Source organism: Paenibacillus tritici (assembly GCF_018207515.1).
Classification (GTDB): Bacteria; Bacillota; Bacilli; order Paenibacillales; family Paenibacillaceae; genus Paenibacillus_AQ; species Paenibacillus_AQ tritici.
Map to the genome: position 1 here is coordinate 3,974,606 of NZ_CP073365.1, position 57,671 is coordinate 4,032,276.

51 protein-coding genes and 1 pseudogene (2 of these 52 running past the window's edge) are annotated in these 57,671 nt (G+C 47.8%); 40 read left to right on the plus strand and 12 right to left on the minus strand.

What is annotated here, in order from left to right; genetic code table 11:
* The 24 genes from KDC22_RS17010 to cntE all read left to right on the plus strand — a co-directional run.
* A protein-coding gene (locus tag KDC22_RS17010; RefSeq protein WP_211719754.1) for a helix-turn-helix transcriptional regulator crosses the window boundary here: on the plus strand, positions 1-522 show its 3' portion. 342 nt of this gene lie to the left of the window's left edge; only the last 522 of its 864 coding nucleotides appear in the window; the start codon falls outside the window, past its left edge; it ends in the stop codon at positions 520-522.
* 121 nt (positions 523-643) lie between these two features.
* On the plus strand, positions 644-820 hold the full coding sequence (locus tag KDC22_RS17015; RefSeq protein WP_211719755.1) for an AbfB domain-containing protein: 177 nt from the start codon (positions 644-646) through the stop codon (positions 818-820).
* Between the two features lie 234 nt (positions 821-1,054).
* Positions 1,055-3,154, plus strand: coding sequence for a serine hydrolase domain-containing protein (locus KDC22_RS17020; protein ID WP_425517063.1), 2,100 nt, complete (start codon positions 1,055-1,057; stop codon positions 3,152-3,154).
* 234 nt (positions 3,155-3,388) lie between these two features.
* On the plus strand, positions 3,389-4,852 hold the full coding sequence (locus KDC22_RS17025) for a glycoside hydrolase family 32 protein (protein ID WP_211719757.1): 1,464 nt from the start codon (positions 3,389-3,391) through the stop codon (positions 4,850-4,852).
* A 59-nt stretch (positions 4,853-4,911) separates the two neighbouring features.
* Complete coding sequence (locus KDC22_RS17030) at positions 4,912-6,246, plus strand: ABC transporter substrate-binding protein (protein ID WP_173137282.1); 1,335 nt, start codon at positions 4,912-4,914, stop codon at positions 6,244-6,246.
* 90 nt (positions 6,247-6,336) lie between these two features.
* Positions 6,337-7,212 carry a carbohydrate ABC transporter permease gene (locus tag KDC22_RS17035; RefSeq protein ID WP_211719758.1) on the plus strand — a complete coding sequence of 292 codons (876 nt, stop codon included), beginning with the start codon at positions 6,337-6,339 and terminating at the stop codon, positions 7,210-7,212.
* 1 nt (position 7,213) lies between these two features.
* Positions 7,214-8,047 (plus strand): carbohydrate ABC transporter permease, encoded by an 834-nt coding sequence (locus tag KDC22_RS17040; RefSeq protein ID WP_211719759.1) that lies wholly within the window; start codon positions 7,214-7,216, stop codon positions 8,045-8,047.
* A gap of 21 nt (positions 8,048-8,068) precedes the next feature.
* Positions 8,069-9,157, plus strand: coding sequence for a glycoside hydrolase family 172 protein (locus KDC22_RS17045; RefSeq protein ID WP_211719760.1), 1,089 nt, complete (start codon positions 8,069-8,071; stop codon positions 9,155-9,157).
* A gap of 45 nt (positions 9,158-9,202) precedes the next feature.
* Positions 9,203-10,195 carry a LacI family DNA-binding transcriptional regulator gene (locus KDC22_RS17050; RefSeq protein WP_209993002.1) on the plus strand — a complete coding sequence of 331 codons (993 nt, stop codon included), beginning with the start codon at positions 9,203-9,205 and terminating at the stop codon, positions 10,193-10,195.
* Positions 10,196-10,299: 104 nt separating this feature from the next.
* Positions 10,300-11,907 (plus strand): response regulator transcription factor, encoded by a 1,608-nt coding sequence (locus tag KDC22_RS17055; protein WP_211719761.1) that lies wholly within the window; start codon positions 10,300-10,302, stop codon positions 11,905-11,907.
* Between the two features lie 7 nt (positions 11,908-11,914).
* Complete coding sequence (locus KDC22_RS17060) at positions 11,915-13,705, plus strand: cache domain-containing sensor histidine kinase (RefSeq protein WP_211719762.1); 1,791 nt, start codon at positions 11,915-11,917, stop codon at positions 13,703-13,705.
* A gap of 219 nt (positions 13,706-13,924) precedes the next feature.
* Positions 13,925-15,295 carry an ABC transporter substrate-binding protein gene (locus tag KDC22_RS17065; protein ID WP_246552694.1) on the plus strand — a complete coding sequence of 457 codons (1,371 nt, stop codon included), beginning with the start codon at positions 13,925-13,927 and terminating at the stop codon, positions 15,293-15,295.
* 81 nt (positions 15,296-15,376) lie between these two features.
* A complete protein-coding gene (locus tag KDC22_RS17070; RefSeq protein WP_209992996.1) occupies positions 15,377-16,312 on the plus strand; it encodes a carbohydrate ABC transporter permease in 936 nt (311 codons plus the stop codon).
* Positions 16,309-17,142: a carbohydrate ABC transporter permease gene (locus KDC22_RS17075; protein ID WP_173137264.1), complete on the plus strand. Its 834-nt coding sequence runs from the start codon at positions 16,309-16,311 to the stop codon at positions 17,140-17,142. The genes KDC22_RS17070 and KDC22_RS17075 overlap by 4 nt, the downstream gene beginning before the upstream one ends.
* A 26-nt stretch (positions 17,143-17,168) precedes the next feature.
* Positions 17,169-18,326, plus strand: a complete 1,158-nt coding sequence (locus KDC22_RS17080; protein WP_211719764.1) for a glycoside hydrolase family 172 protein — start codon at positions 17,169-17,171, stop codon at positions 18,324-18,326.
* Positions 18,327-18,542: 216 nt separating this feature from the next.
* The gene (locus KDC22_RS17085) at positions 18,543-19,373 is read left to right on the plus strand and encodes a histidine racemase CntK family protein (RefSeq protein WP_211719765.1); all 831 of its coding nucleotides are present in this window, start codon (positions 18,543-18,545) and stop codon (positions 19,371-19,373) included.
* 29 nt (positions 19,374-19,402) lie between these two features.
* Positions 19,403-20,200 (plus strand): SAM-dependent methyltransferase, encoded by a 798-nt coding sequence (locus tag KDC22_RS17090; protein ID WP_211724084.1) that lies wholly within the window; start codon positions 19,403-19,405, stop codon positions 20,198-20,200.
* A gap of 15 nt (positions 20,201-20,215) precedes the next feature.
* Entirely contained in the window at positions 20,216-21,508 is a 1,293-nt protein-coding gene (locus KDC22_RS17095) for an opine metallophore biosynthesis dehydrogenase (protein ID WP_211719766.1), read from the plus strand.
* The gene (gene cntA, locus KDC22_RS17100) at positions 21,505-23,106 is read left to right on the plus strand and encodes a staphylopine-dependent metal ABC transporter substrate-binding lipoprotein (RefSeq protein ID WP_211719767.1); all 1,602 of its coding nucleotides are present in this window, start codon (positions 21,505-21,507) and stop codon (positions 23,104-23,106) included. The genes KDC22_RS17095 and cntA overlap by 4 nt, the downstream gene beginning before the upstream one ends.
* 27 nt (positions 23,107-23,133) lie before the next feature.
* The gene (gene opp1B / locus KDC22_RS17105) at positions 23,134-24,066 is read left to right on the plus strand and encodes a nickel/cobalt ABC transporter permease (RefSeq protein WP_211719768.1); all 933 of its coding nucleotides are present in this window, start codon (positions 23,134-23,136) and stop codon (positions 24,064-24,066) included.
* Positions 24,067-24,960 carry a staphylopine uptake ABC transporter permease subunit CntC gene (cntC, locus tag KDC22_RS17110; protein WP_211719769.1) on the plus strand — a complete coding sequence of 298 codons (894 nt, stop codon included), beginning with the start codon at positions 24,067-24,069 and terminating at the stop codon, positions 24,958-24,960.
* 5 nt (positions 24,961-24,965) lie between these two features.
* Positions 24,966-25,787 carry a staphylopine uptake ABC transporter ATP-binding protein CntF gene (gene cntF / locus KDC22_RS17115; RefSeq protein ID WP_211719770.1) on the plus strand — a complete coding sequence of 274 codons (822 nt, stop codon included), beginning with the start codon at positions 24,966-24,968 and terminating at the stop codon, positions 25,785-25,787.
* Entirely contained in the window at positions 25,774-26,577 is an 804-nt protein-coding gene (locus tag KDC22_RS17120) for an ABC transporter ATP-binding protein (RefSeq protein WP_211719771.1), read from the plus strand. Before cntF ends, KDC22_RS17120 begins: the two co-directional genes overlap by 14 nt.
* Positions 26,574-27,755, plus strand: a complete 1,182-nt coding sequence (gene cntE / locus KDC22_RS17125) for a staphylopine family metallophore export MFS transporter CntE (protein ID WP_211719772.1) — start codon at positions 26,574-26,576, stop codon at positions 27,753-27,755. The genes KDC22_RS17120 and cntE overlap by 4 nt, the downstream gene beginning before the upstream one ends.
* A gap of 99 nt (positions 27,756-27,854) precedes the next feature.
* On the opposite strand, the gene nikA is transcribed toward cntE, so the two are convergent.
* Genes nikA through KDC22_RS17150 form a run of 5 tightly spaced genes read right to left on the minus strand, consistent with a single transcriptional unit; the run spans position 27,855 to position 32,869 of the window.
* A complete protein-coding gene (nikA, locus tag KDC22_RS17130) occupies positions 27,855-29,513 on the minus strand; it encodes a nickel ABC transporter substrate-binding protein (RefSeq protein WP_211719773.1) in 1,659 nt (552 codons plus the stop codon).
* Between the two features lie 2 nt (positions 29,514-29,515).
* A complete protein-coding gene (locus tag KDC22_RS17135; RefSeq protein WP_211719774.1) occupies positions 29,516-30,316 on the minus strand; it encodes an ABC transporter ATP-binding protein in 801 nt (266 codons plus the stop codon).
* Complete coding sequence (locus KDC22_RS17140) at positions 30,313-31,104, minus strand: ABC transporter ATP-binding protein (protein ID WP_211719775.1); 792 nt, start codon at positions 31,102-31,104, stop codon at positions 30,313-30,315. Before KDC22_RS17140 ends, KDC22_RS17135 begins: the two co-directional genes overlap by 4 nt.
* Positions 31,101-31,925, minus strand: a complete 825-nt coding sequence (locus KDC22_RS17145; RefSeq protein WP_211719776.1) for an ABC transporter permease — start codon at positions 31,923-31,925, stop codon at positions 31,101-31,103. The genes KDC22_RS17140 and KDC22_RS17145 overlap by 4 nt, the downstream gene beginning before the upstream one ends.
* Positions 31,922-32,869, minus strand: coding sequence for an ABC transporter permease (locus tag KDC22_RS17150; protein ID WP_246552696.1), 948 nt, complete (start codon positions 32,867-32,869; stop codon positions 31,922-31,924). Before KDC22_RS17150 ends, KDC22_RS17145 begins: the two co-directional genes overlap by 4 nt.
* Positions 32,870-33,357: 488 nt before the next feature.
* On the opposite strand from KDC22_RS17150, the gene KDC22_RS17155 reads away from it, so the two are divergent.
* From KDC22_RS17155 to KDC22_RS33460, 5 genes and pseudogenes are all read left to right on the plus strand, one after another.
* Complete coding sequence (locus KDC22_RS17155) at positions 33,358-34,104, plus strand: helix-turn-helix domain-containing protein (RefSeq protein ID WP_211719777.1); 747 nt, start codon at positions 33,358-33,360, stop codon at positions 34,102-34,104.
* A 124-nt stretch (positions 34,105-34,228) separates the two neighbouring features.
* Positions 34,229-36,043, plus strand: a complete 1,815-nt coding sequence (locus tag KDC22_RS17160) for an ABC transporter ATP-binding protein (RefSeq protein WP_211719778.1) — start codon at positions 34,229-34,231, stop codon at positions 36,041-36,043.
* The gene (locus KDC22_RS17165; protein ID WP_211719779.1) at positions 36,036-37,775 is read left to right on the plus strand and encodes an ABC transporter ATP-binding protein; all 1,740 of its coding nucleotides are present in this window, start codon (positions 36,036-36,038) and stop codon (positions 37,773-37,775) included. Before KDC22_RS17160 ends, KDC22_RS17165 begins: the two co-directional genes overlap by 8 nt.
* 151 nt (positions 37,776-37,926) lie before the next feature.
* Entirely contained in the window at positions 37,927-38,730 is an 804-nt protein-coding gene (locus KDC22_RS17170) for an AAA family ATPase (RefSeq protein ID WP_211719780.1), read from the plus strand.
* 87 nt (positions 38,731-38,817) lie between these two features.
* Positions 38,818-38,904 (plus strand): annotated as a pseudogene (locus KDC22_RS33460) (universal stress protein); the annotation flags it as partial.
* 65 nt (positions 38,905-38,969) lie between these two features.
* Here the strand turns inward: KDC22_RS33460 and KDC22_RS17175 are convergent.
* The 3 genes from KDC22_RS17175 to KDC22_RS17185 are packed head-to-tail and all read right to left on the minus strand — an operon-like array spanning position 38,970 to position 40,781.
* Positions 38,970-39,464 (minus strand): arsinothricin resistance N-acetyltransferase ArsN1 family A, encoded by a 495-nt coding sequence (locus KDC22_RS17175; protein WP_211724086.1) that lies wholly within the window; start codon positions 39,462-39,464, stop codon positions 38,970-38,972.
* A gap of 24 nt (positions 39,465-39,488) precedes the next feature.
* Positions 39,489-40,271, minus strand: coding sequence for an arsenite methyltransferase (locus KDC22_RS17180; RefSeq protein ID WP_211719781.1), 783 nt, complete (start codon positions 40,269-40,271; stop codon positions 39,489-39,491).
* A gap of 60 nt (positions 40,272-40,331) precedes the next feature.
* Positions 40,332-40,781, minus strand: coding sequence for a MarR family winged helix-turn-helix transcriptional regulator (locus KDC22_RS17185; RefSeq protein WP_211719782.1), 450 nt, complete (start codon positions 40,779-40,781; stop codon positions 40,332-40,334).
* A 135-nt stretch (positions 40,782-40,916) separates the two neighbouring features.
* Between KDC22_RS17185 and KDC22_RS17190 the strand changes: the two genes are divergently transcribed.
* The 6 genes from KDC22_RS17190 to KDC22_RS17215 all read left to right on the plus strand — a co-directional run bounded on the left by KDC22_RS17190 (position 40,917) and on the right by KDC22_RS17215 (position 48,272).
* On the plus strand, positions 40,917-41,243 hold the full coding sequence (locus KDC22_RS17190) for an ArsR/SmtB family transcription factor (protein WP_211719783.1): 327 nt from the start codon (positions 40,917-40,919) through the stop codon (positions 41,241-41,243).
* 77 nt (positions 41,244-41,320) lie between these two features.
* On the plus strand, positions 41,321-42,610 hold the full coding sequence (locus KDC22_RS17195; protein WP_211719784.1) for an arsenic transporter: 1,290 nt from the start codon (positions 41,321-41,323) through the stop codon (positions 42,608-42,610).
* A 20-nt stretch (positions 42,611-42,630) separates the two neighbouring features.
* Positions 42,631-43,050 carry an arsenate reductase (thioredoxin) gene (gene arsC / locus KDC22_RS17200; protein ID WP_173137252.1) on the plus strand — a complete coding sequence of 140 codons (420 nt, stop codon included), beginning with the start codon at positions 42,631-42,633 and terminating at the stop codon, positions 43,048-43,050.
* A gap of 316 nt (positions 43,051-43,366) precedes the next feature.
* Positions 43,367-44,929 (plus strand): glycoside hydrolase family 5 protein, encoded by a 1,563-nt coding sequence (locus KDC22_RS17205; protein ID WP_211719785.1) that lies wholly within the window; start codon positions 43,367-43,369, stop codon positions 44,927-44,929.
* Positions 44,930-45,096: 167 nt separating this feature from the next.
* Positions 45,097-46,977, plus strand: coding sequence for a cache domain-containing sensor histidine kinase (locus KDC22_RS17210; protein WP_211719786.1), 1,881 nt, complete (start codon positions 45,097-45,099; stop codon positions 46,975-46,977).
* A 14-nt stretch (positions 46,978-46,991) separates the two neighbouring features.
* On the plus strand, positions 46,992-48,272 hold the full coding sequence (locus KDC22_RS17215) for an ABC transporter substrate-binding protein (RefSeq protein ID WP_211719787.1): 1,281 nt from the start codon (positions 46,992-46,994) through the stop codon (positions 48,270-48,272).
* 60 nt (positions 48,273-48,332) lie between these two features.
* Here the strand turns inward: KDC22_RS17215 and KDC22_RS17220 are convergent, their stop codons facing one another.
* The 3 genes from KDC22_RS17220 to KDC22_RS17230 are packed head-to-tail and all read right to left on the minus strand — an operon-like array spanning position 48,333 to position 51,690.
* Positions 48,333-49,505 (minus strand): glycoside hydrolase family 130 protein, encoded by a 1,173-nt coding sequence (locus KDC22_RS17220; protein ID WP_211719788.1) that lies wholly within the window; start codon positions 49,503-49,505, stop codon positions 48,333-48,335.
* Positions 49,505-50,719 (minus strand): AGE family epimerase/isomerase, encoded by a 1,215-nt coding sequence (locus KDC22_RS17225; RefSeq protein ID WP_246552700.1) that lies wholly within the window; start codon positions 50,717-50,719, stop codon positions 49,505-49,507. Before KDC22_RS17225 ends, KDC22_RS17220 begins: the two co-directional genes overlap by 1 nt.
* Entirely contained in the window at positions 50,716-51,690 is a 975-nt protein-coding gene (locus KDC22_RS17230; RefSeq protein ID WP_211719789.1) for a glycoside hydrolase family 113, read from the minus strand. The genes KDC22_RS17225 and KDC22_RS17230 overlap by 4 nt, the downstream gene beginning before the upstream one ends.
* A 259-nt stretch (positions 51,691-51,949) precedes the next feature.
* On the opposite strand from KDC22_RS17230, the gene KDC22_RS17235 reads away from it, so the two are divergent.
* Positions 51,950-52,717 (plus strand): response regulator transcription factor, encoded by a 768-nt coding sequence (locus tag KDC22_RS17235; RefSeq protein WP_211719790.1) that lies wholly within the window; start codon positions 51,950-51,952, stop codon positions 52,715-52,717.
* A gap of 269 nt (positions 52,718-52,986) precedes the next feature.
* On the opposite strand, the gene KDC22_RS17240 is transcribed toward KDC22_RS17235, so the two are convergent.
* Positions 52,987-53,805, minus strand: a complete 819-nt coding sequence (locus tag KDC22_RS17240; RefSeq protein ID WP_211719791.1) for a hypothetical protein — start codon at positions 53,803-53,805, stop codon at positions 52,987-52,989.
* A gap of 399 nt (positions 53,806-54,204) precedes the next feature.
* Here KDC22_RS17240 and KDC22_RS17245 point away from each other — a divergent pair, with 399 nt between their 5' ends.
* The 4 genes in view from KDC22_RS17245 to KDC22_RS17260 are tightly spaced (at most 28 nt apart) and all read left to right on the plus strand, a layout consistent with a single transcriptional unit that may run on beyond the window.
* Complete coding sequence (locus KDC22_RS17245; protein ID WP_211719792.1) at positions 54,205-55,578, plus strand: ABC transporter substrate-binding protein; 1,374 nt, start codon at positions 54,205-54,207, stop codon at positions 55,576-55,578.
* A 28-nt stretch (positions 55,579-55,606) separates the two neighbouring features.
* Complete coding sequence (locus KDC22_RS17250; protein ID WP_211719793.1) at positions 55,607-56,488, plus strand: carbohydrate ABC transporter permease; 882 nt, start codon at positions 55,607-55,609, stop codon at positions 56,486-56,488.
* Between the two features lie 5 nt (positions 56,489-56,493).
* Positions 56,494-57,327 carry a carbohydrate ABC transporter permease gene (locus KDC22_RS17255; RefSeq protein WP_173137233.1) on the plus strand — a complete coding sequence of 278 codons (834 nt, stop codon included), beginning with the start codon at positions 56,494-56,496 and terminating at the stop codon, positions 57,325-57,327.
* Between the two features lie 23 nt (positions 57,328-57,350).
* A protein-coding gene (locus KDC22_RS17260) for a glycoside hydrolase family 130 protein (RefSeq protein ID WP_211719794.1) crosses the window boundary here: on the plus strand, positions 57,351-57,671 show its start. The gene runs 705 nt beyond the window's last position; the window shows 321 of its 1,026 coding nt (coding positions 1-321); it begins with the start codon at positions 57,351-57,353; its stop codon lies beyond the right edge, outside the window.

Sequence of the window (57,671 nt, forward strand, 5' to 3'; positions counted from 1 at the left end):
CTCAGTGAAGAGGATATGAACTGGGCGGGGATCAGTCTCCTTCAACTGGAGAAGGAATGGAAATTAGACAGTTATAATGCAGATTCCTATGTCTTAATGCGGGTAGCCATGGAGACGATCCTGCTGCTGTTCCAGCGGAACAGGGTAACCCTGCGAATGGCCCATGTCTTAGATGACCAGCTCACCATCCAGGAGGTATTGAAGGAGATTCATGCCGGCTATCATACCCAGATTACGGTGAGTGAGCTGGCTGCACGGTATTTTCTGTCCGAAAGCAATCTGCGCAAGAAATTCACAGAGCTGATGGGCGTTTCGCCTAAACAGTATATGATCAATCTTCGCCTGCGCGAAGCGAAGCGGCTTCTGCAGCAGACCGATAAGGCAGTTGAGATCATATCCCACGAGGTCGGATTCACCTCCTCCAGCCGTTTTTATCACTTTTTCATCAAAGCCGTGGGAGCCACGCCGCTGGAATGGCGTAAAAAAGTCAGTGAACAGACCATAACCAATAACCATCCCTGAGGGTGGTTATTTTTTTTGACCGTCGAAAACGCTTTTTGTTAAGATTTTTTTGATCATTAAATAAAGCGTTTTCATAATTGTTCCGGGCAGCGTTTCCCCCAATAATTAAGGAGCAGGGAACTTGTTCAAGAATGATGCCACCTGGCACCTCCGCACCGGACTGACCGGTTCATGGGCAGCTTCCTTTGAGTCCTACAATATTCCGGGCGCTTATATGAGACACCGGGATGGCCTGCTGGAGATATCTACGGTATCGACCTCGGTAGATCAGCAGGATGCTACCTTTTACGTGAAGTAGGCTGCAGACCGGCTGTGGACTGACCCTCAGGAGCGCAATCACTCCGTCCTGAGGGTTTTTTGTATAGTTGAGCTCATTCTTTCGGGCCTGTTCATCCTCCGTTCATGTTGTAGTCATTAAGGGGACATCTTGGTTGTCTATACTGTCTGTAGCGCCCCAACAAGGTGCTCCAATCTAATGATGAAGACAGGAGTAGATGTGTGAGTGAAACCAAGGGAGGTAACAACAATGAAGATGAATACGAGGACAACAAGACACAGAAGTACTATAGCCGCCGTGACAGTCATGCTGACGGTGCTTGCTCCAATGTCTGCAATGGCCGCCCCGGCTGCCGTGAATAACAACAGCAATCTTACGTATGAAGCAACGAAGAACACCATGATGGACAAAGCCAAATTACTGACTGAGACGTACGGTACGACAAGTCTGCAGTATGCGCTCATGGATAATGGGAAGATTGTGGTGTCCGGTCAAACGGGCAAAAATGATATGAACGGCAAGGTACCTCTTACTTCGAACACGGTCTATGGCATTGGTTCAACCAGTAAAATAATGCTTACTGCCGCTGTCATGAAGCTGGTGGACGAGGGTAAGGTCGATCTGGATCTGCCTGTTGTGAACTATATCCCTGACTTCACGATGAGAGATAACCGCTACAAACAGATTACCCCCCGGATGCTGCTGAACCATTCCTCCGGTCTTCTGGGCACCTCAAGCAATAATGCCGCCTTGTACGGAGATAACGACACGTATTTACATGATACGTTTGTGGAGCAATTAGCGAATCAACGCCTGAAGGCAGATCCCGGTGCATACTCCGTTTACAGCAACGATGGGTTTACGTTAGCCGAGATTCTGGTCGAAAGAGTTAGCGGTATCGGTTATACCGCATTTATACACAAATATTTCACAGGGCCGCTGGATATGAAGCATACTACAACGCCACAGGATGTACTTGATCCTGCAGAGATGGCGGGAATCTATTCCCCTTTTTATGAGGGACAACTCCCAAAAGAGAATTATAATATTATCGGTACTGGAGGTCTGTATTCCACCGCTGAAGATTTGGTCAAATTCTCAAGAATCTTCACGGGAGAGGTCAACGGCATTCTATCCAGTACATCTGTAGAAGCCATGGAGCAGGAAGAATATAAAAGAGGCATGTGGTCAGAGGACAGCGATACGTTCATGTCTTACGGGTTAGGGTGGGATACGGTGAACATGTTCCCATTCAACGAGTACGGCATTAAGGCAGTGATGAAGGGGGGAGATACGTTATCTTATCAGTCTTCATTCGTGGTGCTTCCGGAACACAACATGGCTGCAGCAGTTACCTCTTCAGGCGGGACAAGCTTAACCAATCAATTCATTGCGAATGAATTATTGCTCAGCGCACTTGAGGAAAAGAATCTTATTCCAGAACGGAAGCCGGAACAATCATTTGGCGTACCCGTGAAGGCAGACATGCCCCAAGAATTGTCCAAGTATGAAGGGATGTATGGCGGTAATAATTCGGTGATGAAGATCAAAATAAGTCCGGCTGGGCAAATGACCGTATCCACACCTACAGCTCCTAGTAATCCGGCTCAAGAATATACCTATACAGCAGATGGTACTTTTGTTAACAAAGATGGTGCAGGGAAATTGAAATTCGTAGTCGAGAAAAATGGGCATACCTACCTCTGGTCCCGGTCTTATATATCCATACCAGAACTCGGACAGCTGGCTTTCTCAGAATATAAAGCAGAGAAGCTAGAGGCTAATGAATTATCCAAGGAGATTGACGCCGTATGGAACAAGCGCGATGGTACAAAATATTACCTGCTGAATGAAAAGTCCACATCCATGGTCTATCTCAGTGGCACATCCATCCTGCCTATTCAGTTGAATGAAGAGAATCCCGGGTATATGATCAACAATAAGATTCTTGGAGCAAACGAAGCAGCCAATTTGTTGCAAATTCCCGGCACAGCCGGACGCGATACGATGGATATTCATTTCTCTAAAAAGGATGGAGGAGAGTATCTTAAAGCTTCAGGTTATGTATACGCCAGTGAGGAGCTGGTGAAGCCCATCTATTCGGGTAAACAATCCGTAACAACCATTCAGGCAGATGGATATGCCAAATGGTTTTCGGTACCAGCTACTGTGAAAGGGAAAGTCATGACCGTAAAGATTCCTGCAAAGGGGGGCTTTGCCGTATATGACCAGACGGGGATCTGCATGAACCACAGCGTGGTCAGTGGTAAGAATGAGGTTGTCCTACCAGAAAACGGCCGCATTGTATTTGCAGGTGAGGCTGGCTCCAGATTTGAAATTGTATTGAAAAAATAAACTATAACCAAAAAGAGAAACGTTGCTGGCAATAGGCTGGCAGCGTTTTTCTTTTTATTTGCCCCAATGAACTCCCCAGGTAAACATATCTTAGTAAACGTTTTACTTAATTGCGTTGTATCAAACGTAATACATTCTAATAATCTTAACATAATAGCTAATGTAAACGTTGACAACAAAAAATAATATGATAATATATGTTTGTAAAACGTTTTACTAATGGAGATGATGACAATGAAAAAAGTATTCTACAGACCTGCGAATGGCTGGGTAGGAGACGTAATTCCGTTTTATGATCAAGGGGAGTACAAGCTGTATTATCTTCACGATGAGAGAGTGGGAGGGGAGTATGGCAACCATACCTCATGGAATTTGGTGGCCACTGGAAACGGGCTTGATTTTGAGGATTACGGAGAGGTTCTGCCGAATGGCAGTGAGACCGAGTCAGACCGGAACGCATATACCGGATCTGTGATCCGGGACAAGGAAGGCCTGTATCATCTATTCTACACGGGACATAATCCCAACTCTGCGTTTTGCAAGGATGGTAAGCCCTTACAAGTTGTACTGCGTGCCACTGGCACCGACGGTATTCATTGGACGAAGGATCGTGAATTCCAGCTTTACGGGGATGAAGTGATCTATGAGGCATTTGATTGGCGGGACCCTTTTGTATTCTTCAACCAAGAGAAGCAGGAGTACTGGATGCTGGTCACTACCAGGGAAATGAACTCCTCTGAGAAAAGAGGCGGGTGCATCGCACTTCTGACATCGGACGACCTGCTGAGTTGGGAATTCCGTGAGCCCTTCTACAGCCCGGACAAATACATTACGATGGAATGTCCCGATTATTTCCAGATGGGAGAATGGCATTACCTCGTCTACTCCACGTTCAGTGAGAAGTTTGTCACCCATTATAAAAAGAGCAAAACGATTGACGGCTTATATACCTCACCGGTATTGGACACCTTTGACGGCAGAGGATTCTACGCAGCCAAGACAGCCTCAGACGGCGAGAAGCGGTACGCCTTCGGCTGGGTCCCCTCGAAGAAGGGCAGCAATGATTATGGAGATTGGGAGTGGGCAGGCACGCTGATTGTCCATGAAGTGTACCAGAACGAACGGGGAGAGCTGCTGGTGAGAATGCCTTCTTCCATCTATGGACATTTTAATAGGAACGAACCGATTATTCTCCAAGAGGCGGACAATTGCCTGAAGCAGGGGGACAGGCTGCAGCTGTCTTCGCCGGATGGGCTGGCGTATAGCGTACTTAACCCCTTGCCTTCTCAGGTCATGCTTGAGGCTTCCTTTACGGATTGGCAGCATGTTAAGGACTTTGGGATCGCGGTTCGCACGGACCAGACGCTGGACAATGGTTATTTCATCAAGTTTGATCCTTTTCACAACCGGATCACCTTTGATATGTGGCCGAGAAGGGAACCGGGATTTTTCCAATGGCAAATTGCCGGGGACAAACCGCAGATGATTGAGCTGGAGCGTCCACTTAATTTTGCTGCTTATAGCCGAATTCGTATTCAGCTGATTCTGGAAGAAGATATCCTCTGTCTGTATGTCAACGATGAAGTCGCCATGACCACACGAATTTATAATTTCAAAGACGGACATTTTGGTTTTTTTGCCAATGAGGGTGCTGTGAATGTGGAGGACATCCGCATGAAGACGGCCACTGACCGTTAACTGGCAAGGATGAGCTTCATAGAACTTATACCGATTAATCTATTGGAGGGGTTATTACAATGACAAAAACAACTTCTAAAATGTTCGCCGGACTTGCCATATTATCGTTGGCAGCAACAGCTCTGGCGGGCTGCGGCAGCTCTGCGGACAACAAAAACACAAACACCGCTGGTTCAACAGACGCACCTAAGGAGCAGACGGTAACTTGGCTCTCCGCCAGACCGGAGAATGGAGCGATTGTCCAGACAATCCGTGAGCTTGCCGACCGGTTCGCCGCAGACCACCCGGGCTTTAAGCTGGACCTTCAGGTGACGGCGGACAGACCCTCTTATCTGACCAAGCTCAGAACGCTGGTTGCTTCAGGACAGATGCCTGATTTCATTGACAGCGATGCCGACCCTTTTGCCCAGGAGCTTGTAAATGCAGACTTACTGGTGGATATGGGGAAATTCCTGAAGGACGAGGGGCTGTACGATAAATTCTATGAACCCGCGCTGAAATATCAGGAGCTGCCGGATGGAAGCCTGTATCTTCTGCCGATGGAATATCACATGGAAATGACCTGGTATAACAAAAAAATATTTGCAGACAACAACCTTACGGTACCCAAAACCCTTGACGACCTGCTTACAGTCAGCCAAGCGCTCAAAGACAAGGGAATTACGCCAATCGCAGTGGACGGCGTTGATGTATGGCCGGTATTGCGTTATGCAGCCATGTATCCTTTCCGCACCACAGGCAATCAGTTCATCCGTGATTTGAGCCAGGGCAAAGCCAAAATGTCCGATGAGGCAGGCATGCAGGCGGCTACCTTCGCTGCTCAAATCGGTAAATACTTTCAGGAGGGATTCGCAACCACGGATTATACGACAGCCAAAAACATGTTCCTGAACGGAGAAGCTGCCATGTACAACATGGGCACTTGGGAAATCCCATCCTTCGTGGAAGAAAGCCTGCCGGAAGGACTTAAAGGCAATGTCGATTACTTCTATCTGCCTACCACCAGCAATGCGGTTACACCGGAGAATGAATTCTTCGGCAACAGCGGTATCGGACTAGGAGCTTCTGCCAAAACATTCGATGGGCTGCCGAAGGAATTCCTGAGCTATGTCCTGAAAAATTATAGCGATGTCTACGTGGCCAAACAACAAATGTCACCGCTGAAATTCACGATTGACGACGAGTCCAAATTCTCGGAATTGTTCCTGCGGATCAAAAAGGATATGGACAACTATGGCTCAGAGTTCGCCAAGCCTTGGGATACTCTGCTTGATCCGAATACCAACTCGGTGATGAGTGATCTGATTACCAAAATGACTATGGGCTTTATGACTCCTGAGGACTTTGCCAAACAGATTGATGAAGCCATTGCCAAGAATACAGGCAGCAAATAAGTAACCTTGACCTGTCTCCGCCCGGGCTTGCAGGGCCGGGTGGAGCCTTTTGTCAATAATGATGGAATTCCACAAACGGGGTGACCCTAAATGAATGTACTTAAGGACAAAAAAGCGTGGCTGGTCTTCATTTTGCCAGCATTAATATTTTATCTGGGTACGGTCTTTGTTCCCATTATCCAGTCACTGAAATACAGCTTTCAGCAATGGAATGGCATTCAGGAGCCGCGCTATACCGGCTTTGATAATTATATTGCGATGTTTAGTGATTCTTACTTCTGGAATTCAGTGCAGAACAATCTGGTGTACGTAGTGATTGTGGTATTCATGCAGGTGTTCATCGGCTTGTTCTTTGCCCTGCTCCTGTCCTATGTCACCAAAGGTGCAGGGATCTTCAGAACCCTGTATTATTTGCCGGCGGTTGTTGTAACTGTAGCTATTGCGCAGATGTTCCGTAATTTCTACTCGCTTCAGCCTCTGGGTCTCATGAATATGTTCCTGGACTGGGCGGGAATGGGGCATCTGCAATCGGCCTGGCTCTCCAATCCCCATACGGCGTTAATCGCAGTGTCCATTCCCGAGGGATGGCGGTTTATCGGGATGTATATGGTGATCTTTTATGCCGCTCTGATTGCGATCCCCAAAGAAATCGAAGAAGCAGCCAGAATTGACGGTGTAACCGGCTGGCAACTGATTCGTTATATTAAGCTTCCGAGTATCATGCATGTGCTGAGCCTGGCTTTGATTATGTGTACAACCGGGGCGCTGCGCGGCTTCGATATTCCTTACATCATTGGGGTGCCCGGATCTGCTACAGAGCTTGTCACCACCTATATGTACAAGCAGGCGTTCTCCACTATCCAGTATGGGTATGGAAGCTCCATTGCCGTGTTCATCGTTATCGAGAGTCTGCTAGCGGTAATGATCATCCGGGCTATCTTTAATGCGAAGAAAGGAGATGCCTGATATGTTTTCGAGAAAAAAGCTCTCCTCTTCACTGCTCTATCTTCTGGTGATTGTGATTCTCGTGATTCAGATCTACCCTGTAGTGTGGCTGATGCTGTCCAGCTTCAAGTCGAGCATCGAGCTGACGACACGGCCGTTTGCCATGCCTTCGTCCTGGTCGTTTGAGAACTATGCCAGTGTATTCCGGGAGAGCAGTCTGCTCCTGTATATCAAGAATACCGCCATTGTAACCTTTACCTGTCTGGCTCTAATCATTGTACTCAGCGCGACGGCAGGATTTGCCCTTGTCAAAATGATTAACCGGCTGAATTCGAAGCTGCTGCTGTTCTTTACAGTCGGCATCATGATTCCGATTCAGGTTACACTGATTCCTCTGTTTATTATGTACAAGGATTACGGGCTGCTGAATTCGTATCCGGCACTGATCCTGCCGCAGGTCGGTTTCGCTCTGCCTCTGTCCATTCTGATCTTTACCAGCTTCTACAGGTATGTTCCCAATGAGCTTATCGAGGCTGCAGTGATCGACGGCTGTAACATCTATCAGGTGTTTATCCGCATTATTTCACCGCTTACGGTCAATACAACCATTACAGTAGCATCTATTAACTTTATTTTCATCTGGAATGATTTCGTATTCTCCAACACGTTCACGAATGACAAGGCATACAAGACGATTGCGGTCGGGCTGCAGGAATTCATCGGAGCTTTTGGGGCAACGGATTGGGGCCAGACTTTTGCGGCAATCAGTATCAGCATTATTCCCATTATTATTACGTACTTGTTCCTGAACAAATATGTGATGGCCGGGGCGTCAGACGGCGCAGTCAAAGGATAAAGGATAAGGAGACGATAAACGATGCAATCCATGGACCAGCTGTTTGGCAGAATGAAGGGCAAGAGCAGAGCGATTACGGCAGAGAATCCGCAGGGCCTTAAGGGACAAGGGGGCCAGGCGGAAGGGCCTCTGGGCATTGCCCGCAAAGGCAAGGCGTTCATCTCACTCGCTCAGGGAGAAACCGCAACGCTTGTTGATATTGAAGGTCCGGGGATCATTCAGCATATTTGGATGACCGTAACGGATAAGACCGAATCCGGCTGGTTTGTCCTGCGCGATCTGGTACTCCGCATGTATTGGGATCATGAAGAACAGCCTTCCGTTGAAGTTCCGCTAGGGGATTTCTTCTGCAACGGCTTCGGTGCACGGGCCATTGTCAATTCACTGCCGGTAGTGGTGAATCCGGTCGGCGGCATGAACAGCTACTTCGCCATGCCGTTCCGCCAAGCGGCCAGAATAACCATTACGAATGAGCATCCGCAGGACATTGAGGCATTCTTCTATCAATTCGACTACAGGCTGGTTGATGAGCTGGATGAGGATACGGAGTATTTTCACGCCCAGTACCGCAGAGAGAATCCCACTGTGCTGAGGCAGGATTACACTTTAATTGATGGAATTAAAGGGAGAGGCAAATTCATCGGCACATATATGTCCTGGACTTCCCTATCCCGTTATTGGTATGGTGAAGGAGAAGTGAAATTCTATATCGATGGTGACCGGGATTGGCCGACAATCTGCGGCACCGGAGCAGAGGATTATTTCGGAGGCGCCTGGGGATTTGTGAAATATGATAACGGTAACCCGGTACAGGAGCAGACCTACTCCACCCCGTTCATGGGTTTCCCTTATTTTGCGACGAAGGATGACACCCGCTCCCATATTTATGACGGGGCGGCTTGCCCGATGCGGGGCTTCTACCGCTGGCATATCCTCGATCCGATTCTGTTCGAAGAGGAACTGAAGGTGACTGTGCAGCAAATAGGGCATGACGGCCAAGCCTTATTTGAACGCAGTGACGATATCAGCTCGATCAGCTACTGGTATCAGACAGAGCCGCATCAGGCGTTCCCGGAATTTCCGGACGTAATGGAAAGACGTCCGCGTTAAGCGTGGACGTATAGTTGTGCAAGTAAATCCGCAGAGGTGCAGCAAATGGCAAAACAAAGAGTTACACTAGTACAAGTCGCCAAAGATGCAGGTGTATCGCCGGCAACGGTCTCCCATTTCATGAATGGTAACTTTCACCGGATGGGCTCCGAGACCCGGGAGAAAATAAGCGACTCGATCACCAGACTAGGGTACCAGGTGAACCCTGTAGCCAAAAGCCTGATTACCGGCAAAATGCATACCATCGGACTCGTTCTGTCAAACAGCACTTATGACGGTTATTTCGAAGATTTGTATTTCCTGCACTTCGCCAAGGTGCTGAAGCAGCATCTGAAGACCATGGGGTACAAGCTGATTCTCCTGGACTTCGATGAAATCTTCATGAATATCCAGATGGTAGATGGGATTATTGTAAAGGCGACCCTGGAGACAGAGAAGTTCATGCCGAGGCTCATGGATCTCAATGTTCCGGTCATCACCATCGGGCGGCATAATTTACCATATGGTGCTCATATCGTACGGGTGAACGACTATCAGTGCGGCCAGACGGGTGTAGACCATTTAATGTCGCGGGGGCATCACAAAATCATTATTCTGACCTATCCGCACGGACAGGTCCCCGGATTTGACGACCGGTTGAACGGTGCCTCCCAGTCTTTGCAGGAGAAGGGAAATCTTACAACGGTCATTACGGGAGATATGACGGAGAGCTTCGGCTACGAGACCGTCGCGCAGCTGGCCGGGAATGGACAGCTGCCGCAGGCGTTATTCTGCCTGAACGACATTTCAGCCATTGGTGTGCTAAAGGCTTGCAAGGATCTGAAATTATCCGTGCCGGAGGATCTCGCGGTACTTGGTGTGGATGACATGCCGACCGTATCGGAACTGCTAAGTCTCTCCACCATCCGGCATCCGATTAACGAGCTGGCCATGAATGCCTCAGAGCTTATGATTCAATCCGTTGAATCCAAAGGGGAGCCTGCCGAGCCTGTCGACAGAATGTTCCCCATTGAACTGATGGCAAGGCACACCAGCTGAGCAAGACATGGAAGAATGCGTGAAGGATAGAGAAGGTACGGGCTGTCGAGAAGTTTTCGGCAGCCTTTTTCTAAACAGGCTATTCTGCGAGAGGAGAGAGGGCAATGTATAACGTGCTTGTCGCCGATGATGAACCGCGTCACCGCCGCGGCGTATCCGACATGGTTAAGCAGCTCCGTCCGGAATACCGGATTTTCATGGTGAAGGATGGACTGGAGGCTCTGCGGATTATTGAGGAGAACCGGATTGATATTATCCTCACAGATATTAGGATGCCCAATATGGATGGACTGACTCTGATTGAACATATGGAGAGCCGCAGAGAACGGGTCAAAATTGTAATTCTCAGCGTGTACGGAAATTTCGAGTATGCAAGACAGGCGGTGAAGCTTGGCGCCTTCGATTACCTGCTGAAGCCGCTGGCACTGGGAGAACTCTCCGAGATCCTTGACAAGCTCGACACCGCACTGGAGAAGGAACGGCTGAGTCTTCAGACGGGGGCAGTTCTTCAGCAGAGGCTCCACTCGGCAGCCCCGGTCTATGAGCAGCACCTGCTCAGCCGGTGGATGCGCTCGGCTGCAAGTGAGAAGGAGCTTCAGGAAATCCGCACTCTCTTCCCCGCTTCAAACGGGGGGTTCGTGATGCTGGCAAGGTTTCAAAAGCAAGAGATTGCCGGGTCCTATACGCCTGAGGATTTTGAGGAACTGAAAGCCACGGTGAAGAACTGGATGCGGGAAATCTATCAGACGGTTGGTCCTTCGCTATCGTTCAGCCTGGAAGGAGAGCACCCGATCATTGCTTCCGTGGTGACCCCGGCCCATTCCCTGGAGTGGCTGATGAAGCGGGATCTGGAGCAGTTCCGGCAATTCATCCGCCAGATCCGGGAGGAATATGGCCTGACTTTGACTTTGGGGGCCGGGAACTGGGTGGCTGATCCCTATAGCGGGGCTCCGGCATCCTTTGAGCAGGCGCAGAAAGCGCTCGAATATACCTTTTATACGGGAGAGGGGCAGCTTGTCCTTTATGATGAAATCGCTTACAACCCTGACAAGCCCAGCTTGAAGATGATTCCTGCGGATACGGGCATGACGGATGCCTTGGCGCGGATGGACAGGGCTGCGGCTGCTGAGGCCTTGAAGACGCTTATTCAGCGGCTGCTTGAAGGAGATTATCCGTCCCCGGCTCATCTGAAGGACTCTGTTCTGTACGCTCTGGTTCATGAAGTCAAGGGAAACGAAGCCCTGCTGCGCCAGGATGAAGCGAGTAATTTCATTTCAGAGATGGAGTTTCAAATTCCGGCCTGTGAGAGTCTGGAGGAAGTGGAGGCGCGCGGGGTCTCTGTTCTGAACCGGATCATCGGGAGCATCGGGGAACGCAAAAATAACAAAAGCGGGCGGACCATCGGCCTGTGTAAGGCCTTTCTGGAGGAGCACTATATGGAGGATCTGTCGCTGGAGTCTGTCGCCCGGCATTTCTTTTTCAGCTCCGCCTATTTCAGCAGTTTTTTTAAACAGCACACCTCCATGACCTTCACCGAATATTTGCTGCGCCTGCGGCTGGACAAAGCCAAAGAGTTGCTCCAGGACGGGGACCGGAAAATCTCTACCATTGCCTTAAGCGTGGGATTTCGTGATGCGGGTTACTTCACCAGAGTGTTCAAAAGGGAGACTGGACTGGCACCGGAGGAGTTCCGGAAGAAAGATGTATTGTAGGTGGACTATGAGACTGAAGAATAAGCTGGTCTTATCTTATATCGTGCTGATTACGCTACCGCTCACCATCCTGGGCTTTGGTTACTATTATGCAAGCAAGGACATTATGCTGAAGCTGGCCCGCGACAACGTCAGTGAGATTGTGCTGAAGAACAATCAGATCATCAACGAACGGCTGAAGATCATTCAGGAGGACAGCTTATCGCTGATGGTGGAGTGTGAGCTGTACCAGATTTTTGATGAGCCAAGTCCGGCCGTGGGGGTGCAGCTGCTGGAGAACAATAAGAAGGTGACGGGGATTCTTGGCAGGTACTTCTCGCAGTCGGCCGATCTGTATTCCGCTGAACTGGTTACCCGGGGGTTCGTGTATGGAAGCAAGGTCAAGAATACCTATCCGCCGGATCACTTCTACACCTCCGAGCTGTACCGGCGCGCCGCTGAGGGGAAAGGGCGTATCGCCTGGGTGCCGACTTATGATTATACCCGGATGCATAATCTGCCTGAGCTCGCGGGAACGGATATTGATTACCGTTACATGTTCTCAGCGGTACGGCAGATCAATCCCTCCTGTGTACGGAATGACGTCATTGTCCGGGCGGGCGGGGCGTCCGAGAAACCGGTGCTGGTGATGAATTTCAAGGAAGATGTGTATGCAGGTATCTTTAGGGACAGTATTCCCATTAAAGGTTCCGTATTCATGGTGGCCAGTGAGGACGGTACAATCATCTCCCATCAGGACAAGTCGCGCCTGGGGACCATGGAATCCGCCGCCTGGCTGAAGGAGGTGCGCCGCGAGGGCAGCGGGACGGCATATGTAACTACCGGCGGGCAGCGGATGATCGCTTGCTTCGCTGTGTCCCCGGTGACTAACTGGCTGTCGGTAGTGCTGATTCCGCCCGGCGCATTGACCCATGATATTGCGGATACCATTCTGTTCTTTATGATTACACTGGGGGCTCCGCTGCTGGCTCTCTCGCTTCTGTTCGCTTATCTGATCTCCGCACGTATCTCTTCTCCGGTAAGCAAGCTGCTGCTGGCCATCAAGCGGGTGGGCGGCGGTGATTTCAATGCGCAGATCAAGGTGGAGGGCAGAGATGAGCTGGGCCATGTATTGATGAAGTTCAACAGCATGAATGAGCGGGTCAGATCATTGATTGATGAGAATTATGTGGTCAAGCTGCGGGAGCGGGAGACGGAGATCCTCGCGCTGAATATTCAGCTCAATCCCCATTTTCTGTATAATACGCTGAATATTATAAATTGGATGGCTGTACACGGAGAGAAGGAGCAGGTTAGCCATATGCTGATCAGCCTGTCCCGTATGCTGCACTATACTACGGACAACCGGAGGGACCAAATGCTGCTTAGAGAGGATCTCGCCTGGCTGCAGGACTATATAGTGATTATGGCTAACCGTTTCGAGCACCGGTTTCGTGTAGATTTCGATATTCAGCCTGAACTGCTGGAGGTGAATGTACCGAAGCTGTTCCTTCAGCCCTTGCTGGAGAATGCTATCATTCACGGCTTCCGCAATATGGAGAGCGGCGGGCTGATCACCATCTACGGACAGCAACAGGGGAATACCATCCGGTTCTGTGTAGAAGATAACGGCAGCGGGATTGAGCCGGAGCGTATGGAACAGCTGCTGAAGGAGGAGAATGCCAATATAGGTCTGAAAAATGTGGATAAGCGGATCAAGCTGCTGTATGGCAGCGAATATGGCATAGAGATTGAATCGGTCCCTGAATTCGGGACCCGCGTGAAGCTGGTCATACCGTATCCCGGCCTGCGTGAATAATGGCTGACCTTCCAACCTTTCCCGCCGGCCAATGGCCTGCGGGGTTCTTTGGTATCATTGACCGTAAAATCGTACAAGAAACGAAAGATCGTACCATAGGCAACAGCAACAGCTCCATTTACACTGTAATCAGCGGCTGCAGCGCTTACATCCGAATCAAGGGGGATATACAAAATGAGCAGGCACACTGGCAGAACCAAGCTAATGTTACTCTTCCTAATGATTATTGCATTACTTGTAACCGCTTGCGGTAATGGCGGGAACCAAAAAGATACGGCTAATTCAGGTTCAGGCAATACTCCCGCTACTGGAGAAGCAGGCACGGCCACCGGAGAGAAGGTCAAGCTGAAATTCACGTTCTGGGGCAGTCCACAGGAGAAGAAGGCGGTAGAAGACGCTATTAAGGCTTTTGAAGCTAAGAACCCCAACGTCACCATAGATTCCATCCATATCCCGGGCACAGACTTCTTACAGAAGCTGAATGCCATGATCGCCGGGAATGAAGCACCGGATCTCAGCTACTCGGCCGCCTGGAAGCTGAAGATGGGGGAAGAAGGCCTGATCTACAATTTCTTCGATCTCATGAAGGATGACCCCAGCATCAAGAAGGAGGATTACCTTCAGTACGCCTGGTGGAACTGGGATACCGATAAAAGTGCGGGACCTTATCAGGCTTCGGTAGTTCCATCTCTGATGTACAATGCAGATCTGTTCAAAGAGGCGGGGGTTGAGCTGCCGCCAACCAAAGCGGAAGAAGCCTGGCAATGGGATGAATTCGTGGAAACAGCCAAGAAGCTCACCCTTGACCGGAACGGCAAGCATCCGGATGATCCGGGATTTGATCCCAAGAACATCAAGCAATACGGTGTGAAATACAGCCTTAGCTGGTTATCCTACATGCCGCTGGTTCTGTCTAACGGCGGGGACTATTTGATAGGGGGCAAGGAATTCGGGCTCTCCAAGCCTGAAGCGACCGAAGCGATTCAGAAGATTGCTGACCTGATCAATGTCCATCATGTTGCTCCTTCCCCGGTCCAAGCCAGTAGCATTCCGGCACCGGCAACGGCGCTCCAGTCCAAAAAGGTGGCAATGGTCATAGACGGAAGCTGGAACCATCTGGATCTGAGCAAAGCCAATATCAATTGGGGCGTAGGTGTACTGCCGGTGCTGAAGGACTATAAGACTTTCTTCCTTGGAGGCTCCCTGATTATCTTCAAGAGCTCCAAGCATCCGAAGGAAGCCTGGGAGTTCTCCAAATTCCTGACGGATCCGCAGAACGTACTGGAGCTTCATCAGGGGCTCTGGATGCCGCAGCTGAAGCAGTGGTATGAAGATCCGAAGCTGGTGGACAGCTGGGCAAATGAAGAGCTTCCGGGCCGTCCGGCCGGTTTCCAGGATGCCGTTATGCGCTCCACCTACGAACATGCAGAGCCTTCGCCTGAGAATAATGTCCGTAACTTCGTAGAGATCGACGCTGCAGTAACCGCGGGCCTGGATCAGGTATGGCTCAGCACCAAAACGGCCGCCGAAGCGATGAAAGAAGTGGAAGCCAAAGTTAAGCCGCTTATACAAGGAACCTATTTGAAATAACGGACCTTGCCGGAAGGCGGATCTGCCGGATTCTTGGGGCACATCCGCTGCCGGCCAGGCCCGAAGAGAGGATACATGTGTATGGAGCCCGTCTCTTCACTGGGTGTACAACGCGCAAAGACCAAGCGCAATTCCTATAGGAATGAGCTGTATGGCATCTTGTTTGCCTTGCCGGCCATTCTTGGGCTGGTGATATTTACGCTGGGTCCCATGATCTACAGCCTGTATATGAGCTTCACCGACTATTCCGGGTCCAATTCACCCTCCTTTATCGGACTGGATAATTACACCAGAATGTTCAGCGGGGAAGACCAGTATTTCTACAAGGCGCTCGGAGTTACCCTCTATTTTGTCGTACTTAGCGTGCCCACCGGTATTATTTATTCCTTTCTCCTGGCCATTCTGCTGAACAGGAATATCAAAGGCAAAGCCATCTTCCGGACCGTCTTCTATCTGCCGTCCATCGTGCCGATCATCGCGATTTCGTTCATTTGGCTATGGCTCCTGAATCCCGATTTGGGGCTGGCCAACGAGCTGCTCCGCGCCATAGGACTCCCCGGGAGCCAGTGGATTTTTGGAGAGAAATCTGTGGTCCCCTCACTGGCGCTAATGAACCTGTGGACAACGGGAGGGACAATGATTATTTTCCTGGCCGGACTGCAGGATATTCCCCGCTCGCTGTATGAAGCCATTGAGATAGACGGGGGCTCCAAGCTGAACAAGCTGCGGAATATTACCATCCCCATGATGACGCCGACGATCTTTTTCAACCTGATCATGGGGATCATTAATGGATTCCAGGTGTTCTCGCAAGCCTATGTCATGACTAACGGCGGACCCAACAATGCCAGCTTGTTCTATGTCTTCTATCTGTACCGGGAAGCCTTTCAGTTCTCGCGGATGGGAAGCGCAAGCGCCATTGCCTGGGTGCTGTTCATCATCATAATGCTGTTGACCTATACGGTCTTCAAGACATCAAGAAAATGGGTGTATTACGAGGGAGATGAAGCCAGATGAGGACCAAGGCATGGGTTGAAAAGGGATTGGTGTATTTGGTGCTTATGGCCGGAGGCCTCTTCAGTCTGCTGCCGCTGATTTGGCTCATCCGCAGCTCCCTGATGGATATGGGGCAAATTTTTGAGCTGCCGCCCATATGGATACCCAATCCTTTCCGCTTTAGCAATTTTAGCGAAGCGCTGACCATTCTGCCCTTTGGACGTTATTTTATCAATACCACAGTTATTGTGATTTTTTCGATGATTGGTGTGCTTGTTACCTGCTCTATAAGCGCGTACAGCTTTGCACGGATGTCCTGGAGAGGACGCGACCTTATCTTTGGCCTGCTGTTATCCAGTATGATGCTGCCCTATGCGGTTACGCTGATTCCGACCTTCATCGGCTGGAGCAAGCTTGGATTAACCAATTCGTTCATTCCGCTGATTGCACCGGCCTGGTTCGGTGGAGGGGCGTTCAATATCTTCCTGCTGCGCCAGTTCTATCTGAGTATTCCCCGCGATCTGGACGAGGCGGCTTATGTGGACGGTGCCAGCCACGGGCGGATTTTCATCTCCATCATCATTCCTCTGACACGGCCCGCCCTGGTCGTTGTAGGACTGTTTACCTTTCTGGCTTCATGGAATGACTTTCTGGGGCCGCTGGTCTATCTGAACGATGAGTCCAAATATACACTGGCGCTTGGCCTGCAGCAATTCAAGGGCATGTACGCTGCGGAGTGGCATCTGATGATGGCGGCAGCTACGGTAGTGCTGGCTCCGGCGATTATCGTCTTTTTTATCGGACAGAGGTACTTTATCGAAGGTATTACACTTACAGGCATCAAAGCCTAAACCTGCAGAAGGAGTGAGACAATAGGATGAATTCATTATATCAGCGCAAGGAAGGGCAGTCCCGCAGACTATCGAGTTGGGATCAGACCGGGGGCAACCGGGATTTCATCGTGATTGGAGCCGGTCAGACGGCAGCGATCGCAGAGATTGAAGGATCGGGCATCATTCAGCATATCTGGATGACAATCGCAGCCAAGAATAAATATGCATTCCGCAAAGTGCTGGTGCGTATGTTTTGGGATGGAGAAGAAGAGCCTAGTGTAGATTCGCCGGTAGGCGATTTCTTCGGCGTAGGTCATGGGGTTGCCAGCCACTATGTCTCCATGCCGCTCAATATGATTACAACACAGGGTGTCATTGAGGACAAGGCAGCGATGAATTGTTTTTTTGAGATGCCGTTCCGCAGCAGCGCACGGATTGAGATTATCAATGAATGCGAGGATGAGATGGTATTGTACTTCTATGTCGACTATGTGGAGAAAGAGATTCCAGAGGACAGCTTCTACTTCCATGCTTCCTGGCGGAGGGAGAATCCTACCCAGGGGACAGTCGATCTTGCAGCGTTGAAGCTGGAGCATGACGCGCAGGATAAGGCCAATTATGCCGACCAGAAAGTATATGAGCTTAAGAATCTGACGGGTGACGACAACTATGTGCTTATGGATGCGGTGGGAGAGGGGCATTACGTCGGCTGCAATCTCAGCATTGATCACCTGAATCCGATGCCGGGCTTCAGCTGGCCTGGAGAAGGGGATGACATGTTCTTCATCGACGGCGAGCCTTGGCCGCCCCGTCTCCATGGCACGGGTACGGAGGATTATTTCTGTGCAGCCTGGGGTTACCCGTCCGGTAAATACGACAGCCCGTATCACGGGATATCCCTGTACGCGCCCATCCGCGGCAACGGGGACGCATGGAGGGAGAGCAATACGATCCTGTTCAATGACTACTCCGGCAAAATTACGCAATACCGTTTCCATATTGTCGATCCGATCATCTTCCGGGAGTCCCTTCGCTTCAGTATCGAACATGGACACGGAAACTCCCAGTCCAATGATTATTCTTCGGTGGCCTACTGGTATCAGCGTGAGCCTCACAAAGCTTATCCGGAGATGCTGCCCGTAGCCCTTCGGCTGCCGCTGCCTGAGAAGGACAGCGCGAAGCAGTTCTTCCAGACATACTGAACCCAGTGGTCGAAGGACACGAACAGGGTTCCATTGGAAGTCGCTAATTTGGCGGCTTCTTTTGTTTTTTCTTATGGAGAACAAGGTGAATAAAAATGTATTGACCATATTAGAGTCCATGGGTATAATTTACAATGATAATCGTAATCATTACATTTAATTTTCGTTTTGTTTTTGTTAGTGAACAATGAATCTGCGGTTTTAAGGATGTGAGATATGCGCCGGGAAATCTCTTTTGTTAAAGTAAGCCCTACACAGAATATGACCATCCTGGTCAGAAGCAGCCATGAGGAAGACGAATACGCACCGATTGCTCTGAAAATGATGTCTTACGATAACGTATATGCCGAACAAGTCGGATTCATTAAGGAAACCAGACTGCCTGATGCAGATGCAGCACTCCGTATGGCCGGCGGTGAGTTTTGCGGAAATGCCTGCATGGCCTTGGCCGTACTGATGGCCCATCAGCAGACAAGGACCAGTGACTGCAGATCGGTTAAACTGGAGGCTTCAGGAACAGATCAATTGATTCATTGTATGGTGACCAATACTGATGAAGGTTATTGCTGCAAGGTCATGATGCCGTCGCCCTGGAGCATTCAAGCCAAGATATTCAATTATGATGGTAATCAGTTTATGGTCGGTCTAATTCAGTACTCCGATTTCCTTCATGTGGTACTAGAAGTGGAGCGGTTTACTAAGCCGGTCAAAAAAATGGCCCAAAGCTTAGCGAAGTTGCTCGAAATCACGTCGACCCATCAGCTGATCGGCATCCTGCTGTATAAGCCAAGCTCCGGCGAGCTTTTACCGCTTATTCATATTCCTGTGCTGGACAGTATGGTCTGGGAAAGAGGGTGCGGATCAGGAACAGCTTCCATTGGTGCATATATGGCCTGGAAGAACAAGACTCCTTTTGAAGGGGCTATTCTGCAGCCCGGTGGACTCATCAAGGTATCTGCGCATCTGGACAAAAGTGAACTCACCGGCATAAGCATCTCAGGCAATGTCAGCATCGTAGCAGAAGGCACAGCATATATCGATCTTTAATCACCGGAGGAGAGAGGAGAAGGTTGGAGATGCTATTATCTACACTCTATGAATTTGCAGCCAAGTTCCGGAAGATGGCAGATGAGTTTGATGGTACAACCGGGCGAAGTTTGGAACTCACGGATATTATTGACGAATACACCTGTTTTATCATGAATCCTCGCAATCAGGAAATTTGGGAAGAAAAGGTAGGACCGCTAGACTCCAGGGAGGTGATGCGGCTTACAGCAGAATTAAGAGAGGTTTCGGCAAAGTGTGTATCCATTATGGAAAAGTACCGCGCTCTACATTTCTTGAACGGGAGTGAAGAACGAACCGAATATTTTGCTAATATTGAATCCGGCATTGAGCGTGAATTCGGAAGCTTTGAGGTCGGCTCAGACTCCAGGGTAGTCATGGTTGGCGCAGGTGCGTTTCCGATGACGCCGATGCTAATAAGCAGGCGTACGAATGCAGAAGTCCTCGGAATCGATATTGACGAAGAAGCGGTAATCCTGAGCAATAAAGTGCTAAGCAAGCTAGGGCATCATTTACCTGTACGTCTTCTAACAGGGTCTGTTATACAGTATGAACCAGAATTGAAGCAGGCAACACATATCATATTCAGTTCCACTGTGGCGGAAAAGTATAATCTGCTGGATCTTATGTATCCGTTAACCGGCCAGCAGGTCGTTGTAGCGATGAGATACGGGGACCGGATAAAATCCCTCTTCAATTACCCTATGAAAGCTGTTGATGAGACGAAATGGAAACTTGCCGAGCAAATTCAGTGTCCTGATCAGGTTTTCGACGTAGCGCTGTATCGCAAGGCTCATCCGGCATCTTAACAAAGGAGGCTGCATATGGACGACTTCAAGCGTGTGTTATTACTCGGAACCGGGCCAGTCACCATTCAGCTGGCGGTTCTGTTCAAGAATCATTTCCAGTCCCGGATCGGAATTGCCGGAAGAAACTCACACAGATCAGAACAGGTTATGGCCGCACTTCGTGAGAGCGGGAACCGGTTATTCACGACAGTACAGAATGAATCACACCGCCTGATGAAAGGCGAATGCTGTGCGGACCAGGTATTTCAAGGCTATGAGTCGATAACGGGAGCTTGGGATACTGTAATTTTATCCGTAACAGCCGATGCCTATCTGCATGTATTGGGCAGTCTGAACAGAAATCTGCTACGGCATGTGAAATGCCTCATTCTAATTTCTCCTACTTTGGGCTCTAACAGCTTGGTCCACAATTACATAAAAGAGCTGGGGTCTAACGCAGAAGTTATCAGCTGCTCCACTTATCTGGGAGATACTCGCTGGATTCACGGTGTACCGTCCAACGGCGCCATTACTACCGGAGTTAAAAGAAAGGTGTTCATCGGCTCTACCCGGGGCACTTCATACAATCTTGATTCGCTGAACCAGCTTTACAATGTCTTAGGGATTGCGCTTAGTATCATGAGGTCCCCGCTGGAGGCGGAGAGCAGGAATATCTCCTTATTTGTTCATCCGCCGCTGTTCATGAATCACTTCTCGCTCAGTGCAGTATTCGGTCAGAGTCCCGGCAGGAAGTATGTATACAAATTATTTCCGGAGGGGCCGATTACCCACCGGTTAATTCATGAAATGCTGGAGTGCTGGAAGGAATTATCGGGGATCTTCGAAGCGCTTAACCTGCCAAGCTTAAATCTCCTGAAGTTCATGACAGACGATAATTATCCGGTCCGGCCGGAAAGCTTACCGCAGTATGATATTGACAACTTCTTGTCACTGGAACCTATTCATCAGGAATACCTCTTATATATCCGTTACGCTTCCCTGCTGATCGATCCTTTCTCTGAGCCGGACCAGGAGGGGAAATACTATGATTTCTCCGCAGTTCCGATCCAGCCTGTATTTATAAACAGGGAGGGAGAATGGGACATTCCACGGATGCCCAAGGAAGATTATTACCGCATCAAAATCATTCAGGGGATCGCCGGTAAGCTGAAGCTGAGTTGTCCAACCATTGATAAGTTCATTGAGCGTTACGAGCAACAATTAGTGAGTTCCGCTGAGGCGCTTCAAGGGCAGGCTGTATCCGAGGCATTTCATGTCCAATCATTTTCTGAAGATATCAGAATAGTAAATATGGGGGAGTTCAAATGAAAAAAAGATATACCATTATCATGGCAGCACTGACCTCAATGGCTGTATTAGCCGGATGCGAAAAAGCAGAGAACGGACAGACGAATGCATCCAAGCCAAACCAAGAACTGGTTTACGCCACGGTAAAGGATATCAATGATATGAATCCGCATTTGTATCCCGGCTCTATGCCTGCGCAAGGGAAGGTATACGAATCATTGGTTGAGAACACACCTGAAGGAATTAAGCCCCTGCTTGCGGAGTCATGGGATATCTCGGCGGACGGGACGATCTACACGTTCCACCTGAGAGAGGGCGTTACCTTCCATGACGGAGAGCCGTTTAATGCGGAAGCTGTTAAACAGAATATTGACGCAGTCCAGCATAATGCCGCCAAGCATACCTGGATCAAATTGTCGACCAAAATCGTGAATACCAGGGTCATCGACGAATCTACCTTTGAACTGACCTTGTCAGAGCCTTATTATCCGGCATTGCTTGAGCTTTCGATGACGAGACCTTATGTCTTCCTTTCCCCGAAGGACTTTATGAACGGGGAAACCAAGGATGGGGTTAGCGGTTATAACGGTACAGGATCTTACCGGCTAACAGAGCATAAAACGGACCAGTATGCGGTGTTTGAAGCCAACGACGATTATTGGAACGGCGCACCGGCCATCCACAAAATCACAGCAAAGGTACTTCCGACAGGGGAAACAACATTCCTGGCCCTGCAAAAAGGAGAAGTGAACTTTGTCTTTACCGATGACCGGGGGACGGACAGTATTGATGCGGAGGCCATGGACCGGCTGGCTGAATCCGAAGACTATCAGGTAGTGAGAAGTGAGCCGATGAACACGAAAATGATCGTGGCCAACAGCGGCAAGGCAGACAGTCCCGCACATGACAAAGCCGTCCGCGAAGCCATCTGGCATGCCATTGACCGGGAAAGCATCGCCCGGCAAATCTTCAGCGGCAAGGAGACTCCCGCAGACACTTTATTTTCTTCCAATGTGAACTATGCTGATATTGGACTGCAACCGCGGGCCTATGATTTGCAGGCAGCAGAGCGTCTGCTGGAAGAAGCCGGCTGGACACATGCAAGCGGAGAGATCCGCATGAAAGATGGCAGAGCCTTAACCATGAAACTATATTATGATGCGGCTTCCTTATCCCAGAAGACACAAGCGGAACTGATTCAGAATACCGTTCAAGGCATAGGGATGCAGCTGGAGCTGATTGGTGAGGACTCTTCCTCTATTGCGAACCGCAGATCAACAGGCGATTATGATCTCTTGTTTAACCAGACATGGGGACTTGCCTACGACCCGCAAAGCACAGTCTCTGCATTTACTTCGGAAACTGCTTATTATCATGCCACAAAAGGTATTGCCTCCGCGGAGCAGCTTATCAGCCAAATAGAAGAGGTCATGGTGACCACCGATGAGGAGAAACGAAAATCTCTGTATACGGATATTTTAACAAAGGTCCATGAAGAGGCAGTGTTTATTCCGCTTACCAATGGTAATCTTACCGTGGTTGCTCCGAGCAGTCTACAGGGAATTACCTTCAAGCAGACTCAATTCGAGCTGCCCTTCGAGAGCATGCATTTTAAATAAACCGGAGATGAAAGGGGGAGATCTTGTATGAGCGGATTTATCCTCAAAAGAACACTGATGGCAGTTCCGCTGCTGATCATCATTTCGTTTCTGACGTTTGCTCTGAATCATCTGTCGCCGCTGGAACCGGCTGAGGTTGTTCTGCGGTCACAAGGAGTACCTCAAATTACCGAAGCGTTAATTGCAGAGACCAAAATAGCATTGGGCATGGACCGGCCGTTTCTGATCCGATATTTCGATTGGCTGGGCTCCAGCTTCCGGCTGGATTTCGGCGAATCCTATATAACAGGGACTCCGGTGTGGTCCCTGCTCGGGCCAGCCCTTCTTAATACTCTGAAATTAACGATGGTATCTGTCGTTGCGATTCTGGCGCTGTCTGTTGGACTCGGAATCCTCTGTGCCTTGAAAGAAGGCCGGCTGCTGGACCGTTCAGTACGCGGAATTTCCTTCTTCCTGACCTCCATGCCATCAGCATGGCTTGCAGCAATGATGATCTGGTATTTCTCTGTCAAGCTGGATTGGCTGCCGACCAGCGGCATGGATTCCTTAGCAGGGTACATCCTGCCAGTGATCATTCTGACCGTCAGTTATGCCGGAATCTACTTCCGTATAATCCGAAGCTCCATGTTGAGCCAGTTATATGAGGATTACACGCTATATGCCAGGGCTTGCGGGCTGCCTGAACGGAAAATTACGATGCGTATGTTAAAGAACTCCATGCAGGTAGCTGTATCCGTGTTCTGCATGGCCGTTCCGATTATTCTGGGAAGTACAGTCGTCGTGGAAAGTATCTTCGCCTGGCCAGGACTGGGTACATTGACCGTGAATTCAATCCTGGGCCGGGATTTCCCGGTCATTCAGGCTTATGTTCTGGTTCTGGCTGCCTCCTTCGTGCTGTTTAACACCTTGTCAGATCTCATTAATGCAGCCTTGAATCCCCGATTGAGAAAGGAGTTCTAAATGACTGTATTTCATAAAATGTGGAGCGACAAGCTAGCCGCCTTGTCTTTGTCGGTCACCGCGCTGGTTGCAATCATTGGAATATGTGCGCCTTGGTTCGCACCCCATAGCCCGGAACAAGTTCATATGGAGCTGCGTTATGCTTCACCGTCCTGGCAGTACCTGCTGGGCAACGATCATCTGGGACGCTGTGTATTGTCCAGATTAATTTACGGAATACGCCCCAGTGTCCTCTGGGTGTTTGTAGCGCTGGCAGTATCTGCGGCCTTTGGAGGCATTCTCGGATTCCTGGCTGGCTATTTCAAGGGCAAGACGGATAACGTCATCATGAGAGTCTGCGATATCATGCTCTCCTTTCCCGGTTATGTGATGTCGCTGGCTGTAGTCGGTATATTGGGACCGGGAATCCAGAACATTCTGATTGCCTTCGTCATTATGAAATGGGCCTGGTTTGCACGCGTCATCCGCACCTCGGTCATGCAGTATGCCGATGCTGATTATGTAAGATTCGCTAAGGCGCTTGGAATGGGCAATCTTGCCATCATCATGAAGCAAGTTCTGCCGGTAGCGCTTCCGGATATTGCAGTGATCTCCAGCAGCGCATTCGGCACCATGATCCTGCAAATCTCCGGCTTGTCCTTTCTCGGATTAGGCATCCAGGCCCCTCATGCAGAATGGGGAATGATGCTGAATGAGGCCAGAGGAGTAATGTTTTCCCGGCCGGAGCTTATGCTGGCCCCTGGACTGGCTATCGTTATCGTAGTATCGGCGGTTAATTTCTGCTCCGATGCGCTGCAAGCGGCACTCGATCCTAAATTACAAAGGAAAACCCGTAAATTCCCGCGTAGTTTGGCAATATTCTCCGCCAAAACAAAAGGGGAAGGGGTGGCATAAATTCTATGAATACGCTGGATGTTTCAAATTTGCGGATATCGGACAACCTGACCGGCACAATAATCGTTTCGGATAGCTCCTTCCAGGTTAGACAAGAGAGGTGTCTCGCTATTGTGGGGGAGAGCGGCAGCGGAAAGTCTGTCACCTGCCGGGCAATCATGAGGTTGAATAAATCCAACATTCATCAATCAGGGAGTATGCGGCTGAACGGGGTTAATCTCGCTGAGCTTTCCGAAGCGGAAATGCGGAAGCAAAGAGGCAGGCAGCTGTGTCTGATTATGCAGAACGGCATGCGGGCCTTTGACCCTTCAAGCGTAGTTGGAAGTCATTTCAAAGAGACACTGCAACAGCACTATGGCTGGAACCCGAGCGATATCACGTCCAGGATGGCCAAAGCAATGGAGAGCGTCATGCTTAAAGATCCGGTTGCCCTCATGAATAAATACCCGCATCAGCTTTCGGGAGGGATGCTGCAGCGGATGATGATTGCGCTTGCGATTGTTCTTGAGCCCACGCTGATTATCGCCGATGAGCCTACGTCCGCCCTGGACACCCTTTCACAATTTGAGGTGATGGAACAGCTGATTTCCTTACGGTCAAACACAGGCTGCTCCATGATCTTTGTGTCACATGATTTAGGCATAGTGAAGCAGATCGCTGACGACATTGTGGTCATGAAGGACGGCGAGATTCTGGAGAGTGGAAGTGCAGCTGATATCTTTTCGAATACCCGACATGAATATACCAGACATCTAATAGAAGCCAAGCAGGTGCTGAACCGACATTTTAGCAGCAGGATGGGGGGCTTAGACCTTGTTGACCGTTGATCAGGTGGAGAAATCCTATGCAGGCGGGGAGTTGTTCTCCCGTACAAGCAAGAAGGTATTACACAATATCAGCTTTACATTAGAAGCAGGCGAGGTATTAGGGATTATTGGCGAAAGCGGGAGCGGTAAGTCTACCCTGGGGCGTTTGCTGCTTGGCATTGAGAAGCCTGACCGCGGGACCATTCAATTCGAAGGAATAAGCATAGGTGAGCGGGCAGGCAGAAGGGGGAAGATCAGCGCAGTATTCCAGGATTACACTTCTTCGATTCACCCCTATTACACTGTTGAGAAAGCCTTGACTGAACCCCTTAAGCTGTCGGGACAGAAGGGCAGTGAAGTCGAAGAGAGAATTGATCTCCTGCTGCGTCAGGTGGGACTGGACTCTTCTTACCGCAAGAAATATCCCCATGAGCTGTCTGGAGGTGAAGCACAGCGGGTGTGTATTGCCAGAGCCGTTTCGACGGAGCCACAATGCATTCTGCTGGATGAAGCAGTCAGCTCACTTGATGCTTCCGTTCAATTTCAAGTGCTTGAACTGCTTAAGAAGCTGAAGGAATCGTACGGGATGAGCTATATCTTCATCACCCACGATATTCAGGCAGCAGTCTATCTGTGTGACCGCCTGATGTTTGTCCGTAACGGACAAATCGAGGAGATCGTGTCTGCCCACCAATTAACCGATGTCCGGTCTGAATATTCCAAAGACATGCTTCGGATGGCTTTACGCTTAGCCGGCCCTGGTGAAGAGCGCAGCGTTGATCTTGAGAACCGGAAGGAGAGAATACTGTGAAGGGAGCCCTGTCCTGGCCCTTTCTGCGCCTGTATCTGTTGACTCTCTTATACTTCAGTGCAAACTCTATTCTTAATGTAATCATCCCTCTTAAGGGAGAGTCCCTGGGCGCCAGTAACTCAACCATTGGCCTTGTTATGGGAGCCTATTTGTTTACGACCATGTTTCTACGGCCCTGGGCCGGCCAGTTGATTCATCAGCTGGGTCCGGTTAAAGTACTGCGTGTTATTTTGGTGATAAACGGATTAGCCTTGTCTCTGTATACCTTCACCGGATTAGGCGGATATTTCATCGCCCGGATGCTGCAAGGGGCCTGTACAGCTTTCTTCTCCATGTCGCTGCAGCTGGGCATAATTGATGCCTTACCGCAGAAAGACCGCTCACAAGGCATTTCCATGTATTCGCTTTGTGCATCGATGCCCGGCGTAATAGGTCCTTTACTGGCTATAAATATCTGGGAAACCGGGGAAATGAGTGTTTTTACAATAACACTTATCGGAATGGCTGTCCTTACTGGAGCTGTAGGCTTCAGAGCCACGATGAAGACGGAGGCGGATAACCGGCCGGCTGCTCAGAGAACCGGCATGCGGGGTTCGTTTACCCAACTGTTCATGAATCCACATTTATTCCGCTGCAGTATACTAATGCTGGTATCCTCTATTGTGTTTGGTGCAGTCACAACCTTTATACCCTTGTACGCAGCTCAGATTAATTATGGCAGTGCAGCCGTATATTTGATGCTACAGGCGGCGACGATTGTCGCGGCACGGTTTTTTTTGCGGAAAAAGATTCCTTCGGACGGACGATGGCATCCTGTGTTTGTAACTTGGATTATTCTCGCACTCACGGCGGCGTCCTTATGCACAGGGTTATCTATTATCGGAGGATTCACAGTCTTTTATAGCGGTGCTGTATTAATGGGATTAGCCCAGGCCATGCTTTACCCGACCTTAACAACTTATTTGACGTTCGTGCTCCCGGAGAATAACCGGAATGTGCTTATCGGCTTATTTATTGCTATGGCCGATCTCGGCGTATCGCTGAGCGGAGTGATTATGGGTCCGGTTGCGGATATATTATCCTATACCTGGGTGTATCTTATTTGTTCATTCTTGGGAGGCGCGTTATTATTCTTTATCTATAAACAGCAAGGTGAGAGATTCAGAAGCTCTGGTTAACGGAGTGAACGGTATGACTGCCGGCCATAGTGAGCACCTAAAAAGCAGCAATTCTCTTAATGAGAATGCTGCTTTTTTTGTTTGTTAAGTATATTAGCATTACTTCATCAGCTCAACCTTAGTAATGTCCACGCTGGTAGGTTGTCCATTGAAGCTGTAAGAATTAATCTTTTTACTATTGTAAACCGCAAGCTCTTTCACGAAGGAGAGCGGAAGGAAGATCGCTTGATTATGAATTTCCTTCAGAATGAAATCGTAGGTTTCCTGGATTTTTGTATCATCAGACATACTATACAATGATTCGATAATTTGGTCACCATCAGGTACGAGAGAGAGTGCCTGAGCTGCAAAGTTGTCTACTTTTAATGAAGCGTTCATATTACTGATGAAAGTATAAGGATCATAGGTAAGACCGTACGTCTGGTTCAGAATAATGGTGAAATCATTCTTCATCGTTTCTGCATAATAAGCCATTCTGTCCATACCTTTAACCTTAACATCCATACCCAGCTCCTTGAACTGCGAGGTGAGCGCCAATGCCAAATCGTCCATAAGAGAAGAGCCGGTTGTATACAGAATGGAACCGTGTAGCGGGACACCCTCTTTTTCACGGATTCCGTCACCGTCATGATCGACCCAGCCGGATTGTTCCAAAAGAGAAATGGCTTTCGCTTTATCATAATCATAAGGAGATAATTCTACATTCGTATATGGCATAGACTGGTCGAATACTCTGTCTGCCTTCACCTCAATTCCGGAGAAAAGACTCTCGCTAAGTCTTTGCTTGTCGATCCCGTAACTAGCTGCTTGACGGACATTCAGATCATCAAAAGGGGCTTGAGAAGTATTGAACCCGAGCAAGCGAGTGTACGACACGGCATCAGAGGTTATGGCTCCATAGCCGTCCGCTGCTTTCATCTCATTGTATGCGTCATAGGATATCTTGTCCGCCCCTACGATTAGATCTACCTGGCCGCTGCGTAATGCGAGCAGCTTCGCGTCATTATCAGCAATCACCTTCACATGGAATTGATCTACTTCCGGCTCCTTACCCCAATAGTCAGGATTTTTCACGAAGGTATAAGTAGTACCATCTGTATCGCCGGAGTACATGTAAGGGCCTGTACCCAAAGTGGCCGTCTGCAATTCATCGTCAAGTGTACCATCTTCCTTGAAAGCGTTAGGAGAGACCATAGCCATCGGATTGATCATAGTTAAGTCTTTGAGCACCCCGTAATAAGCATTCTTCAAATGTACCTCTACCGTAAGCGGCTCAACTGCGACTATCTTGTCAAATAGCGTACTGGTTGTTCCATAAGATCCATTATAGCTCCCCAGAAGGACAGGGATTGCCTCCAGATTCTTCTTCACGGCTTCAGCGTTAAGCGCTTCTCCATCGGAGAATGTAACGTTGTCTTTCAGGTGAAAGGTGTACACCAGGCCATCTGGTGAAATGTCCCAGGATTCTGCGAGACCGGGCGTGAATTTACCATCTTCATAATTCACCAGGGTCTCATAAAAATTGACTGCATAATACATAATTCCGTAGTTGGTACTTCGTTCCGGAGTCATGACCGGGTAGAACCCATTGGAGAAGTCCCAACTCTCTGTAAGTGTGATTTCACTGGTTGCCGAACCAGCTGCAGCATTACTTGCCAATAGAGTATTCGCTTCAGTATTGGCAGAAGAGCTGCAAGCTCCGAGAATAACAGCAAGTATGACCATTGACAATATAACCGGTATCCTTTTTTTAAACATGTTCATTCCCCTTTAGTTATGTTCGTTGGATGTGTTTGAAGCGGAAGTGCGGCTATAAGCAGTTTAGAATATTCATGCTGAAAATCATCATACGAAGCCGCATTGTTAAGCTGCTCCACAATCGAACCCTCTTTCATGACCAGGATATTACTGGAGAGATATAAGGCTACATCAATATCATGGGTGATGAAGAGAAAGGTGCTTTTTTCTTCTTCTTTTAGCCGCACAATCAAATCAAGAATTTGCTTTCTGACTGTGACATCAAGCCCGCTGACAGATTCATCAAAAATGATGAACTTCGGAGATATGCTTATCGCCCGCGCGATACAGGCACGCTTCTGTTGACCCCCGCTTAGCTCATGCGGGAGGCGAGTCAGAAGAGCTTCAGGCAATCCAACCTTATAGGCCAGCTCTTGTATTCGTTCCAGCTCCCTTGGAGTATCCTGGGGACCCAGGCAGCGAAGCGGTTCAGCGATAGAATTATATATCGTCCGTCTTGGGTCGAGAGCGCTTTGAGAATTCTGCAGCACCAGCTGGAATTCCGAGCGTTTCCTCCGAAGCGCCTCACCCTTCAATGAAGCTAAATTAATCTCATCCAGCCATATTTCTCCACTCGTAGCCGTTTCTATTCCCGCAAGCATTTTTGCCAATGTGCTTTTGCCGCTGCCGCTCTCGCCAATCAGGGCGTAGCCGGTGTCATCCTGAAGAGTGAGTGAGATATGATTGACGGCATTGACAGCGATGCGCTTCCTTGATTTATCTTTGACGGTGTACTGCTTATGCAGGTTACGGATAGTAATCACAGTTTCACCTCCCTTTTCAGCAGACTAGCCTGTAGCAGTTCCTGAGTATACGGATTCCCGGGGGAGGTAAAGACCTCATGGATTGTGCCAGTTTCGATAATCAATCCTTCCTTCATTACGATGACCTCATCTGCCAGTCTGGCGGCTACTCCGAAATCATGGGTAACCAGAATCAGGCCGATCCCACTTTGCTTGATGCTGTCAAGCTCATCCAGAACGATCCCCTGGTTGCGGACATCCAGTGCCGTGGTTGCCTCGTCAGCAATAATAATTTCCGGTTCAAGGATTAATGACAAGGCAATGATGATACGCTGCAGCATGCCGCCGCTTAAAGTATGCGGATAACTGTTCATCAGTTGTTCACAGCGTGAGAGGTTAAGCTTCTCCAGGGCAGCAAGCCCGAGCGCATAAGCCTCCGCTTTGGTCATCTTCCGGTGGACCTGAAGAGTTTCGATGATTTGTGCACCGATTTTGGAAGCCGGATCAAATGCAGTCATAGAGTTCTGGACAATCATCGCAATTTTGCTGCCACACAAGGAACGAAGCAGACGTTCCTCCAGACCGATAAGTTCAGTTCCAAGGTAACGGATGCTGCCCGATATATTGAACATTTTATGATTGAGCAGACCCATGATCGCTTTACAGGTCATACTTTTGCCGCTTCCGCTCTCCCCAACAATTGCAAGAGTAGAGCCTTGCTTCAAGCTGAAGCTGGAATGCTTAACAATTGGCTGTTGGGTGCCTCTGAGTTCAATAGCAAGGTCTCGAACTTCTAGCAGAGTAGTCATTCGCCTGCCCCCTCTGGTGTGGTAATGTCTCTAAGTGCCTCCCCGAAGAGATTGAAGCCAGCCGCTGCCAGCAGTACGCACAAGCCCGGATACAGGAGAAGCAAGGGATGAGAATAGACGCTTGATCTTGCTTCGCTGAGCATGGCCCCCCATTCCGGTGTGCCGGCTGGAAAACCTAGTCCAAGGAAAGAAAAGCTGGATACCATCAGAATAAGCGAAGCGATGCCAGTGCTTAAGTAGACGATAAATTGCGGGAATATATTAGGAATCACATGATAAAAAATGATCCGTGCATCGCTGCACCCGGCAATTCTGGAAGCTGTAATATAATCCTTACTCATCTCCATACCCGCATAAGTCCGCACAATTTTGGCGAACCATACCCACATGGAGAACAATATTGCCAAGAGGATATTGCTGATTCCTTCACCCAATGCACCCACCAGCGACATCACTACTACCAGAGGCGGGAAGGCCATGAAGATGTCGCAGATGATCAAAAAGCACTGTTCCACCTTCCCGCCTATGTAAGCGGCTGCCGTTCCAAGAACGATGCCGATTCCACCCAGAAGAAGCATCATTGGTACAGCTATACCAAGGGAATAACGTGCTCCATACAAGAGTCTTGAGAATACGCACCTTCCAAGCTGGTCCGTTCCAAGAGGATACTCTGAGCTGGCTGGTAAATATTTATGCAGCACATCAATTTGATTGGGATCATGCGGAGAGAGTAACGGCGCCGCTGCTGCTGCCAGAGTCAGTGCGATTATAATGGTTATGCCAAGCAGCGCCTGCTTATTTGTGAACGTACGCTTTATCATGCAGGGGTGTTCCCTCCAAACTTTAATCGTGGATTCAGTGCCAGATTGAACATATCTGCAAATATATTGCTGATGACAAAAATAACTGCAATGACCAGTACACATCCGTTAACAGTCGGTAAATCCCGGGCGATAATGGCATTTACCAAATGAGTACCTATCCCCTGCCAGGAAAAAATGCTCTCGACCACTGCGCTGCCCACAACCATATAACCAAGGTATTGGCTGAATAATGTAATCAGCGGAGGCAGAGAATTCTTCAGCACATGTTTCCACATAATGGTCCGCATGCTAAGGCCTCTTGCCTTGGCATACAGGACGTAATCCTTATTGAGATTAGACAGAAGAGTGGCCCTGAACAATCGGATGGTGGAAGCAGCAATCGGCAAAGCAAGCGACAAAGAGGGGAGAATGAAACTTCTGATACTCCCGGATTCTACCACGCTGAAAATAGGAAATGTAACAGCAAATATAAGTAATAGTAAGAAGCCCAGCCAAAAGCTTGGCAGTGAAATACCTAGAATGGTAAAACCGCTAATCAGATGATCCCAAAAGCTGTTTTTTCTCAGAGCACCAAAAATACTGACCGGGATCGTCAAAAGAATGACCCAGAACATGGATGCAGCAACTAGGCTCAATGTCATAGGCAATTTATCAGCGATATCGCTGCTGACTGCATTTCTGGTTAAGAGCGATTCTCCAAGGTCTCCTGTAAGGGAGTGGACCAGCCAATTCAGGTATTGCTGATATACAGGCTGATCGAGCCCCATACCCTGACGAATGTCAGCGATTTGTACAGGCGTGGGATTCAATAAGGTGCGCCGGGCGAAGGCTTCAGCAGGGTCAACTGTAGAGAGTGCTGACATAAAGAAGGTGAGGACCGTTACACCGAACAACACAATAAGCAGTGAGGGAATACGTTTAAGCAATGCGATAGCCATCATTTACACCTTTCTGGAGAGTGATATTGGACAAAGAGTATACAACCCGCGATTAAATCGTAATCGTTACGTATTATTATATGGCAGCTATCATATATAACAACCCTTTTTACCGCCATCTTATCGTTTAATCCGTTTTTGGGTAAAAGCGATCCGGTTAGAGGCAGGAAGGACTATACCAAAAAGATTGACAATGATAATAATTCTCATTACGATTATATGATTAAGAAGCGATTGGGGAGAATACAATGAATAACTCGTCTGAATGGTATGAAATTACAAATCTACATTCTCCAATCTGTCCTCTCACTGAAGGATTAAATAGGTTATATAGCCATAGTCCCCTTATGCAGCAAAGGTTGAACGTTCCTGAGAATATCGGACAGGGCTTCTGGGAACGGATTAAGGTCAATTCTTCTATTGAAATAGTCTCCTGCGATATGTATGTGCATGAGAGGACTGAGATGAGCAGTAGAGAGCAGGATAACAGCATGAAGTGGAGCTTCTGCCTTGGGGATCCCATTGATTGGACAGAAGAGGATTCGCGCAAGACGTATACGTTAAACGGGGGACAAATGTCAATATTCGGGCACGAGCCCTCAACAAGCATGGGCCGGTATCATGCAGGGAGCCACATTCAAGGCATCACTGTGAAAATGTCTTCAAGCTTCGCTAAACGCCATGAGCTTCAGTCTATCATGCAAACAGTATACGGCGGTTCAGTCCAGCCATTTCAAATGTATCCGATGACCACAGCAGTGAACCGGATTCTAATAGACATTTCCAGCTGCGACTATGAGGAGGATCTTAAACGAATCTACCTTGAAGGGAAGGTTCTGGAGTTAACTGCGGTTTGCTTACATGAAGCCGGCCGCTCTCAAACTGTCACAGCTCAAATGTCCAGATCCGATATAGATGCTTTAATGCAGGCTAAGCAGATCCTGGACCAGAATTACCTGTCTGCACCAAGTCTGCAACAACTCTCCAGACAGATCTATCTGAATGAATTCAAACTTAAGAAGGGCTTTAAGCTACTATTCGGCAGCTCCGTTCACGCTTATATCATTGAACGCAGACTTGATGCGGCCTATCAACTTCTCGAGACGGCCGATTGCAATATAACAACAGCCGCCGTGATGTGCGGATTTAAGAAGCCCAGCCACTTCACAGAGAAATTCAAGCGGAAATATGGTGTGACTCCCTCTCAATACTTCAAAAAAGGTAATTATCAGCAATGATCCTTTTAATACTATAAGTAATCCCGATTTGGGGTTTATGGCGCCCGGCTATCATGAGAATATTTATAGGTTAGCTGTAAGAACAGATTGACTATAAATTGTATAGAAGGCTAGGGGGTATTCCATGAAACAAAAGTCGGAAATATCAGGATTAATCAGCATTGCCGGAGAGAAAAAAGGTCTGCTTTTTACAGCAAGCTTCTTTTCTGTATTGTCAAGCTTTTTGCAGCTGGCACCTTTTGTTGCTGTCTACAAGATTATCGAGGAACTGCTGATACATGCAGGACAGCCAACTGAAATAGATAAGGATATGCTGCTTTTCTGGGGGGTGTTCGTATTTGTAGCGATGATAGTCGCATTGATCACTTTTTATATCAGCGGGATGAGCTCCCATATTGCAGCTTTCAATATTCTGTATACACTGCGTGTCCGTCTCACTGATCACGCGGCGAAAGTTCCGATGGGCTATCATACCAAAACAGCGACAGGTGAACTCAAGAAAATTATCGAAGTCAGTGTAGAAAAGATCGAGAAATTTATTGCTCATCAGCTACCTGATTTAATCAGTGCCATTATTATACCTCTGCTTCTAACAGGTTACCTGTTCTGGCTGGATTGGCGTATGGCATTGGTGCTGCTGATTCCCATGAGCTTCGCCTTCTGGATGCAGGCACGCATGTTTGCCAGCGATGAGGGACGTACAGCCTATCGTGATTTTCAGTTTGCAGTGGAAGAGATGAATGCTACGGCAGTGGAATATGTCAGAGGCATGCCGGCTGTCAAAGTATTTGGTATCACTGCGGATTCCTTCTTGACTTTCAGGACAGCAGTGCACAGATATCGTGATATTTCATTAAGAATCACTGACCTGTGCAAGACATCCTACAGTTTATTTTTTGTCACTGTAAGTTCGCTGTTTTCTTTTGTTGTACCCATAGGTTTACTGTTGGTCAGTCGCCACTCGGGTGAACAGGCATTTGCAATAACCTTTATCCTGTTTCTGATTATTACGCCAAGCCTGTCAGCCCCCATGCTGAAGCTGCTGCATTTGGGCAGCGGACTCCGGGAGATCATTGAGGGCAATAAGCGGATCGAGGCTGTGTTCGCAGAAAATATTGTGGCTGAACCGTTAAATCCTCAAATCCCTGATTCTTACGATATCTCCTTCGGGCATGTTTCGTTTGCTTATGAACAGCAGGACAGCGAGAATTACAAGCCTGTCTTGAAGGACATCCAGTTTACAGCCAAAGCCGGTGAGATGACCGCACTGGTAGGGCCTTCCGGAGGAGGAAAGTCTACAATAGCCAACCTGCTTCTACGCTTCTGGGATGTCCAGGAAGGCACAATCACTATAGGAAATATTCCTGTTCGTGATATGGGGACTGAGAATCTTATGGAGACGGTCTCCTTCGTATTCCAGGATGTACATCTGTTCTACGATACAATCGAAGAGAATATCCGTATGGGGAATACAACGGCTTCCAGACAGGAGGTCATCAATGCTTCTGTGATCGCTTGCTGCCATGAGTTCATAGAACGGCTGGAGCATGGATATGATACCAAAATTGGTGAAGGTGGAACTTATCTATCGGGAGGAGAGGCGCAGCGGATCGCTATAGCCAGAGCGCTGCTCAAGAATGCGCCGATTCTTGTGCTGGATGAAGCTACGGCTTATGCTGATGCCGAGAATGAGCATAAAATTCAGCAGGGTCTGGTTGAATTAGTAAAAGGAAAAACCGTACTGATCATTGCTCACCGCCTCTCAACCATACGTTCAGCAGAACAGATTCTTGTCGTGCAGCAAGGAGAAATTGTGGAGCGGGGAACGCATGATGAATTACGCAGCCGGATGGGGCTATACGAAAAAATGTGGCAGGCTCACATCAGTGCAGCAGTATGGCAATTAGGCGGAGAGAAGAAGGGGACGGGCCATGAATAATTACTTCTATAATATATCAGGCGGCCAGCCGCGCAGCTTGTGGTCATCCGCCATCGCAGCTCTATTGGATGGGATTGCCAAAGTAATTCCGGCAGCACTGCTAGTGGATATGTTCAATACACTATATATGTCATTTGCAAATCCGGGGAGTCCACTGGATATCCGGAGGATGTGGCTCGTCAGTATCATTCTGCTTCTCTGGTTTGCTGTTGAATATGCAGCCTACGCCTTTCTATACAACAAAACCTATAAAGCGGCTTACAGCTTGTCTGCGATAGGCCGTCTGACGCTCGCCGAGCATATTCGCCATCTGTCGCTCGGGTTCTTCGGCAGACGGGATCCGGCGGATATTACGAATCTGCTGTTAAGTGACTATGGACAGGTCGAACAAACGATTTCTCATAATGTCCCGCAGTTAATCAGTGCGGTTATTCTACCTCTGCTGGCACTCGCAGGACTTCTATTCGTTGATTGGAGAATGGCACTCGCCATGTTTGCCGCGATTCCGCTGGGGGCATTGCTGCTATGGATGACAGATTCTTTGCAGGCCAGATTAAGCGCCAATCATGTCGAGGCCAAAAATGAGGCTGCCAGCCGCTTACAGGAATATTTGTCCGGTATCCGTGAGATTAAGGCACATAATATGGGCGGGAAGCGGTTTGAACGGCTTCGCCTGTCCTTCGATCAGCTGAAGAGGGCTTCCATCCGGCTAGAAGGGATTATGGGACCGCTGATCATGGGGGCGATGCTGCTGACCCGATCCGGATTAACAATCATGATTTTTGTGGGCAGTTATCTTCTCGCGGGGGGGACGCTGTCGCTACCTGTCTTTCTGTTATTTCTTTTAATTGGAACCAAGGTATTCGAACCATTGACTGCTGTGTTGATGAATTACGGTGAAATTAGATATTCTGCTTACAGTGCTCAACGAATTATGGATGTTCAACAGGAGAAGCCTATGCAGGGGACAAGAAGTGACATGCCGTCCGGAGATATTGCATTCGATGCAGTGACCTTCGGATACGAAGCTGGGTTGCCGGTGCTGCAGGATCTTTCTTTCACTATAGCCCCTAATACAATTACTGCACTTGTCGGACCCTCAGGAAGCGGGAAAAGTACGGTCACACGGCTGATTGCCCGATTCTGGGAGGTGGAGCACGGAAGAATCTCCATTGGCGGATTATCTATCCGGGAGATAAACCCGGAGAAGCTGCTGGAGAATATCTCCATGGTCTTCCAGGATGTCTATCTCTTCCAGGATACGATTGGAAATAATATCCGTATTGGAAATATGGCAGCAACTCAGGAAGAGATCGAGGAAGCCGCCAGACGGGCCTGCTGTCATGAATTCATATCCAAGCTTCCGCAAGGCTATGATACTCCGGTAGGTGAAGGAGGATCTACCTTATCGGGCGGAGAGAAGCAGAGGGTGTCCATTGCCCGGGCATTGCTCAAGAATGCATCCATTGTCTTGCTTGATGAGGCTACGGCCTCACTCGATCCGGAGAACGAGGCAGCAATTCAGCAGGCGATTAACGAGCTCGTTGCGGATAAGACCGTCATTCTGATTGCACACCGACTGAAGACCATTCAGAATGCGGACAAGATCCTGGTTCTTGATCAAGGCCGTCTTGTCCAGCAGGGCAAACATGATGACTTGCTGCAGGAGCCCGGCATTTATGCCAATCTGTGGAGTCTGCAGCAAGGAGCAGAGGGTTGGAGATTGAAGTAATCACTTCTTGAAAGAGCCTATAAACTAATAGGCTCTTTTTTGTGTGCTGCTGGTTGACATTTTAAACGAAAAGAAAGTATGATGATTCAAAGCGTAATTATTACGATTAAACACGATCAATACTGATGAAAAGTTAAGGAGCTACACACGAATGAATAAAAACAGCAATAATCAGCGTCTTCCTAGAGCAAAAGGAATAGATATGGGGACGTATTATACACCCAAAGAATGTGCTAGGAAGGTTAAATACCTTGTATTGCCCGAGATGAACCGAAAGATTGTCGAAGAATTTATAACCATCCTAGGGATGAGGGAAACCTTTGAGGAGCACCGCGTACCCATTCCCAATAAAGTTGTCATGTACGGGCCGCCGGGTACCGGGAAAACTCTAACCGCATTCTACATGGCTCAAATGCTGGAGCTTCCCCTTATATTGGTTCGGCTGGATGCGATTATCCATAGCCATTTGGGTGAGACCGGAAGCAATATCCGGAAGATATTCGAGTATGCCAAAGCAACGCCTTGTGTTCTATTTTTGGATGAATTTGATGCGATTGCCAGAACACGAGAGAGTAACGATGAGGTTAAAGAAATGGCACGGGCGGTCAATACGTTACTGCAATGTCTGGATGATTTTGGCGACAGCAGTATTTTTGTAGCAGCAACCAATTTAGAGAATGAGCTGGACAGGGCGATCTGGAGAAGATTCGATACGAAAATGACCTACTCGCTGCCTGATGAATTCAGCAGACGTCAATATATTGAACTATTAATCAACGGTTTTGAAGGTGAACACGGATTGACTGAGGAAGTGTGTGAACACCTAGCCGGATGCAGCTTCGCAGACATTGAACAAATTGTTCTTAAAGCCAAGCGCAAGGCGATTATCGAACATGGTTCGCTAACACGTGAACATATCTTTCTATCCTATGAGGAATATAGTCCTTCCCTCTAATAATCATAACCGGGAGAAAGATCACGAAGCATATTACGCATCTTTTCTTTTATCGTACGATATAACCGCGATAGCATCATGCATATGCTGAATACGCTCCAGGAAATGATAATGGGCAGCGTAAGTCTTAAGGTTATGAAATTGGTTCAATATCCGGTGATAATTGTAAAATAGCTAGGATATAACATATAAAACCGTGGGAAACCCAGAGTTCCCACGGTTTTATATGTTAATTCAATCTAAAGCAGTTTCTCCATAATCATCACGTCAATAAACTCTCCATTCATAATCCCCTGCTTCTCAAAAACACCAACCTGCCGATAACCCATTTTGAAGTACAAGCTTTGACCGCCTTGGTTGAACGGAAAAGTAAAGAGAACAATTTTATGAAAGCTGTTTCCCTTGGCTATCTTGTGTAAGGACTCAAGGAGAAAACTACCTACACCCTGCCCGCGATAGCTGCGGTCAATGTAAACCGATAGGTCAGCAACACCGCTATAGGCGCAGCGATGGGAGTACGGGTTCAGGGAAGCCCAGCCAATGATTTCACTCTCTCGTTCCGCTACCAAAACGCTAAAGCGGCCTTGGTGATCGTTGAACCACGCCTTCATATAGGAGGAGTCTTTCGTCTCCGTTTCCAGCGTAGCGATCCGGTCCTCAATCCCCTGATTATAGATATGAAGAATACTCTCTGTATCTTCTGAAGCGGCCGGACGAACAGTTAATGAAGGGATCAATTTGAACTTCCCCCCCCATGATTACTTTCTCGCCTTAATTACAGCAGAAACAATGTATTGGCCAACGTTCGCATCGGGAACCCAGTCCTTGATAAATGTTCTGGATTCGTCTTTGGGCTCAATACTAATCTCAGAGAAGCCACTTTCCCGAAGCATCTGCTCTACATCAGCGATGGAAGAAGCTCCGGAGATACAACCTGAATAGTATTCGTCCAGATCATTTTTGATCTCAGGTGGAAGTTCTGCTGTAGTTACAATGTCGGAGATAGCCAGACGGCCGCCTGGTTGGAGGACACGATAGGCCTCCCGGAATACTTGCTGTTTGTCTGGTGAGAGGTTAATCACGCAGTTGGAGATAATCACGTTTATTGAATTGTCAGCGACGGGGAGATGTTCAATTTCGCCCAATCTGAATTCCGTGTTGTTGAATTTTCCTTTAATAGCATTATCCCTTGCACGGCTGATCATTTCAGGTGTCATATCCACACCGATCACATGGCCTTGCTCACCTACTTGACGGGAAGCGAGGAAACAATCGAATCCACCGCCGCTCCCGAGGTCCAGAACATGTTCACCCGCCTGCAGTTCAGCGATAGCCTGAGGGTTACCGCATCCAAGGCCCAAATTTGCGCCTTCTGGAGCTGCAGACAGATCCTCGCTGGAATAACCCAGCTTAGCGGATATCGCGTCAAATTCAGCAGGGGAGTCACAGCAGGAAGAGGCAGCTTCGACCTTTTTTACAGCAATTTTCTGGTAACGCCCCCGTACATTCTGGCGGATCTGGTCATTTGTAAGTTTGCTCATAATGTAACACTCCTCGTATAGTGGAATAACTTGCAAATTGCAAATATAAGACAAGAGAATTCACCCTTTTACAGGTGCGCAGCATTTGCTGGATTTCCCCATGGCTTCATTGAAAAGCTTAATGGATCGCAGTAAAGTCTCTACTTCAAACTCACTCATATGTGAAAAGGCTTCATTCAGGTACTCATTCATTTGTTGATCAATGGTTGTAGCTACCATTTTTCCTTCAGGAGTAAGGGACAGGTTATAGACTCTTCGATCTGTGGGATCAGGTGTCTTGTTAACCAAATTCATTTTCACCAAAGACTGTACTTGTCTGCTGAAGGTTGTAATATCAGTGCCAAGTGTATCGGCGACTTGCTGCATAGAGGGATTGTGGCTTCGATCAATCTCGTACAGCAGGTGGCTTTGGGCCGCGGAAAGATTACATCCGCCTACACTGCAGCAGTCCTTATTAAGCAATCCTAAACGCCGGGTCATAATTTGGAATAATTCCCGTGGGGTTTCCATTAGCTTCACCTCTTTGAACTAGTTATATCGTAATTAATTGCAAATTGCAAATATTTATTAGACTTAGTTGATAATTGATCATAGAGGTCTTAGAATATAACTATCGTCTTATATACGGAGAGAGGAGAGTTAGAAATGGAACAAATAATTGGTCTCACAGAAGATTTGAAGCTCCTGGGAGATAGAACACGCCTCATGATTCTAACTCTTCTAAAAGAGCGGGAGTGGTGTGTATGTGAATTCGTGGATCTTTTTGATATTTCTCAGCCAGCCGTCAGTCAGCATTTACGAAAACTGAAAAGCAGCGGATTGGTAAAGGAACAGAAAAGGGGACAGTGGGTGTATTATTCTTTAAATATTGAAGATAAGCCCCATGTTAAGGCCATATTAAATTTCACACCGGAACCTAGTATCCTTTTATCGAAATTAAATAAGCCGTCTAATGCGATCTGTTGCGAATGACATTTTTACCGTTGATTATATAAGTATATAATTATATAATTATGTTAGGCATATAGAGTTAGTATGGGGGAACTAATTTGGCAGCTCTGGCAAGTCTTATTTTTATAGTCACTTTGATTTTTGTCATTTGGCAGCCTAAACATTTGTCCATTGGAGGGTCTGCCTGCGGCGGAGCGTTACTGGCGTTACTTGTCGGTGTAGTCAGCTTTAATGATGTTCTGGACGTTACGCTAATGGTATGGAATGCTACACTTGCCTTTGTTGCAATCATCCTAATCTCGCTGATCCTCGATAGAATCGGATTCTTCGAATGGGCTGCTCTACATATGGCCAAAGCTGCCAGCGGGAATGGAACCCGGATGTTCATCTATGTCATCATTCTGGGTGCCATAGTAGCGGCATTCTTTGCTAACGACGGAGCAGCACTCATTCTAACACCGATTGTACTGGCTATGGTCCGTGCGCTGAATTTTGACGAGAAAAAGGTTTTTCCATTCATCATTGCCAGCGGATTTATAGCAGATACTACGTCTTTACCGCTGGTGGTAAGCAATCTGGTGAATATCGTATCGGCTGATTTTTTCGGGCTGACCTTTATGGAATATACCGGACGGATGTTAGTGCCTACTGTATTTTCCTTAGGGGCAAGTATACTGGTGCTTTATCTCTTTTTCCGTAGAAGCATTCCAAGAAACTTTGATAGCTCGCAGCTAAAAAACCCTGAGGAGGCTATCAAAGACAAGCAGATGTTCAAGCTGTCCTGGTTTGTTCTTCCGGTGCTGCTGGGAGGATACTTTGTCAGTGAGTTTCTAAATATTCCGGTATCGGTGGTGGCAGGTGTCATCGCGATCTTTTTTCTGTTCATGGCAAGGAAAAGTCCTGCTGTACCAACAATGGAAGTAGTGAAGGGGGCGCCTTGGGCCATTGTTTTCTTTTCCATCGGGATGTATGTTGTTGTGTATGGTCTGCGCAATGCGGGACTGACGGACATACTTGCGGGTATTATTCAATCTGTTGCCGATCAAGGGCTGTTCGCAGCAACGATGGGGATGGGCTTTATTGCCGCAGTGATCTCCTCCATCATGAATAACATGCCTACCGTCATGATTGATGCGCTGGCCATTGACTCTACGCACAACTCGGGGCTGATTAAAGAAGCTTTGGTATATGCGAATGTTATCGGTTCTGACTTAGGACCGAAGATTACACCGATTGGTTCTCTGGCAACCTTACTGTGGCTGCATGTTCTTTCAAGCAAAGGAGTGAAGATATCCTGGGGGACATATTTCAAAACAGGTATTATTTTGACGATCCCTACGCTGTTTATCACACTGCTTGGTCTATATATAACGTTGACCCTATTTTAAACTCAAAGGAGATATGACTTATGAATAAGAAAACCATTTACTTTTTGTGTACAGGCAACTCCTGCCGGAGCCAGATGGCCGAAGGCTGGGCTAAGCAATACTTGAGCGGGCAATGGGAGGTCTACAGTGCAGGTATAGAGGCTCACGGTCTGAATCCGAAAGCTGTTCAGGCGATGAGCGAAGTAGGCATTGATATCTCAGATCAAACGTCCGATATTATAGATCCTCAGCTTCTAAATAACGCTGACCTGGTGATTACCTTATGCGGAGACGCCGCAGATAAATGCCCCGTTACTCCGCCTCAAGTGAAACGTGAGCATTGGGGATTCGATGATCCGGCCAAAGCGCAAGGTACAGAGGAGGAGAAGTGGGCGGTCTTCCAGCGGGTTCGTGATCAAGTGGGCCTCCGGATCAAACAATTTGCTGAAACAGGTAAATAGGTAAAACAAGGGGCTATCCCATTTCATGGCTTTTGGGACAGCCCTTTTTTAATTGCATCCGGTTGATATCCTAAGATTCCGGCGATGTATTATACATAATTTTGATTATTAGGAAAAAGGATAAAATCGTTATACGAATCCTAAATAAAGTTATGCTAATATAACAATAAATCACTAATTGAATACAGATAAACTAACAAACTCGTGAACCCATGCTTAAGAAGTGCAACTCTATATGTCCCCTCATATTCTAAAATTGGAGGTGAACGTTCAGGTCAATCGTTTCGTATATGAGGGTTCACATAAATAAAATCTCATGAGGTGGTTATTGGTGATACGCAAGTGGTCGATAACATTGACGGCGTTACTACTGGTTTTATCTCTGATCGGACTGGTTCCAAAAGATGCTCATGCTGCCAGCGGGTTTTATGTAAGCGGAACCAAATTAATGGATGCAACCGGTACACCCTTTGTTATGCGAGGCGTCAATCATGCGCATACCTGGTACAAGGATCAGTTAACCACCGCAATTCCGGCCATTGCCAAAACAGGGGCCAATACGGTCCGAATTGTATTGTCTGACGGTCATAAATGGACGTTAGATGATGTAAGCGCTGTCCAGAACATCCTTAGCCTTTGCGAGCAAAATAAACTGATTGCTGTGCTGGAAGTGCATGATGCCACAGGGAGTGACAGTCTCACCGATCTGGACAATGCCGTAAATTATTGGATTGCTATTAAGAGCGCCCTGATCGGCAAAGAAGACCGCGTAATCATCAATATTGCCAACGAGTGGTACGGAACATGGGATGGACCGGCATGGGCTGCCGGCTATAAACAGGCTATCCCCAAGCTGCGCAATGCCGGCCTGAATCATACCCTCATTGTTGACTCGGCTGGCTGGGGGCAATATCCGGCTTCGGCCATCAATTATGGCACAGAAGTCCTGAACTCGGATTCATTGAAGAATACAGTTTTCTCTATACACATGTATGAATATGCCGGCGGCAATGCAGCTACAGTCAAATCCAATATCGACGAAGTGCTGAACAAGAATCTTGCGCTCATTATTGGTGAGTTTGGCGGGCAGCACACCAATGGGGATGTGGATGAAGCAACGATTATGAGCTATTCCCAGCAGAAGAAGGTCGGCTGGCTCTCCTGGTCTTGGAAGGGGAACAGCAGTGACTTGACCTATCTTGATATGACCCATGATTGGGCAGGAAATTCACTTACCTCCTTCGGCAACATCGTTGTAAACGGCAGTTATGGCATCCAGGCCACATCCATCCTGAGTGGTGTATTCGGAGGGGGAACTCCGACTCCGACCGTATCACCTGCTCCAACAGCATCACCGATCCCGACCCTATCACCTACTCCGACCCCGACAACATCACCAACCCCAACCCCAACACCGGGAGGAACAGTGACAACCTTGTATGATTTCGAATCCGGAATCTCGGGCTGGTCGGGAAGCAATATATCGGGCGGGCCTTGGGTCACCAATGAATGGACAGCCGCCGGGACAAACTCCCTGAAGGCAGATATCTACTTAGCCGCCGGTTCCTCGCACAGCCTTTATTACACCGGGCATCATAATTTATCAGGTAAAAACATTCTTAAAGCAACCATAAAGCACGCACCCTGGGGAAATATCGGCAACGGCATTTCAGCCAAATTGTATGTGAAGACCGGGTCGGGCTGGACGTGGCATGATGGCGGAATTACAGCTATTCATTCAACAGGCTCTACATTGACACTTTCACTCAGTAATATTCCTAATCTATCCGATGTAAGAGAGGTCGGGGTTGAGTTCGGAGCTTCCTCTAACAGCAGCGGACAATCAGCTGTTTATGTGGATAGTGTAACTGTACAATAAGTCATCCTTACTGTGCCTTAGCTGAATAATTATCAACTCCGGGACCCCACGATGTGGGGTTCTTTTGCGCTGATAGAGTCTTGTATACCCTTACGCTAACAAGTATAATAACTGTTAGGTTATTTATAATGAAAAGTTAGATACGCTAAAGTAAGGAGAAGGACCAAATGAATGCACAACGCAGTAACCGCTGGTGGTCCTATATCGGGGACATGGGCATGGAACGCAAGCTTCTGCTCGTCTTCCTGATTATTATTACACTTCCACTCTCATTCATCAGCATAATCAGCTTCCGAAGCTACTCTGAATCTATACAGGCTAACACTGTTGCTTACTCAGAGAAGCTGATTGATCAGATGATGGACTCCATTGACGACTACATTGAAGATATGAAAAGAATCTCCTCGATGCCTGCCTATGTGAATGAGATCAAGCAGAACCTGATCCGCTCCAATCACTATTATGAACAAAAGAATTCGGAGAGCAGGGGAAGCACAGCAAAGCCTGCTCCCGGTGACTTCGATCTGCTGTTGTCGATCCAGCGGGGCATTGAAGGAAATATTTCGTTCATTAACAATATTAAGCGCGGAACTAACTCCGTATATATATTTGACGGATACGGGAATGGCTACTATTCCGCCAAGGATGGCGGCGTCCGTCTGGACCTCGAGCAGAGCTACAAGTTCTGGAGCGCGCAGTCAAAGAATTCGAGTGGAGAGGCACTCCTCTTCGGCACCCAGGCGTATACCAGCAATCTGCAAAGCACCCGTTATGCGTTCACCGTTGTCCGTAAAATTGTAGACGGGCTATGGAATCCGGTTGGACTCATCGCAGTTGAAGCAAATATCAGCAATCTGGAAAATCAGGTAGCCGAACTGGACAAAGTTACACATGGTACGTCCGTCATCGTTGACGAGAACGGGAAGGTTATCTATGACAGCGATCAGAAGCTGCTAACCACTGATATTTCACATTCCACCCTGTACCGCTCTGCTAAGGGTGAAGCCGGAAGCTTTTATGACACAATATCCGGCAAGCAGCGGCTGAATATTTATTCAAGCTCTGCCAAGACGAATTGGAAGGTCATTATATCCATTCCTGTAGATGAATTGACCCGCGGAGTAACGCTGACCCGCAATGCCACCATTGCTGCTACCTTGGTTATTGTTGTAGTTGCGCTGATGATTTCCATTATTCTCTCCTTTGCTCTGACGAAGCCGCTGACCCAATTGATTCAGCTGATGAAAAAAGTGCAAAACGGCGACCTTGATGTAACGTTCCGCGTCAATCGTAAGGATGAAATAGGACTTCTAGGCCATCAGTTCAACCGGATGCTCGCCCGTATCAGGCAACTGATTCAGGATATCTATCAGATGGAGGAACAGAAAAAAAAGGTTGAGCTGCAGGCACTGCAAAGCCAGATCAACCCGCATTTCATCTACAACACGCTGGAGTCGATCCGTATGACAGCAGAGCTGAACGATGATGTAGAGGCTGCCGACATGATCTCTATTCTGGGCAAGATTCTGCGCTATAGCATTGGTGAATGGTCCGGCACCACCACTATGAAACAGGAGCTGATGTATGTACGCAATTACGTCGAGCTTCTGGGCTGCCGTTATCCGGGAAGGTTTGTATTACTGATCGACGTCCCCGAAGAACTGGATAACTACTCCATGATCAAGCTGGTCTTTCAGCCGATTATTGAGAATGCCGCCTATCACGGATTAGATGATTCGAAGCCGCTGATGCATTTAAGCATTAAGTGTGAAGTTACTAAGCACAAGCTGCTGTTTCATATTCGTGACGACGGCTGCGGGATGGAACAAGAGACGCTGGACAAGCTCAATGACAGTCTGAGGCATGAAGCAGTACCGAAGCTTAGCATTAATGGCGGAATCGGTATGAAAAATGTGCACCACCGTATCCAGCTTCACTATGGTCCATCCTATGGCATAGAGGTGTTTAGTCAGCCTGGCACAGGAACAGATGTCATTCTTTCTCTCCCTTTGCCGGGACGAGAAGCCATAACCACTGGAAGAACATAAGGAGGAGAATCTGCTTGATACGTATAAAGAAACGCTGGCCGATGCATTCCATACTGCTCCTGCTCCTGCTGTCAGGCGGCTGTGACAGCGGCGGCAGTCAGGTGTTGCCCACCTCTTCTCCAGCCGGAGGCGAGACTCTTTCCGGGCTGACCGGAACCATCGTCATGCTGACCAACCGTATAGATTTGATTGAGAATGGAACTTTCCGGAGCTATGCCGATGGATTTAAGAAACAATACCCGGGGGCTAACGTGGAGTTCGAAGGCATATCCAATTATGCCACTGATATTCTGGTCCGCTTGTCCACGAAGGATGCGGGAGATGTATTGCTGCTGCCCGTTAATCTGCCTGCGAAGGAACTGAGCTATTTTTTCGAGCCACTGAATGCGGAGCTCGCTGCACAAGAGAGATTCACAACCTTCGCAACCTATGGCGGCAAAAGATATGGACTGTCGACCGGTACTACAACCAGCGGAGTCGTCTATAACAAGCAGGCCTTCAGGCAAGCGGGCATCAGGCAGGTTCCGCAGACGCTGGACGAATTCTATGCTGCCAGTGCCAAGCTGAAGCAGGCAGGCATCATACCGCTGTATATGAATTATGGTGCAGTCTGGCCATTGCGGGAATGGGGCAATAATCTGGTTAATTATATGACAGGCAATCCCGAATATCTGAACGAAATGGTGCAGGAGGATGCGCCCTGGAAGATTGACAATGAATGGGGCAGGGCGATAGAGATTGCCAGAACGATGCTGGCCAAAGGTTATGTGGAGGATCAGCTATTCTCCAACAACTGGGAGATTTCCAAAACCAAGCTGGCCAAAGGGGAGGCAGGGATGTATTTTCAGGGCAACTGGACGATCCGCCAGATTCTTGATGCCGGGGCTGCACCCGAGGATATCGGCTTTTTCCCATTCCCTTACGACAATCATCCTACCCACTATGCCGCCTTGAATCCGGATTGGTTCATAGGAGTCAGTAAATTCAGCAAGAATAAAGAGCTGGCGATGAAATGGATTCATTATTTCGTCAACGAGACCTCCTATACAACAAACTGGGGATTTCTGCCATTACATAGCTCAGACGAGCCAGCACTTCCGCAATACAGCGAGTTTCTATCCTATCATCCCACAATGATTGAGGCTACTGTCCAGACCGATGCCTTTATCGACATGGCCAACCGGGCAAAGCTGTCATTCTGGTCAGGAGATTATATTCAGGAACTGCTTGCTGCGCAGGATTTGGAGCAATCTTTCCATGAACTGAATGTGAAATGGAAGGAAGCGAGGAACTAATCAAGCATTCCATATTCAAAAAAAGGCGGGCCATTAGAGTTACAATGGCCCGCCTTTAATCTATTTCAGCTGTAAATTACGGTCGATCATGGCTATACGCTGCTGAACGCAGGCATACGAGCGAAGAGGATCTTCGGGCGTGTTCAGAACATAATCCAGCAGCTGGTCAACGGTTGTTGTGGCTACATGAATGCGGGTGTCAGAGGATGCATAATAAATGAAGACTTCACCGTTATCACGGGCAATGATACCATTGCAGAAGACAACATTGGATACATCGCCGACACGCTCCTCCCCGTCCGGAGCAATGAAGTGTCCGCCTGGGGCATGCGTTACCTTGTTCGGCTCATCAAGATCCGACAGGAATGCATACAGTACATAACGCAGTCCGGCTGCAGTGTTACGGACGCCATGGGCGATATGCAGCCAGCCTCTGGCGGTTTTGATCGGAGCCGGACCTTGACCGTTCTTCACCTCTTTAATGCTGTGGTAGTAGCGCTGATCCATGATAGTTTCCTCAGTGATGACAGCATTCTCAATTCTCTCAGACAACCCCCAGCCGATGCCTCCGCCGGAACCCGCGTCGATGAAGCCATCCTGCGGGCGGGTATAGAAAGCGTATTTGCCATCTACAAACTCGGGGTGCAGCACAACATTGCGCTGCTGGGCGGAGCCGGTCTTCAGATCAGCAAGGCGTTCCCAGGTTCTGAGATCCTTGGTACGGGTAATACCGCACTGGGCAACAGCACTGGAAAGATCGCCGTGGGGTGCTTCAGGATCTTTACGTTCCGTACAGAACAAGCCGTAGATCCAGCCGTCGGCATGCTTCACCAGACGCATATCATAGACATTGACGTCCGGGTCTGACGTCTCAGGGAGAACTACCGGGTGATCCCAGAAGCGGAAGCCATCCACACCGCTGTCGCTCTCGGCAACAGCGAAAAATGACTTGCGGTCATTGCCCTCTACACGGGCCACAATGTAAAACTTTCCGTTCAGCTCAATCGCACCAGGATTAAAGATACCGTTCACGCCGATTCGTTCCGCGAAATACGGGTTGGTCTCAGGGTTGAAGTCATAACGCCAGATCAGCGGTGCGTGGTCAGCCGTAAGCAGCGGGTAGAGATAACGGTCATATATACCGTTGCCGAAAGGGACTTTCTCATTGCTGCGGCCTATCAATGCCTCATAGCGTGCAGTTAATTGTTGTTTACGTTCTTCAAAAATAGTCATTAGATCGTCTCCTTTAAGTTGAGGGTAAGCCGCTTGATCATTTCGAAGCAGGCTCTGCTGTTATGGTAAGGACATTTCCATGCACTGACCTTGGGGGCATGGTCCAGCGGCTTCAGATCCTCGTCAACCCCCCAGAACCATTCGCCGAGCTTGTGGTCGATAATATACTTGTCGGTGAACGACCAAGTGTTCTCAGCAGCCTTCAAGAAACGGGAATCGCCCGTAAGCTGATAGGCGTTATAGAAGCCTACGATAGCTTCGGCCTGCGGCCACCAGTCTTTGGTCTTGTCGATGAGGCTGCCGTTCTCCGCTTCATTCCAGATGCCTCCATCATCGGCTATCCCTTCAGCGAGAACCGCTTCAGCCATAGTGACCGCTCTAGCGCGTACCCGCTGAAACAGCCGCTCATCTCCGAGCACTTCAGCGGCTTCAACTAATAACCAGCTGCCCTCAATATCATGTCCATAGGATAGGGTATCGGATTTCACATGCCACTCTTCGTCAAAGAACAAGTGGAAGTGTTCTCCAGCCTGATCAATAATATGATCAAGCATGACTTCAATCAGCTCGTATAGCTTGTTCTTCAGTTCCTCTGACTTCCACACGCGGTATAGTCCTGTATATGCCTCGAGAATATGCAGATGTGTATTCATAGATTTCTTCTCATTCAGATCCTTAGCACTGAGACTCAGGTTATCCGTTATCTTCCAGTCGCGCGATAGTGCTTCAATATAGCCCTTATGCAAGGGGTCATATCCGTATTTCTCAATAAGCTGGAACAGATCAACCGCTTGCTGTAGAGCCTCCGGGCGTCCGGTAGCGTTATAGAACTCAGCCATCGCATAGATGGCAAAAGCCAGACCATAAATCTGTTTTTTTGGCTGGGAAGGCTCTCCCTGCTCATTGACCATCCACAACATCCCGCCATATTCCGTATCCGTGAAATGCAGGGTCAGGTAATCATAGGCACGCTCTGCCATCTCCAGGTAATCTTTGGTGCCGTACATATTGTAAGCACTCGCAAAGGTCCAAAGAATTCGTGTATTCAGGACCAGACTCTTCTCCGCACCGGCAATGACATTCATCTGGTTGTCAATCTCTCCGGCAAAGCCTCCACTACTTACATCCAGGGTGTGATCCATCCAGAACTTCAGGATGTTCCCCTTAAGCTCATGTTCGAAACTGCTTTGCCATTCTTTCGTCAACATGCTCATTCGTTTGGGTTCTCCTTGGGATTCATTATGGTTTTGGATTGGTAGTACTGCCTAATGGTAACTGCTGCAGATTTGCCGTACATGCAGTAATCATCATTCTCCGGCGCTGATTCGATCGGGTAGAGGTGTGCCGGCCAGTCCCACAGCATGAAGCCCTGAACCCAATCACGGCCTTCACAGCTCCTGAACATCTCCTCATAAAAGCGTTCTTGTTCTCTAGAGCTCGGATCACCTTTCAGCGTCCAGTCATTGGGAACGGCCGCGCTGCCGATCCGGCTAGGACATCCTGCTTCCATGAAGAAGAACGGCTTGTTATGTTGCTTCACTACAGCTTCAATCCGGTCAAGCTGAGCCTCCCAATCCTGCAGGGGGTAATAACCGCTGGAAGTGATGACATCAAGGGCATCCCACCAGGTCACATTATCCTCCTGATATTTATCACAATTATAGGTAAGGATTCCGCTGTACACCTTGCGTACTTCATCAATCAATGCCCGCCACTGCTCAGCGCGTCTGTCTGACATGACCAATTCGCAGCCGATACAGAACATTTCGCAGCCGCTCTGCTCAGCGATCACCGCATAATGCAGGATGAAGGCGGTGTATGAGCGGAACCAGTCTGACCATTTGGGTTCACAAGGAACATCCTTGTCAAAGAAGTTGATATGGGCACGCCAGGTCCCGTCCGCACAATTGACAATGGGTTTCAGACATACCTTGAGATCCAGTTGTTTGGCCTTCCGGATAGCCCAGTGAATCTCTTCATCGGTAACCGTTGGGTTCTCCCGGTAAGGAATCACAGTCGATTGCGGTGTGGCTTGAACCGCACTAAATGCGATAGCTGTCCAATTCGCAGCAGTGGTCGCTTTCATTAACTCCATGGAAGTCTCTGCGTCTGCATTTGCCCAGGTTCCCCGTACCCCCATGAATCCCCAGGTAACACCTCCGATATATTCATTCTGTAGTACCATGCTTAGCAACCTCGCTTTAACGGATTAATAGTATAACTAACAATTTATTATTTGTTATTATTATATAGTTATAATATAATAACAAAATATAATGTAGTTATAACTCTTTTCCCCCGTGATTTCAAGGATAAACTGCGTAAAGTAAATACAAGACTATAAAATAGCATTACAGCACATTTGCTAACCATGAAAGGAAGTCTATAATTGATGATGATAGCGCAATCATCATGGCGGAAGATGAAATGGGGGAGATTCTTGGGTGATTAAGGTCATCATTGCGGACGATGAGGAAGTTATTCGCCGCGGACTCGAGAAAATCACTTCCAGAATGGACCTGGAAGTAAAGGTAATTGGTTCATATGGTAACGGACTGGAGGCTTGGAATCATCTGCGGGAGCTAAAGCCGGATGAGCTCGACCTGCTGATTACGGATATCAAAATGCCTAGAATGGATGGCTTCAGGCTGATTGAAGAAACAAGAGGCCATTTGAAGCAATTGCCGATTGCCGTGTTAAGCGGATTCAGTGAATTTGAATATGCCCGCCGGGCGATCCGTTATGGGATTATGGATTATCTGCTTAAGCCTATAGAGAAGGCCCAATTGTACGATTTGCTCAATAGTGTACAGGAGAAGCAAAAGTTAAATCCTCCTGAGTCTGTAGAAGCAGCACCAGTGTCTCCAGAGGGCGGGGAGCATTACGTCGTTGAACAAACCAAAGGCATCCTGGAAAAGGAATATGACCATAATTTTGAATTGGAGCGTCTTGCTGACAAAGTAGGCATGAACGCCAGTTATATAAGCCGTCTGTTCAAATACAAGACAGGCCAGACGATTACGGATTATCTGATCGGCATACGAATCGCCAAAGCAAAGGAGCTGCTCACCGGACAACCCGAGCTCAAAAACTATGAAATCGCCGAATTAGTCGGCTATAGCGATCCGGTATATTTCAATAAGCTGTTCAAAAAAATATGCGGTATGACACCCAAAGATTATAAAAGCGGCTATCGTCCCTCCGGGCGATAGCTCTTTTTTATTGCATAGGAAATTATATTATCCGTCTGCTGTGGATAAGAAGCGTGTGCAAAATGTATGCGAAAAACGTTGATTGAAACGTTGGAAGCTGTACGAACGAAGGGGGGCCGGGATCATAATTGCAATCACCTACAAGTATATTAGGAAATTAAGGAAGGAACGATAAGGGGGATTTGCAATACATTCTAATTTTTTGATACCAAAAAGGCTAGCCCGAAAGCTAACCTTCTAAGCATACTATCTGTAGCTTCTGGGGAGCTTTATGCTTTATATATCATAAGGAGCTGAGATAAGAATTGATCAGGGGTTGAGGTGAAAAATATCTTCCTGAAATATTTGGCTAATTTTTTCAGTGTCATACTCATTGCAATATCATAGTCATTCCAACCAACACAATAAAACAGGAAATAATTAGATAGTGCCAATTGTTGATCTATAAAATGAATAAAAATCATTTCTTTCTTATTCAGGACAATAGCATTCAACTCATCTTCACAAGGTTGATATTGATAGATACTGGTGCTAGCTCCGACATAATCCAATTTATTAATTTCCTTTTCGTTAATAAATGATATGATAAATGGATTTAATAGAGATTCTTTGTACAACCTTTTGTATATATCATAAATCTTCATTTTTGTCTCAAAGCTTGATAGCGTAGCTACAACAATAGTTTTATCTTTTTTGTATACTACATTCACAGAATCGAAGACCGAAAGCAAATTGATTAATATCATATGATTCAACTTACTTTCCTCTTTGGGATAACAAAGCTCATAAGTTAATTTTGTTTTTGAAATATCTTCTTTATTTTCTATACCATTATAAAAAACGTAAAATTGATATAAAGCAAATTGAATTTCTATATTAGATATAATAACCTCTGCTACATCTTTTTGATCAAATATTGATTCCGTTGATTCCGAATATTCCATACCACTCTCAATAATCTTTCTGATAGTAATTTTATTATTATTTACAGAACAAACTTCCTGTTTTATATAATCCTTATCTAATGGAACACCGTATTGACTATTAAAATCACTACTATCAATTTCAAAAAGACTTTTCATAGTCATAATAACTCCCCTCGTGTTAGCGTAGGATTCATCCAAAACCTATTGTGAAATAATTGCCCTAAATAATCGGCGCGCAGAGCATAAGCATCTGCGCGCCATTTTCGCTACTCTTGGTTCACATCATCATACACTATCGTTAATCATAAGGAAATTAGAAAATCGTTCTAACGACAAGAGGCGCCGAAAGGCGTCTTCTTTTTCATTTAATATATTATTTAAATTCAGAAAATAAACAAAAACAAATATAACAAATTGAAGACCAGAAAAAGCAATTGAAACCATCGTTTTGAGTGTGAAAACGAACTATAATGTGTTTGTAAGCGATAACAAATAATACTTTGTTATCATTTTGTTATCTTTTGTTTCATGATTTGAAATGATGAGAGGGGTTCAAAAGAAATGACGAAAATGAGAGCGGTCACAAGTCTCGCAGCACTGACACTGATGGCGGGCTTGTTCGCAGGATGTTCATCGGACAACAACAATGCAAGTAGTGGAGCTGCAACAAATGCAGGAGGCACAGGAGCAAACACGGAGGCGACTGCTGCGCCGGACGACGATGCCGCTAAGGATATCAAGGGCGATATCACAGTTATCACACAAAGAACAGACATTGTTGATACCGTATTCAAAGATTATGCAGCCAAATTCAACGAGAAATATCCGGATGTCAAAGTAAACTTTGAAGCGCTGTCCAATTATGAGGATCAAATAAAAATCCGCATGAGCACAAGTGATTACGGCGATGTGCTTCTGTTGCCTACCAGCGTACCAATCAAAGACCTGCCTGAGTTTTTCGAGCCGCTGGGCGCTATGTCTGATCTGGAGCAGCAATATACCGGACTGGAAGAACGCACTGTAGACGGAATCGCTTATGGTATTCCAATTACGGTCAACTTCTCGGGTGTGATTTATAACAAACAAGTTTTTAAAGATGCCGGAATTACCGAGGTTCCGCGAACCTTTGATCAATTCTCCGCGGCGCTGAAGAGTATTAAGGACAAAACGGATGCCGTTCCGCTGTATACAAACTATGCAGCCGGCTGGACCTTGACACAATGGGAATCTGATCTGGCTACGGTTGCCGGAGACCGCGACTATGTCAACATCACCCAGGTAGCCTCTGATGATAATTTCGTACAGGGTCAGCCGCACTATGATCTGTACAAAGTATTGTATGATGCTGCCAAGAACGGCCTGATCGAAGAAGACCCTACTACGACTGACTGGGAATCTTCCAAGGCTGACCTGGCTAACGGCAAGATTGGCACGATGATGCTTGGTTCTTGGGCCATCGGTCAGATCAAAGGAGTGGCAACTAACCCTGATGATGTAGGCTTCATGCCTTTCCCAACCAATGCAGACAAGATTCTTGTTCCGCTGTCAGATGATTATAATCTGGGTGTTAGCATTCACAGCAAGAACAAAGAAGCCGCAAGAGCATGGGTGGACTGGTTCATCAATGAATCCGGCTATCCGACTACAGAAGGCGGCGGTATGAGTCCTGTTAAGGGCGCAGAGCTTCCTGAAATCCTCAAACAATTTGCAGGCACTGACGTTACCTTCGACACACTTGCGCCTGCAAAGGCCGGGGAAGAGGGCTGGGTGGACGCCATTGATAAAGAAGCTGAAATCGGCCTCTGGCAGCCTGACTTCAAGAAGGTAATCATTGAAGCCGCTATCGGAAACCGGAAAGAATCCTATGACGATATCATGAAGGACCTGAACGACAAGTGGAAGGCTGCAAGAGCAAAGGTTACTGCAGCTCAATAGATAGAAGAGGACGCAGGAGGTGTGGAGAGTGCCCAAATTGTCCAACATGAGCTACAAAAATCAACGAATTTTAATTATCTTCTTATTTTCTTTAGTTCCGGTAGCCCTGCTGCTAACGTTCTCGTATTTACCGGTAGTCAAGATGTTCCAGTATAGCTTCACGAGCTGGAATGGATTAAGTAAGAATATGGAGTACATCGGCTTCGATAACTACAGAACGATCTTCACCAAGCCGGAGTATTTCGCAGTCTTTAAAGTAAGCTTATATTATTTCCTTGCCACCTTTGTGCAGATGGGACTGGCCCTTTATTTTGCCACCATTCTAAGCTTTAATGTCCGGATGAAGAACTGGTTCAAAGGGATTCTGTTCTTCCCGACGCTGCTCAACGGTGTAGCCATCGGTTTCATCTTCCTGTTCTTCTTCAAGCCTGAAGGAACATTGAATACCCTCCTTGATCTGGCGGGTCTTGGAGCCTGGCAGCAGAAATGGCTGCTGAATCCGCATTTAATCAATATATCACTTGCTTTTGCATCAGTATGGAGATATATGGGGATGAACTTTATCATCTTCCTTGGAGCGATATCTTCCATCGGCGGTGATATCTATGAAGCCTCGGAGATCGACGGGGCCAACCGCTGGCACCAATTCAGACATATTATTATTCCGAGTATCAAACGCATTCTGCAGCTCAATCTGATCCTCGCGGTCAGCGGGGCGATCGGTGTATTCGAAATTCCGTATGTCATGACCGGTGGCTCCAATGGCAGTGGCACTTTTGTCATCCAGACTGTCGATGTGGCCTTCAAATACAGTAAGCTGGGTCTTGCCTCAGCCATGGCAGTTGTGCTGCTGGGAATCGTTATTGTCGTAACCATTGTGCAGCGTGTTCTGATTAAGGAGGAGAAGTAAGAACTATGCATACTTTAAAATACAGCGCCGCCTCCTTCTTCAAATACCTCACTTTAATTCTAGGGGCACTGATGGCACTGATCCCGATCGCCGTTGTCTTCTTCGCTTCCTTAAAAACGAATGAGGAGTATGCCTCGACCGGTCCGCTTACGCTGCCGGAGAACTGGCTGAATTTCAGCAACTATACCAAAGCCTTCGTAGACGGCAATATGCTGCTGGGCTTCATGAACACGATGTTCATCGTGCTTATATCCATCGCCGGTGCCACGCTGACCGGTTCGATGATGGCTTACATTCTGGCCCGCTTCAAATTCAGAGGCAGCAAGCTGCTTATGGGCGCATTCCTGCTTGCAACGCTGATTCCGGGAGTCACTACACAAGTAGCTACCTTCCAGATCATCAACTCGCTGGAATTGTTCAATACACGCTGGGCACCGATCCTGATGTACCTGGGAACCGATATTATCGCCGTTTATATTTTCATGCAATTTCTGGATTCCATTTCCGAATCCCTGGACGAATCAGCGATGCTGGATGGAGCCTCCTACTGGACAATTTACTGGAGAATTATTCTGCCGCTGCTGAGTCCGGCGATTGTAACCGTGATTATCGTGAAAGGCGTTAACATCTACAACGATTTCTATACACCTTTTCTGTATATGCCCAAAAGCAGTCTGCAGGTCGTCTCCACAGCATTATTCAAATTCAAGGGTCCCTATGGCTCACAGTGGGAAGTGATATGCGCAGCGATCATGATCGCCATTATTCCAACCCTGATCGCCTTCGTCTCCTTGCAGAAATACATCTATAACGGTTTTGCCCAAGGGTCGGTCAAATAATAATACTTGGAGGAATCTCACTTATGAAAGAAGTTACATTGACTGCAAGCCAGAATTTGCCCAATATGCCCTGGCAGGATAGACCTGCCGGCAATGACAATCCGGTCTGGAGACATAGCGACAACCCGGTAATCAAACGCAATCCGGCAAAAGGCGTAGCGCGTATTTTCAACAGTGCGGTTATTGCGTATGACGGCAGCTTCCTTGGTGTATTTCGGGTGGAAGATAACACAACCCGTCCTCACTTGCGGATGGGGCACAGTGCAGACGGTCTGGACTGGAAGATTGACGATGAGCCGATACAGTTTACAGATGAGGCGGGTAATCCGTATATGCCGCGTTAT

Coding starts and splice junctions, on each gene's coding strand:
- KDC22_RS17040 (WP_211719759.1), top strand. CDS start 7,214: ATGTTTTCGAGAAAAAAGCTCTCCTCTTCACTGCTCTATCTTCTGGTG.
- KDC22_RS17055 (WP_211719761.1), top strand. CDS start 10,300: ATGTATAACGTGCTTGTCGCCGATGATGAACCGCGTCACCGCCGCGGC.
- cntC (WP_211719769.1), top strand. CDS start 24,067: ATGACTGTATTTCATAAAATGTGGAGCGACAAGCTAGCCGCCTTGTCT.
- KDC22_RS17180 (WP_211719781.1), bottom strand. CDS start 40,271: ATGAGCAAACTTACAAATGACCAGATCCGCCAGAATGTACGGGGGCGT.
- KDC22_RS17020 (WP_425517063.1), top strand. CDS start 1,055: ATGAATACGAGGACAACAAGACACAGAAGTACTATAGCCGCCGTGACA.
- KDC22_RS17205 (WP_211719785.1), top strand. CDS start 43,367: ATGAGGTGGTTATTGGTGATACGCAAGTGGTCGATAACATTGACGGCG.
- KDC22_RS17030 (WP_173137282.1), top strand. CDS start 4,912: ATGACAAAAACAACTTCTAAAATGTTCGCCGGACTTGCCATATTATCG.
- KDC22_RS17060 (WP_211719762.1), top strand. CDS start 11,915: ATGAGACTGAAGAATAAGCTGGTCTTATCTTATATCGTGCTGATTACG.
- KDC22_RS17245 (WP_211719792.1), top strand. CDS start 54,205: ATGACGAAAATGAGAGCGGTCACAAGTCTCGCAGCACTGACACTGATG.
- KDC22_RS17220 (WP_211719788.1), bottom strand. CDS start 49,505: ATGACTATTTTTGAAGAACGTAAACAACAATTAACTGCACGCTATGAG.
- KDC22_RS17085 (WP_211719765.1), top strand. CDS start 18,543: ATGCGCCGGGAAATCTCTTTTGTTAAAGTAAGCCCTACACAGAATATG.
- KDC22_RS17080 (WP_211719764.1), top strand. CDS start 17,169: ATGAATTCATTATATCAGCGCAAGGAAGGGCAGTCCCGCAGACTATCG.
- KDC22_RS17230 (WP_211719789.1), bottom strand. CDS start 51,690: ATGGTACTACAGAATGAATATATCGGAGGTGTTACCTGGGGATTCATG.
- KDC22_RS17190 (WP_211719783.1), top strand. CDS start 40,917: ATGGAACAAATAATTGGTCTCACAGAAGATTTGAAGCTCCTGGGAGAT.
- KDC22_RS17155 (WP_211719777.1), top strand. CDS start 33,358: ATGAAGTGGAGCTTCTGCCTTGGGGATCCCATTGATTGGACAGAAGAG.
- cntA (WP_211719767.1), top strand. CDS start 21,505: ATGAAAAAAAGATATACCATTATCATGGCAGCACTGACCTCAATGGCT.
- KDC22_RS17140 (WP_211719775.1), bottom strand. CDS start 31,104: ATGACTACTCTGCTAGAAGTTCGAGACCTTGCTATTGAACTCAGAGGC.
- KDC22_RS17240 (WP_211719791.1), bottom strand. CDS start 53,805: ATGACTATGAAAAGTCTTTTTGAAATTGATAGTAGTGATTTTAATAGT.
- arsC (WP_173137252.1), top strand. CDS start 42,631: ATGAATAAGAAAACCATTTACTTTTTGTGTACAGGCAACTCCTGCCGG.
- KDC22_RS17025 (WP_211719757.1), top strand. CDS start 3,389: ATGAAAAAAGTATTCTACAGACCTGCGAATGGCTGGGTAGGAGACGTA.
- KDC22_RS17035 (WP_211719758.1), top strand. CDS start 6,337: ATGAATGTACTTAAGGACAAAAAAGCGTGGCTGGTCTTCATTTTGCCA.
- KDC22_RS17150 (WP_246552696.1), bottom strand. CDS start 32,869: ATGATGGCTATCGCATTGCTTAAACGTATTCCCTCACTGCTTATTGTG.
- KDC22_RS17170 (WP_211719780.1), top strand. CDS start 37,927: ATGAATAAAAACAGCAATAATCAGCGTCTTCCTAGAGCAAAAGGAATA.
- KDC22_RS17255 (WP_173137233.1), top strand. CDS start 56,494: ATGCATACTTTAAAATACAGCGCCGCCTCCTTCTTCAAATACCTCACT.
- KDC22_RS17090 (WP_211724084.1), top strand. CDS start 19,403: ATGCTATTATCTACACTCTATGAATTTGCAGCCAAGTTCCGGAAGATG.
- KDC22_RS17165 (WP_211719779.1), top strand. CDS start 36,036: ATGAATAATTACTTCTATAATATATCAGGCGGCCAGCCGCGCAGCTTG.
- opp1B (WP_211719768.1), top strand. CDS start 23,134: ATGAGCGGATTTATCCTCAAAAGAACACTGATGGCAGTTCCGCTGCTG.
- KDC22_RS17075 (WP_173137264.1), top strand. CDS start 16,309: ATGAGGACCAAGGCATGGGTTGAAAAGGGATTGGTGTATTTGGTGCTT.
- KDC22_RS17095 (WP_211719766.1), top strand. CDS start 20,216: ATGGACGACTTCAAGCGTGTGTTATTACTCGGAACCGGGCCAGTCACC.
- KDC22_RS17210 (WP_211719786.1), top strand. CDS start 45,097: ATGAATGCACAACGCAGTAACCGCTGGTGGTCCTATATCGGGGACATG.
- nikA (WP_211719773.1), bottom strand. CDS start 29,513: ATGTTTAAAAAAAGGATACCGGTTATATTGTCAATGGTCATACTTGCT.
- cntF (WP_211719770.1), top strand. CDS start 24,966: ATGAATACGCTGGATGTTTCAAATTTGCGGATATCGGACAACCTGACC.
- KDC22_RS17160 (WP_211719778.1), top strand. CDS start 34,229: ATGAAACAAAAGTCGGAAATATCAGGATTAATCAGCATTGCCGGAGAG.
- KDC22_RS17185 (WP_211719782.1), bottom strand. CDS start 40,781: ATGGAAACCCCACGGGAATTATTCCAAATTATGACCCGGCGTTTAGGA.
- KDC22_RS17065 (WP_246552694.1), top strand. CDS start 13,925: ATGATTATTGCATTACTTGTAACCGCTTGCGGTAATGGCGGGAACCAA.
- KDC22_RS17045 (WP_211719760.1), top strand. CDS start 8,069: ATGCAATCCATGGACCAGCTGTTTGGCAGAATGAAGGGCAAGAGCAGA.
- KDC22_RS17050 (WP_209993002.1), top strand. CDS start 9,203: ATGGCAAAACAAAGAGTTACACTAGTACAAGTCGCCAAAGATGCAGGT.
- KDC22_RS17145 (WP_211719776.1), bottom strand. CDS start 31,925: ATGATAAAGCGTACGTTCACAAATAAGCAGGCGCTGCTTGGCATAACC.
- KDC22_RS17070 (WP_209992996.1), top strand. CDS start 15,377: ATGGAGCCCGTCTCTTCACTGGGTGTACAACGCGCAAAGACCAAGCGC.
- KDC22_RS17225 (WP_246552700.1), bottom strand. CDS start 50,719: ATGAGCATGTTGACGAAAGAATGGCAAAGCAGTTTCGAACATGAGCTT.